At 67.1% G+C, this 55,554-nt stretch carries 51 protein-coding genes and 1 riboswitch (2 of these 52 running past the window's edge); of the genes, 36 read left to right on the top strand and 15 right to left on the bottom strand.

Going from position 1 to position 55,554, the window contains the following annotated elements:
• The 4 genes from KHC24_RS03295 to KHC24_RS03280 form a co-directional block, all read right to left on the bottom strand.
• Positions 1-1,255 carry the 5' portion of an aldehyde dehydrogenase family protein gene (locus tag KHC24_RS03295; protein WP_213359312.1) on the bottom strand. 230 nt of this gene lie to the left of the window's left edge, so the window shows 1,255 of its 1,485 coding nt (coding positions 1-1,255); the start codon lies at positions 1,253-1,255; the stop codon falls past the left edge of the window.
• A 108-nt stretch (positions 1,256-1,363) separates the two neighbouring features.
• A complete protein-coding gene (locus KHC24_RS03290; protein ID WP_213359310.1) occupies positions 1,364-2,278 on the bottom strand; it encodes an NAD(P)-dependent oxidoreductase in 915 nt (304 codons plus the stop codon).
• A gap of 5 nt (positions 2,279-2,283) precedes the next feature.
• Positions 2,284-2,913 carry a malonic semialdehyde reductase gene (locus KHC24_RS03285; RefSeq protein WP_213359308.1) on the bottom strand — a complete coding sequence of 210 codons (630 nt, stop codon included), beginning with the start codon at positions 2,911-2,913 and terminating at the stop codon, positions 2,284-2,286.
• A 112-nt stretch (positions 2,914-3,025) separates the two neighbouring features.
• A complete protein-coding gene (locus KHC24_RS03280; RefSeq protein WP_213359305.1) occupies positions 3,026-3,970 on the bottom strand; it encodes a LysR substrate-binding domain-containing protein in 945 nt (314 codons plus the stop codon).
• 164 nt (positions 3,971-4,134) lie between these two features.
• Between KHC24_RS03280 and KHC24_RS03275 the strand changes: the two genes are divergently transcribed.
• The 14 genes from KHC24_RS03275 (at position 4,135) to KHC24_RS03210 (ending at position 17,782) form a co-directional block, all read left to right on the top strand.
• Positions 4,135-5,037 carry a LysR family transcriptional regulator gene (locus tag KHC24_RS03275; RefSeq protein ID WP_213359303.1) on the top strand — a complete coding sequence of 301 codons (903 nt, stop codon included), beginning with the start codon at positions 4,135-4,137 and terminating at the stop codon, positions 5,035-5,037.
• A gap of 253 nt (positions 5,038-5,290) precedes the next feature.
• On the top strand, positions 5,291-6,472 hold the full coding sequence (locus KHC24_RS03270) for an ABC transporter substrate-binding protein (RefSeq protein WP_213359301.1): 1,182 nt from the start codon (positions 5,291-5,293) through the stop codon (positions 6,470-6,472).
• Between the two features lie 23 nt (positions 6,473-6,495).
• Positions 6,496-7,494, top strand: a complete 999-nt coding sequence (locus KHC24_RS03265) for a Bug family tripartite tricarboxylate transporter substrate binding protein (RefSeq protein ID WP_213359298.1) — start codon at positions 6,496-6,498, stop codon at positions 7,492-7,494.
• A 3-nt stretch (positions 7,495-7,497) separates the two neighbouring features.
• The gene (locus KHC24_RS03260) at positions 7,498-8,613 is read left to right on the top strand and encodes a 4-oxalomesaconate tautomerase (protein WP_213359294.1); all 1,116 of its coding nucleotides are present in this window, start codon (positions 7,498-7,500) and stop codon (positions 8,611-8,613) included.
• A gap of 25 nt (positions 8,614-8,638) precedes the next feature.
• Complete coding sequence (locus tag KHC24_RS03255; RefSeq protein WP_213359291.1) at positions 8,639-9,364, top strand: PIG-L deacetylase family protein; 726 nt, start codon at positions 8,639-8,641, stop codon at positions 9,362-9,364.
• Positions 9,361-10,050 carry a 4-carboxy-4-hydroxy-2-oxoadipate aldolase/oxaloacetate decarboxylase gene (locus KHC24_RS03250; protein ID WP_213359287.1) on the top strand — a complete coding sequence of 230 codons (690 nt, stop codon included), beginning with the start codon at positions 9,361-9,363 and terminating at the stop codon, positions 10,048-10,050. Before KHC24_RS03255 ends, KHC24_RS03250 begins: the two co-directional genes overlap by 4 nt.
• A gap of 5 nt (positions 10,051-10,055) precedes the next feature.
• Entirely contained in the window at positions 10,056-10,910 is an 855-nt protein-coding gene (locus tag KHC24_RS03245; RefSeq protein ID WP_213359285.1) for a branched-chain amino acid ABC transporter permease, read from the top strand.
• A 2-nt stretch (positions 10,911-10,912) separates the two neighbouring features.
• Complete coding sequence (locus KHC24_RS03240; RefSeq protein ID WP_246546102.1) at positions 10,913-11,998, top strand: branched-chain amino acid ABC transporter permease; 1,086 nt, start codon at positions 10,913-10,915, stop codon at positions 11,996-11,998.
• On the top strand, positions 11,995-12,750 hold the full coding sequence (locus KHC24_RS03235; protein WP_213359282.1) for an ABC transporter ATP-binding protein: 756 nt from the start codon (positions 11,995-11,997) through the stop codon (positions 12,748-12,750). Before KHC24_RS03240 ends, KHC24_RS03235 begins: the two co-directional genes overlap by 4 nt.
• Positions 12,743-13,498, top strand: coding sequence for an ABC transporter ATP-binding protein (locus tag KHC24_RS03230; RefSeq protein ID WP_213359279.1), 756 nt, complete (start codon positions 12,743-12,745; stop codon positions 13,496-13,498). The genes KHC24_RS03235 and KHC24_RS03230 overlap by 8 nt, the downstream gene beginning before the upstream one ends.
• A 27-nt stretch (positions 13,499-13,525) precedes the next feature.
• Positions 13,526-14,488, top strand: coding sequence for a catechol 2,3-dioxygenase (locus tag KHC24_RS03225; RefSeq protein WP_213359277.1), 963 nt, complete (start codon positions 13,526-13,528; stop codon positions 14,486-14,488).
• Positions 14,489-14,582: 94 nt separating this feature from the next.
• A riboswitch (cobalamin riboswitch) is annotated at positions 14,583-14,803 on the top strand.
• Positions 14,804-14,913: 110 nt separating this feature from the next.
• Entirely contained in the window at positions 14,914-15,969 is a 1,056-nt protein-coding gene (locus tag KHC24_RS03220; protein ID WP_213359274.1) for an ABC transporter substrate-binding protein, read from the top strand.
• On the top strand, positions 15,966-17,003 hold the full coding sequence (locus tag KHC24_RS03215; RefSeq protein ID WP_213359271.1) for a FecCD family ABC transporter permease: 1,038 nt from the start codon (positions 15,966-15,968) through the stop codon (positions 17,001-17,003). Before KHC24_RS03220 ends, KHC24_RS03215 begins: the two co-directional genes overlap by 4 nt.
• Positions 17,000-17,782, top strand: a complete 783-nt coding sequence (locus KHC24_RS03210) for an ABC transporter ATP-binding protein (protein WP_213359269.1) — start codon at positions 17,000-17,002, stop codon at positions 17,780-17,782. The genes KHC24_RS03215 and KHC24_RS03210 overlap by 4 nt, the downstream gene beginning before the upstream one ends.
• 64 nt (positions 17,783-17,846) lie before the next feature.
• Here KHC24_RS03210 and KHC24_RS03205 read toward each other — a convergent pair whose 3' ends face one another.
• Together KHC24_RS03205 and KHC24_RS03200 are read right to left on the bottom strand one after the other, a co-directional pair.
• Complete coding sequence (locus tag KHC24_RS03205) at positions 17,847-18,140, bottom strand: hypothetical protein (protein ID WP_213359267.1); 294 nt, start codon at positions 18,138-18,140, stop codon at positions 17,847-17,849.
• The gene (locus KHC24_RS03200) at positions 18,137-20,437 is read right to left on the bottom strand and encodes an FdhF/YdeP family oxidoreductase (RefSeq protein ID WP_213359265.1); all 2,301 of its coding nucleotides are present in this window, start codon (positions 20,435-20,437) and stop codon (positions 18,137-18,139) included. Before KHC24_RS03200 ends, KHC24_RS03205 begins: the two co-directional genes overlap by 4 nt.
• 699 nt (positions 20,438-21,136) lie before the next feature.
• On the opposite strand from KHC24_RS03200, the gene KHC24_RS03195 reads away from it, so the two are divergent.
• Positions 21,137-21,445, top strand: a complete 309-nt coding sequence (locus KHC24_RS03195) for a hypothetical protein (RefSeq protein WP_213359263.1) — start codon at positions 21,137-21,139, stop codon at positions 21,443-21,445.
• A gap of 89 nt (positions 21,446-21,534) precedes the next feature.
• Here the strand turns inward: KHC24_RS03195 and KHC24_RS03190 are convergent, their stop codons facing one another.
• Together KHC24_RS03190 and KHC24_RS03185 are read right to left on the bottom strand one after the other, a co-directional pair.
• Positions 21,535-22,755 carry a GAF domain-containing sensor histidine kinase gene (locus tag KHC24_RS03190; protein ID WP_213359262.1) on the bottom strand — a complete coding sequence of 407 codons (1,221 nt, stop codon included), beginning with the start codon at positions 22,753-22,755 and terminating at the stop codon, positions 21,535-21,537.
• A 318-nt stretch (positions 22,756-23,073) separates the two neighbouring features.
• Positions 23,074-24,717: an alpha-keto acid decarboxylase family protein gene (locus tag KHC24_RS03185; RefSeq protein WP_213359261.1), complete on the bottom strand. Its 1,644-nt coding sequence runs from the start codon at positions 24,715-24,717 to the stop codon at positions 23,074-23,076.
• A gap of 272 nt (positions 24,718-24,989) precedes the next feature.
• Here KHC24_RS03185 and KHC24_RS03180 point away from each other — a divergent pair, with 272 nt between their 5' ends.
• The 5 genes from KHC24_RS03180 (at position 24,990) to KHC24_RS03160 (ending at position 29,783) form a co-directional block, all read left to right on the top strand.
• The gene (locus tag KHC24_RS03180) at positions 24,990-26,486 is read left to right on the top strand and encodes a sensor histidine kinase (RefSeq protein ID WP_213359260.1); all 1,497 of its coding nucleotides are present in this window, start codon (positions 24,990-24,992) and stop codon (positions 26,484-26,486) included.
• Between the two features lie 29 nt (positions 26,487-26,515).
• Positions 26,516-26,929: a response regulator gene (locus KHC24_RS03175; protein ID WP_213361056.1), complete on the top strand. Its 414-nt coding sequence runs from the start codon at positions 26,516-26,518 to the stop codon at positions 26,927-26,929.
• Between the two features lie 3 nt (positions 26,930-26,932).
• A complete protein-coding gene (locus KHC24_RS03170; RefSeq protein ID WP_213359259.1) occupies positions 26,933-27,982 on the top strand; it encodes a sensor histidine kinase in 1,050 nt (349 codons plus the stop codon).
• 158 nt (positions 27,983-28,140) lie between these two features.
• Positions 28,141-28,782 carry a phosphoribosyltransferase family protein gene (locus KHC24_RS03165; RefSeq protein ID WP_213359257.1) on the top strand — a complete coding sequence of 214 codons (642 nt, stop codon included), beginning with the start codon at positions 28,141-28,143 and terminating at the stop codon, positions 28,780-28,782.
• A 107-nt stretch (positions 28,783-28,889) separates the two neighbouring features.
• The gene (locus tag KHC24_RS03160) at positions 28,890-29,783 is read left to right on the top strand and encodes a LysR family transcriptional regulator (RefSeq protein WP_213359254.1); all 894 of its coding nucleotides are present in this window, start codon (positions 28,890-28,892) and stop codon (positions 29,781-29,783) included.
• A 42-nt stretch (positions 29,784-29,825) separates the two neighbouring features.
• Here the strand turns inward: KHC24_RS03160 and KHC24_RS03155 are convergent, their stop codons facing one another.
• Complete coding sequence (locus tag KHC24_RS03155; RefSeq protein WP_213359252.1) at positions 29,826-30,917, bottom strand: alpha/beta hydrolase; 1,092 nt, start codon at positions 30,915-30,917, stop codon at positions 29,826-29,828.
• A gap of 314 nt (positions 30,918-31,231) precedes the next feature.
• Between KHC24_RS03155 and KHC24_RS03150 the strand changes: the two genes are divergently transcribed.
• Together KHC24_RS03150 and KHC24_RS03145 are read left to right on the top strand one after the other, a co-directional pair.
• Positions 31,232-31,537: a PepSY domain-containing protein gene (locus KHC24_RS03150; protein ID WP_373878597.1), complete on the top strand. Its 306-nt coding sequence runs from the start codon at positions 31,232-31,234 to the stop codon at positions 31,535-31,537.
• Positions 31,538-31,569: 32 nt separating this feature from the next.
• Positions 31,570-32,196, top strand: coding sequence for a hypothetical protein (locus KHC24_RS03145; protein WP_213359248.1), 627 nt, complete (start codon positions 31,570-31,572; stop codon positions 32,194-32,196).
• A 170-nt stretch (positions 32,197-32,366) separates the two neighbouring features.
• Here the strand turns inward: KHC24_RS03145 and KHC24_RS03140 are convergent, their stop codons facing one another.
• The gene (locus KHC24_RS03140) at positions 32,367-33,107 is read right to left on the bottom strand and encodes an MgtC/SapB family protein (RefSeq protein ID WP_309299361.1); all 741 of its coding nucleotides are present in this window, start codon (positions 33,105-33,107) and stop codon (positions 32,367-32,369) included.
• A gap of 89 nt (positions 33,108-33,196) precedes the next feature.
• Between KHC24_RS03140 and KHC24_RS03135 the strand changes: the two genes are divergently transcribed.
• Positions 33,197-33,421, top strand: a complete 225-nt coding sequence (locus KHC24_RS03135; protein ID WP_213359247.1) for a con-10 family general stress protein — start codon at positions 33,197-33,199, stop codon at positions 33,419-33,421.
• Between the two features lie 132 nt (positions 33,422-33,553).
• On the opposite strand, the gene KHC24_RS03130 is transcribed toward KHC24_RS03135, so the two are convergent.
• Positions 33,554-36,487: an autotransporter outer membrane beta-barrel domain-containing protein gene (locus KHC24_RS03130; protein WP_213359246.1), complete on the bottom strand. Its 2,934-nt coding sequence runs from the start codon at positions 36,485-36,487 to the stop codon at positions 33,554-33,556.
• A 269-nt stretch (positions 36,488-36,756) separates the two neighbouring features.
• Between KHC24_RS03130 and KHC24_RS03125 the strand changes: the two genes are divergently transcribed.
• Positions 36,757-38,055 (top strand): NAD(P)/FAD-dependent oxidoreductase, encoded by a 1,299-nt coding sequence (locus tag KHC24_RS03125; protein WP_213359245.1) that lies wholly within the window; start codon positions 36,757-36,759, stop codon positions 38,053-38,055.
• 21 nt (positions 38,056-38,076) lie between these two features.
• On the opposite strand, the gene KHC24_RS03120 is transcribed toward KHC24_RS03125, so the two are convergent.
• The gene (locus KHC24_RS03120; RefSeq protein WP_213359244.1) at positions 38,077-39,507 is read right to left on the bottom strand and encodes a short-chain fatty acid transporter; all 1,431 of its coding nucleotides are present in this window, start codon (positions 39,505-39,507) and stop codon (positions 38,077-38,079) included.
• Between the two features lie 386 nt (positions 39,508-39,893).
• On the opposite strand from KHC24_RS03120, the gene KHC24_RS03115 reads away from it, so the two are divergent.
• The 8 genes from KHC24_RS03115 (at position 39,894) to KHC24_RS03080 (ending at position 48,670) form a co-directional block, all read left to right on the top strand.
• Positions 39,894-40,391: an RNA polymerase sigma factor gene (locus KHC24_RS03115; RefSeq protein ID WP_213359243.1), complete on the top strand. Its 498-nt coding sequence runs from the start codon at positions 39,894-39,896 to the stop codon at positions 40,389-40,391.
• A gap of 102 nt (positions 40,392-40,493) precedes the next feature.
• Positions 40,494-41,429: a FecR family protein gene (locus KHC24_RS03110; protein WP_246546099.1), complete on the top strand. Its 936-nt coding sequence runs from the start codon at positions 40,494-40,496 to the stop codon at positions 41,427-41,429.
• Positions 41,430-41,531: 102 nt separating this feature from the next.
• Positions 41,532-43,955, top strand: coding sequence for a TonB-dependent receptor (locus KHC24_RS03105; protein ID WP_246546097.1), 2,424 nt, complete (start codon positions 41,532-41,534; stop codon positions 43,953-43,955).
• 25 nt (positions 43,956-43,980) lie between these two features.
• A complete protein-coding gene (locus KHC24_RS03100; RefSeq protein WP_213359241.1) occupies positions 43,981-44,958 on the top strand; it encodes a ferric iron reductase in 978 nt (325 codons plus the stop codon).
• Positions 44,955-45,893 (top strand): iron-siderophore ABC transporter substrate-binding protein, encoded by a 939-nt coding sequence (locus KHC24_RS03095; RefSeq protein WP_213359237.1) that lies wholly within the window; start codon positions 44,955-44,957, stop codon positions 45,891-45,893. The genes KHC24_RS03100 and KHC24_RS03095 overlap by 4 nt, the downstream gene beginning before the upstream one ends.
• Positions 45,894-45,946: 53 nt before the next feature.
• The gene (locus tag KHC24_RS03090; protein WP_246546094.1) at positions 45,947-46,930 is read left to right on the top strand and encodes a FecCD family ABC transporter permease; all 984 of its coding nucleotides are present in this window, start codon (positions 45,947-45,949) and stop codon (positions 46,928-46,930) included.
• Positions 46,927-47,883: a FecCD family ABC transporter permease gene (locus KHC24_RS03085; RefSeq protein WP_213359232.1), complete on the top strand. Its 957-nt coding sequence runs from the start codon at positions 46,927-46,929 to the stop codon at positions 47,881-47,883. The genes KHC24_RS03090 and KHC24_RS03085 overlap by 4 nt, the downstream gene beginning before the upstream one ends.
• Complete coding sequence (locus KHC24_RS03080; RefSeq protein ID WP_213359231.1) at positions 47,876-48,670, top strand: ABC transporter ATP-binding protein; 795 nt, start codon at positions 47,876-47,878, stop codon at positions 48,668-48,670. Before KHC24_RS03085 ends, KHC24_RS03080 begins: the two co-directional genes overlap by 8 nt.
• A 102-nt stretch (positions 48,671-48,772) precedes the next feature.
• Here KHC24_RS03080 and KHC24_RS03075 read toward each other — a convergent pair whose 3' ends face one another.
• The 3 genes from KHC24_RS03075 to KHC24_RS03065 are packed head-to-tail and all read right to left on the bottom strand — an operon-like array spanning position 48,773 to position 52,012.
• Entirely contained in the window at positions 48,773-49,648 is an 876-nt protein-coding gene (locus KHC24_RS03075; protein ID WP_246546091.1) for an efflux RND transporter periplasmic adaptor subunit, read from the bottom strand.
• Entirely contained in the window at positions 49,639-49,884 is a 246-nt protein-coding gene (locus tag KHC24_RS03070) for a DUF1656 domain-containing protein (RefSeq protein WP_213359228.1), read from the bottom strand. The genes KHC24_RS03075 and KHC24_RS03070 overlap by 10 nt, the downstream gene beginning before the upstream one ends.
• Before the next feature lies 1 nt (position 49,885).
• Complete coding sequence (locus KHC24_RS03065) at positions 49,886-52,012, bottom strand: FUSC family protein (protein WP_246546089.1); 2,127 nt, start codon at positions 52,010-52,012, stop codon at positions 49,886-49,888.
• 429 nt (positions 52,013-52,441) lie between these two features.
• Between KHC24_RS03065 and osmF the strand changes: the two genes are divergently transcribed.
• The 4 genes in view from osmF to KHC24_RS03045 are tightly spaced (at most 14 nt apart) and all read left to right on the top strand, a layout consistent with a single transcriptional unit that may run on beyond the window.
• Positions 52,442-53,350: a glycine betaine ABC transporter substrate-binding protein OsmF gene (gene osmF, locus KHC24_RS03060; RefSeq protein ID WP_373878607.1), complete on the top strand. Its 909-nt coding sequence runs from the start codon at positions 52,442-52,444 to the stop codon at positions 53,348-53,350.
• A gap of 14 nt (positions 53,351-53,364) precedes the next feature.
• Positions 53,365-54,576, top strand: coding sequence for an ABC transporter permease (locus KHC24_RS03055; RefSeq protein WP_246546088.1), 1,212 nt, complete (start codon positions 53,365-53,367; stop codon positions 54,574-54,576).
• Positions 54,573-55,514, top strand: a complete 942-nt coding sequence (locus KHC24_RS03050) for an ABC transporter ATP-binding protein (RefSeq protein WP_213359221.1) — start codon at positions 54,573-54,575, stop codon at positions 55,512-55,514. The genes KHC24_RS03055 and KHC24_RS03050 overlap by 4 nt, the downstream gene beginning before the upstream one ends.
• Positions 55,511-55,554, top strand: the 5' portion of a protein-coding gene (locus KHC24_RS03045; protein WP_271180642.1) for an ABC transporter permease. Its footprint extends 715 nt past the window's final position; 44 of the gene's 759 nt are visible here — the first part of the coding sequence; the start codon lies at positions 55,511-55,513; its stop codon lies off the right edge, out of view. The genes KHC24_RS03050 and KHC24_RS03045 overlap by 4 nt, the downstream gene beginning before the upstream one ends.

Genomic DNA, 55,554 nt, shown 5'->3' with positions numbered 1-55,554 from the left:
ATTCGACGCTGTTGACCGTCTCCAGCATCCGCGCCTCGTCGGACCAGCGGAATATTGCGAGCACCGGGCCGAACACCTCCTCGCGGGCGAGGCGCATCTGCGGCGTGACCTCGGTGAAGATGGTCGGCTGGACGAAATTGCCGCCGGCCAGTGCTGGATCTTCCGGCACGCCGCCGCCGCACAGCAGCGTCGCGCCCTCGGCCTTGGTGTCGGCGATGAAGCTCATCACCTTGTCGAACTGGGCGCGGCTGATGATGGCGCCCATGGTGGTCGCCGGATCGGCGGGATCGCCGGGCTTGAAATGATCGATCTTGCGCGCGATGCGTTCGACCACCGCGTCATGGATCGCCTCGTGCAGAAACACCCGGCTGGTCGAGCCGCAGGACTGGCCGCACCAGGTGAAGTTCATGCCGGCGACCACCGCGCTCGCCACCTCGTCCGGGTCGGCATCAGCGCGGGCGATCAGCGCATTCTTGCCGCCGAGTTCCAGCAGCACCGGCTTGATGGTGTCGGCGCCGGCCTTCATCACCGCCCGGCCGGCCTGCACGCTGCCGATCAGCGAGATCATCGCCACGTCCGGGTGCGAGGCCAGCGCCGCGCCGGTCTCGCGACCGCCCGGCAGCACGCTGAACACGCCCGGCGGCAGCAGGCCGTCAATGAGTTCGGCGAAGCGCAGCGAGCTCAGCGGCGCCTGGTCCGGCGGCTTGACCACCACGACATTGCCCGCCGCAAGCGGTGCCGCCGACTTGGCGGCACAGAACATGAAGGGATGGTTGAAGGGGATGATGCGGCCGATGACGCCGCGCGGTTCGCGCACCGAGAAATTCACCGAGTCAGGCCCGAGCGGCACCGAGTGCCCCTTCATTTCGGTGACGAGGCCGGCGAAGAAATCGAGCTGCGCCGCGGCGTTGGCGACATCGCCGGCCATCTCGTGCACGGGGTTGCCGCCGTCGATCGCGTCGATCAGCGCCAACTCGTCGGCGTTCTCGCGGACGATGCGGGCGATCTGCCGGAGGATCTTGGCCCGCTCGGCCGGCCGGACCTTGCGCCATTCGCGATAGGCCGCCTTCGCCGCCTTGACCGCCGCATCCACATCCGACGCATCGGCCTGCGCCACGAAGCCGAGCGACGAGCCCTTGGCCGGATTGGTGAGCTCGATCCGCGCATTCTGCACCGGCGCCCGCCAGGCGCCGCCGTAATAGAGTTCGCGGTTCTTCGGCAGAACGTCGGGGGTCTTGATGCCATCAATGTACATTGGGTCGTTCCTCACGCCTCGAAGACGGCGTTTCCCGATTGAATATCCCGGTTTCTCTCGTTGCCGCGCCGGACCGGCGCGCTGGAAAACTCGGTCTCTTCCGGCCGATCAGGCCAGCACGTTCGCGTCCTTCAGTTCCCGGCGGACCAGGTCGAGCATCTCCTCCAGATCCGGCGGATAGGTCTCGAGGGCGAGGCGGCCGAGCCGTTCCTGCTGCGCCACCGTGCCCTCGGTCACCGCCGGCTCGACGCCGAGCTCGCGCAGCGTGAGAGCGACCTCGCGCATTTCGGCCGCACGCCTCACACCATGGTCGAGCATCCGGCTGACGTTGTAGGAAGCGACATCCCGCCACGCGATCCCCGGATAGCTACGTTGGAGGGATGCGAGGATATCGGCCTCTATCCCCGCCGACCGCGCGGCGGCGAAACACTCGTAGCAAAGTGCCTCGAGGCCCTTCACCATGACGCTGCGCACCATCTTCACCTGTGTCGCCGCGCCGATCTCCGGACCCGCGACGGAGAGGTTCATGCCATAGTCGCCGAACACGGCGACGAAGCTCTCCGCGGACGGGCCGGCGGCGAGGCAGGGCGTCTGGTGCTGGCGCGGATGCACCGGCGCCATGATCGCGAGGTCGAGATAGCCGCCGGGCCGGCCGATGGCTGCGGCCGCGGCGCGCTTGCGACCGGGGGACACCGAATTCACATCGACGAAAAGCTGGTGCGGCCCGAGCAGCGGAGCGACACGGCGCGCCGCATCGAGGCTCGACTCGGCCGTGACCGCTGAAAACACGTAATCGGCGCCTTCCAGCGCGGTTGCGGGGTCGGCGGCGAGGCGCACGCCAAGCCGTTCGGCCGGCACGCATATACGGGCCTCGTGGCCGGCAATATCGAACGCCGCGACCTCGCGAATGCCCGCTTGCATCAGGCCGCCGGCAAAGGCTTGCCCGGCTTCGCCGAAGCCGATGAAGCAGAGTTTCGGCGGCAGCTTGCCGTCGGGGTGAAGACCGGCGTCAGACATGTTCATGCCCCTCAGAGAATCCGGCACACATCGTCGAAGTCGAAGCGGGCTGCACGGGGCCGCAGGCTCGCCGGGTCGCCGTAGCCGATATTGACGAGGAAGTTCGACTTGACGCGCCCGCCGGGGAAAAAGGTCTCGTCCACCGCGTCGTGCAGGAAGCCGGACATCGGGCCACAATCGAGGCCGAGCGCCCGTGCCGCCAGGAGCAGATAGGCGCCCTGCAGCGTCGCGTTGCGGAAGGCGGCCCGCCAGGCGAGATCCGGATCGGCGATGTAGGTCTCGCGCCGGTCGACCGCATGCGGCGCCAGCGTCTCCAGATGTTCGTAGAAGGCGGTGTCGATGCCGAGCACCGCCGTCACCGGCGCCGCCATGGTCTTGTCGACATTGCCCGGCTTCAGGCAGGGCCTGAGTTGTTCCTTGGCTTCCGGCGAGACCACGAAGACGATGCGCTGCGGGCAGATGTTGCTGCTGGTCGGCGGCAGCTTGGCGATCTCGTAGAGGGCCCGCAGATCCGCTTCCCCGACCGGCTTCGGTAGCCAGCCATAATAGGTTCGCGCGTCACGGAAAATCAGGTCGAGAGCGCTGTCGGCGACACGCTGCCGCGTCGCGTCGGTCCGCGTCGCGTCGGTATTGGCGTCCATGGTCGTTTCCACCGTTTGTTGGGCGGAAATAGACACAAGAATCGATGGCCCGTCGTCCGGCCAAACGGCAAAATATCTATAGCTAAAAGTTATACCTGCGTCGGCCGCGCCTTCAGTCCAGCAGACCGGTCTTTTGCAGTTCGCGCAGATGCTCGCGCAGCGCCGTGATCAGGGCCGCGACGCTGGCCGGCCGCCGCCGGTGGCGTAGGGAGACGATGCCGGCCGGCCGGCTCACCGAGACCAGCGCCACCGGCAGCAGGTGCACCGCACCGCGCGTGAGGTCGCCCGCCAGCATGAGGCGTGGCAGGACGGTGACGAAATCGCTGGAAAGGATGAGTTCGCGAATGAACGAGAGCGAGGTCGAGCGCAGCGGCGGCGTGCTCGGCAGCAGGTTGGAATAGGCCAGCACCGAATCCACCTCCTGCCCCAGCCGCTGCTCCAGCGAGGGCAGCACCAGCCCGTAGCGGGCTAAGGTCTCCACATCGACCTTTCCGTGCTTCAGCAGCGGGTGGTCGGCCCGCACGATCATCGAGATCGGCTCATGATAGATGGTTTCGCGCTGCACATCCTGGGAGGTCTCGGCCTCGTAGAGGCGGCCGACAATAATGTCGAGCTTGCCGCTTTCGAGTTGCGGCATGAGTTCCACCGTGCGCCCCTGCACGATGCGGATGTTGAGATCCGGATTGGTTGCCCGCAGCCGGCCGAGTGCCGCCGGCAGCACGCTTGACGCCGCGGTCGGCAGGGCGCCGATCACCAGCGTGCCGGCAAGGCCCTGCTCGATGAGCACGACGTCGTCGCCGAGACGCTCGACGAGCGACAGCATGGCGCGTCCCCTCTCGACGACCGCCTTGCCGAACGGATTGATAAGCACGCCGCGCGGCACCCGATCGAAGATCGGCTGGCCCAGAATGGCCTCGATCTCCTGCACCGCCTTCGACACCGCCGGCTGGCTCAGCTCCAGCTGATGCGAGGCGGCGAGGAAGCTCCCCTGCTCCGCAACCGCGATGACGATTTCGATCTGCCGCAACTTCAGACGGGAACTCAGCTTCTGCCGCATGATGGGTCCGCCCTGCCGTGCCGTTTGCGGCCGGAAACACCCACAGGGATGCCCGCCGCCACCGGCCTTGTCCAGTACGTGACGGCCCGTCACAGCCGGCTGTTCGGCCGGGCCGGCATCGGATAAGCCAGTCGCTGGCCACGCGCCCGCAATCGGAGGTCGCCATGCGAATCGACGTGTTGGGACTTCAGGCATTCGTCAGCATCGCCGAACGGGGCAGCTTCCGGGCGGCCGCCTCGCATCTGAATCTGTCGCAGACCGCGCTCAGCCACCGCATCCGCAAGCTCGAGGAATCGCTGTCGCTGCAATTGCTGGTGCGCACGACCCGGCAGGTGACGCTGACGCCGGCCGGCACCGCTTTGCTGCCCCGCGCTCGAAAAGTGTTCGAGGAGCTCGGCACCACGCTGGAAGATCTGCGCACCACCGCCCGCGAGGCGGAGGAGCGGGTGGTGATGGGCTGCCTGCCCACGGTGGCGATGCGCTGCATGCCGGAGGTGATCGCCGCCTTCGTCGCCCGCTACGGCAATGTCCAGGTCACCGTCCACGACAATTCGGTGCTGGAGATCGCCGACAAGGTGCAGTCGGGCGAAGCCGAGTTCGGCGTGACCATCATGTCGGCCAATCGCTGGGACCTCGAACTCAAGCCGATCGTGAAGGAACCCTTCGTGCTGGTCTGCCACCGCAGCATGCCGATGGCCGGCGCATCCTCGATCAGCTGGGCCGAGCTCGGCGGCATGCCGCTGGTGCGTATCAGCTCGGAAACCGGCAATCGCATCCTCATCGACGACGCGCTCGGCGCGCGCAGCGAGACGCTGTTGTGGCGCTACGAAGTGCAGCGGGTGGTCACCGCGGTCAGCCTGGTGCGCTCGGGCATTGGCTGCGCCGTAGTGCCCAAGCTGGCGCTGGATGTCGTCTCGCGGGACGACATCGTGGCGATCCCGCTGCGCTCGCCCACGGTGACGCGCACACTCGGCATCGTGACGCGCAAGGGGCTGCCGCTGCGCCCGGCCGCCCGTGACCTGCTCGATCTGGTCATCGCCGCACTGCACGAAAGCATCGCCGACTGACAGATGCATCTTTTGCATCAATCGCTGCAAAACTCTCATTTGATTCAGTAATTTTTTCCTCGCACCCTTGGCGTCAACAAAGCCGAGGATCGCTGGCACGGCCTGCGGCGACGCGTGCCGGGCGTGCTCATCCTGCAGCCGAGGCCGAGCGCACGGAGGCATCCGGCGAACCGCCGCCGTCGACAAACGACAAGCCAACAACAAGCGCGCCAACAACAACACGCCAAAAAAACAAACGCTCAGGAAACGCATCATGGCCATCAATCGCCGCGCCCTTCTGGCGAGCGCCGGATTGGCGTTCGCCGTCCCCACAATGGCCCGCAAGGCCATGGCGGACGACAACGTCGTGAAGATCGGGCTCATCGCTCCGATGACCGGCCCGTTCACCTCCACCGGCCGCATGCTGGAGGAGGGTGTGCGGCTCTACATGAAACAGGCGGGCGACACCGTCGCCGGCAAGAAGATCGAGTTGATCGTGCGCGACGACACCGGCGTCGCCGACGTCACCAAGCGCATCGCCCAGGAAATGGTGGCGAATGACGGCGTCACCATCCTCACCGGCTTCGGCCTGACGCCGCTGGCGCTGGCCGTCGCGCCGCTGGCGACGCAGGCCAAGGTGCCGGAGATCGTGATGATGGCGGCGACCTCGGTGGTCACGGAGCGTTCGCCCTTTATCGTCCGCCCGGCCTTCACCCAGGCGCAGACCACCGTGCCGCTCGCCGACTGGGCCTACCAGAACGGCATTCGCAAGGTGGTGAGCATCGTCGCCGACTACGCGCCGGGCCTCGATTCCGAGGCGGGCTTCAACAACCGCTTCAAGGCGGAAGGCGGCGAGGTGCTCGAAGCCATCCGCGTGCCGCTGAGTACCCGTGATTTCGCTCCGTTCCTGCAGCGGGCGGTCGATGCCAAGCCGGAAGCGCTGTTCGTGTTCGTTCCGACCGGTCTCGGGGCGGCGCTGATGAAGCAGTTCGTCGAACGCGGCCTCGACAAGTCGGGCATCAAGGTGCTCGGCGAAGGCAGCGTCACCGAGGACGACATCATCACCCAGATGGACGATTCCGTTCTGGGCATGATCACCGCGCACCATTATTCGGCGGCGCATAAGAGCCCGGAGAACGCCGCCTTCGTCGAGGCCTTCCGCAAGGCCTATGGCCACCGGCCCAACCACATAGCCGTGCATGCCTATGACGGCATGCGGCTCGTCTACGAGGCGCTGAAGAAGACTGGCGGCTCGACCAACGGCCAGCAACTGGTCGAGGCCATGAAAGGCCTGTCCTGGGAAAGCCCGCGCGGGCCCTTCACCATCGATCCCGCCACCCGCGAGCCGATCCAGAACATCTACATCCGCCGCGTCGAGCGCATGGGTGGCGAGCTCTACAATGTCGAATTCGCCACCATCCCCAATGTCAAAGACCCGTCCAAGGCCGGTCTCTGAACGGCAAGATGGAGGAGAGAACCATGCTTAATCGACGCTCGCTCATTGCCGGCCTCGGTCTTGCCGGCGTCTGCGCTCCCGCCGTCCTGCGCGCCCAGGCGGCCGAAGCTTCGCAGGCTTGGCCCTCGCAGGTGGTGAAGATCGTGGTGCCGTTCACGCCCGGCGGCAGCACCGACGTGCTCGCCCGGCTGATCGCCGCCAAGATCGCGCCGACCATCGGCGGTCCCGGCTTCATCATCGAAAACAAGGCCGGCGCCGGCGGCACCATCGCCGCCGCACAGGTGGCGAAGGCCGCCCCCGACGGCCACACGCTGATGATGGGCCATATCGGCACGCTGGCTTTCAATCCGGCGCTCTATCCGGACCTGCCCTACGATCCGATCCGCGACTTCGAGCCGGTGGCGCTGGTCGCGTCGGTGCCGAACATCCTCGTCGTCAATCCGGAGGTTCCGGCCAAGGATTTCCAGGAATTCGTCGCCTACGCCAAGGCCAATCCCGGCAAGCTGAACTACAGCTCGGGCGGCCAGGGCAGCGCCGCTCACATCGCCGGTGCCTATCTTGCCTACAAGGCGGGCTTCCAGGCGGTACACGTGCCCTATCGCGGCACCGCTCCCTCGGTGGTCGATCTGATCGGCGGCGTCGTGCAGTTTACCCTCACCGGCGGGCCGGCGGTGCTGCCCTTCGCCAGCAAGGGCCAATTGCGGGCACTCGGCGTCGCCAGCGCCGAGCGCGCCACCTTCGCACCGCAGCTGCCCACCATCGCCGAGAGCGGCCTTCCCGGCTTCGAGGCGGTGCAATGGTACGGGATCGTCGCGCCGAAGGGCACGCCGCGCGAGATCGTCGATCGCCTGAACCGCGAGATCAACGCGCAGCTCGCCACCCCCGAATTCGCCGCCGTGCTGGAAAAGGACGGTGCGGTCGCCACTCCCCGCCCGCCGGAAGCCTTCGGCGAGCTGATCGCCTCGGAACTGCCGGTGTGGCGCGAGGTCATCACCCAGGCCCAGATAAAAGCCGGAGGCTGACAGATGCAGAGCCGCGTTAGGTGCATGCTCATCCGGGGAGGAACGTCCAAGGGGGCTTATTTCCTCGCCTCCGACCTGCCGCAGGATCGCGACGCACGCGATGCACTGCTGCTCGCCGTGATGGGCTCGCCGGACAAGCGCCAGATCGACGGGCTGGGCGGGGCACATCCGCTCACAAGCAAGGTAGCGATCGTCTCGCCCTCCGCCGACCCGGCGTGCGACGTCGACTTCCTGTTCGCACAGGTCGGCGTCGACACCGCGCATGTCGACACCACGCCCAATTGCGGCAACATCCTTTCGGGAGTCGGACCGTTCGCCATCGCCCGCGGGCTGGTGCCCATCGAAGAGCCGGTGACCACCTTGCGGGTGCGCACGCTCAATACCGGCACCATTGCCGATCTGAGGGTCGAGATCGCCAACGGCGAGGCGCGCACGGACGGCACCGCGCGCATCGATGGCGTGCCCGGCACCTCGGCGCCGATCAATATCGGCTTCCGCGACACCGAGGGCTCGGTCTGCGGCACGCTGCTGCCCACCGGCAATGCGGTGGACGTGGTCGATGGCGTCGAGGTGACGTTGATCGACAACGGCATGCCGGTGATCGTACTCAGGGCCGCAGATGTCGGGCGCACCGGCTATGAGAGCCGCGAGGCGCTCGACAAGGATGTCGAACTGAAGGCACGCATCGAGCGGATCCGGCTGGCAGCCGGCCCATTGATGAATCTCGGCGACGTCTCCAGCAAGGTGGTGCCGAAGATCGCACTGGTGGCATCGCCACGAGCCGGCGGCGCCATCGCGACACGCAGCTTCATTCCGCATGAATGCCACGCCTCCATCGGCGTGTTCGCGGCGCTCACCGTCGCCACCGCCGCCGCCCTGCCCGGCTCGCCTGCGGCCTCGGTCGCGCAGTTGCCGCCGGGGCGCGAGAAGTCGGTGTCGGTGGAGCATCCCACCGGCGAGTTCACCGTGCATCTGACGGTCGGCGGCACGCCGGACCGCCCGGTCGTCGAGCGCGGCGGCCTGCTGCGCACCGCCCGCATCCTGATGGACGGATCCGCCTATGTCCCGGCGCGGGCCGCATCGGCGCAAACCGATGGCGCGCTCCGCGCCGCCGAATGATGAAAACCGAGAGGATCGAGTTCGCATGTCGAGCCTGCAGAAGACAGGTCTGGTCGTCACCGCGCATCCCGGCGATTTCGTGTGGCGCACGGGCGGCGCGGTGGCGTTGCACGTCAAGCGCGGCTACCGGGTGAAGATCCTGTGCCTGTCCTATGGCGAGCGCGGCGAGAGCCAGTTCGCCTGGAAGAAGGCCGGGGTGAAGATGGAAGACGTCAAGGCGCAGCGTCGCGACGAGGCCGAGCGCGCCGCCACCATCCTCGGCGCCGAAATCGAGTTCATGGATGCCGGCGATTATCCGCTGCGCACCACCGAGGCGATGCTCGACCGCGCCGTCGATATCTTCCACGAGCTCACGCCGAGCTTCGTGCTCACCCACTCGCTGCAGGACCCCTACAACGTCGACCATCCCGAGGCGACCCGCTTCGCCCAGGAGGCGCGGATCATCGCCCAGGCCGCTGGCCACAAGCCGGATCCGAACAGGCCCTATTCGGCGCCGCCGGTGTTCCTGTTCGAGCCGCACCAGCCGGAGCAGTGCAACTACAAGCCGACGCTGATCCTCAATATCGACGAGGTGTGGGAGGTGAAGCGCCGCGCCTTCGAGGTGCTCGCCGCCCAGCAGCACCTCTGGGAATACTACACCCGCGTCGCGCTCAACCGCGGCATGCAGGGCGGGCGCAATTCCGGCCGCGCCATGACCTATGGCGAGGCCTATCAGCGACTGTTCCCCGAAGCCGTGGAGGTGCTGGCATGAAGCCCGTCGTCGTTCGTACCAGCAAGCGGGCCGACGCCGCCGACATCGCCACGCTCGGCGAGCTCGGCGTTTCCACCACCCACGAGGCGTTCGGCCGGCTGGGGCTGATGAAGCCCTATATGCGCCCGATCTATCCCGGCGCGCAGATCGCCGGCACCGCGGTGACGGTGCTCGCCCAGCCCGGCGACAACTGGATGCTGCACGTCGCCATCGAGCAGGTGAAGCCGGGCGACATCATCGTGGTCGGCTGCACCGCCGACAATACCGACGGCATGTTCGGCGACCTGCTCGCCACCTCGCTGAAGGCGCGCGGCGGCATCGGCCTCGTCACCGATGCCGGGGTGCGCGACGTCAAGGTGCTGAAGGAGATGGGCTTTCCGGTGTGGGCCAAGGCGATCTCCGCCAAGGGCACGGTGAAGGCGACGCCGGGCAGCGTCAATGTCCCGGTGGTGTGTGGCGGCGTGCTGGTCAATCCGGGCGACGTGGTGGTGGCCGACGATGACGGCGTGGTGATCGTGCCCCGTCTGGAGGCGGCGGCGGTGGCTGCCGCCGCCCGCCAGCGCGAGGCCAATGAGGAGGAGAAGCGCCGGCGCCTCGCCTCCGGCGTGCTCGGCCTCGACATGTATGCGATGCGCGAACCGCTCGCCAAGGCAGGCCTCGTCTATATCGACGACCCGGAAGGCTGAGCGCGATGCTGACCATCCTCTTCGATGGCGTGGCCTATGGGATGCTGCTCTTCATCCTGGCGTCCGGCCTCGCCGTCACGCTCGGCCTGATGAACTTCGTGAACCTCGCTCACGGGTCGTTCGCCATGGCGGGCGGATATGTCACCGTGGTGCTCATGCAGCGCTACGGCATGGGCTTTCTGGCGACGCTGCCGGTGGCTTTTCTGGTGCCGGCGCTGATCGGCGCGGCGCTGGAGCGCACGCTCTATCGCCCGCTTTACGACAAGTCCCACCTCGACCAGGTGCTGTTCTCCATCGGCCTAGTGTTCATGTCGGTGGCGGCGGTGGACTATTTCATGGGCTCGCAGCAGCAGCTGGTGCATGTGCCGTCCTGGCTGCGGGGGCGCTTCGACATCGGCGGGGTCGGGGTCGGCCGCTACCGCAGCTTCGTCATCGCGGTGTGCATCGTCATCACCGTGCTGCTGCAGTTCGCGCTCACCCGCACCCGTTTCGGCAGCCAGCTGCGCGCGGCGGTGGACGACCAGCGTGTGGCGCGCGGGCTCGGCATCGAGGTCGGCACGCTGTTCACGCTCACCTTTGCCGTCGGCTCCGGCCTTTCCGGCCTCGGCGGCGCGCTCGGCGCCGAGATGCTCGGCCTCGACCCCACCTTCCCGCTGAAGTTCATGATCTACTTTCTCATCGTGGTGACGGTCGGCGGCCGCGCCGGACTTATCGGCCCCTTCCTCGCGGCACTGCTGATCGGCGTCGCCGACGTGGCCGGCAAATACTACCTGCCGCAGGCCGGCGCCTTCATCATCTATGCGCTGATGATCCTCGTGCTTCTGGTCCGGCCGCAGGGCCTGTTCGCGGCGGCGCGATGAGCATGGCCCGCCCGACCGCCTCCCTCCCCGCCGCCAACCTGCCCGTCGCCGGCACCGCGGCACCGGCAGCAACCACCGCCGCGCCCGCCCCGGACACGACCAGCCTCGCAGGTACGCTGCTGCGCCGTCGCCGGGCCTGGAAGCCCGTCGAGCTGCTGTTCTGGGGCGTGGCGATCCTGGCGCCGCTGATGCTGCCGCGCTCGATGCTGCTGATGAACGAGATCGCCATCCTCGGCCTTTTCGCGCTGTCGCTGGACCTCATCCTCGGCTATGCCGGCATCGTCTCGCTCGGTCATGCCGCCTTCCTCGGCGTCGGCGCCTATGCCGCCGGCCTTTTCGCGCTCAATGTCAGCACCGATCCGCTCGCCGGTCTCGTCGCGGCGATGCTCGCCGCCTCTGTACTCGGCCTCCTGTCCAGCTTCCTGGTGCTGCGCGGCAGCGATCTCACGCGGCTGATGGTGACGCTGGGCGTGGCGCTGCTGGTCTTCGAGGCTGCCAATAGCTGGCGCTCGCTTACCGGCGGCGCCGACGGCCTGCAGGGCATCACTATAGGCCCGGTGCTCGGCCTGTTCGACTTCGACCTGCAGGGCCGCACCGCTTACCTCTACTCCCTCGCCGTGCTGTTCCTGCTGTTCCTGGCGGCGCGGCGGATGATGGGCTCGCCCTTCGGCCTGTCACTGCGCGCCCTGCGCGACAACCGGCTGCGCGCCTCCGCCTCCGGTGTCGGCGTCAACGAGCGGCTTGTCCTGGTCTACACGCTCGCCGCTGCCTATGCCGGCGCTGCCGGAGGGCTGCTCGCCCAGACCACGCAATTCGTCTCGCTCGACGTGCTGGAGTTCCACCGTTCGGCGGACCTGATGCTGGTGCTCATCATCGGCGGCACCGGCTGGCTCTATGGCGGCCTGGTCGGCGCGGTGCTGTTCGAGCTGTTCCAGGATGTCGTCTCCGCCGCCACGCCACAGTATTGGCAGTTCTGGGTCGGGCTGCTGCTGGTGGTCTTCGTCTCGGGCGGTCGCGAGGCGGTGCACAAGGCAGGCGCGGCCCTGCGCCGGCGGATTGCCGCCCTGTTCGGAGGGCGCCGCGCATGAGCACCCCGGTTCTGGAAACCATCGGCCTCGTCAAGCGCTTCGGCGGCCTGCTCGCCACTGACCACGTCTCCTTCACCCTCCGGCGCGGCGCGCGCCATGCGCTTATCGGACCCAACGGCGCCGGCAAGACCACGTTCGTCAACCAGCTGACCGGCGTGCTCACGCCGACCGAGGGGCAGATCCGCCTCGAGGGCGAGGACATCACCCACCGCCGGCCGGAGGCGCGGGTGCGGCTGGGCATGAGCCGGACCTTTCAGATCAACCAGCTGTTCCGCACCATGACGCCGCTGGAGATGCTGCTGCTCGTGCTCGGCGAGCGCGAAGGGCGCGGGCTGCACTTCTGGAGCCGGCTCGACGCGCGCGCCGACCTCGTGCGCGAGGCGGCGACGATCGCCGAGCGCTTCCGCCTCGACGACGTCATCGACGCGACCATCGCCACCCTGTCCTACGGCAAGCAGCGCCAGCTGGAGATCGCCGCCGCCTTCGCCGCCCGGCCCAAGGTGCTGCTGCTCGACGAGCCCGCGGCCGGCGTGCCGGAGGCCGAGCGCCAGGACCTGCTCGACACCGTGGCCGAACTGCCTGAGGACGTCAGCGTCTTGCTGATCGAGCACGACATGGACCTCGTCTTCCGCTTCGCCACCCGCATCACCGTGCTGGTGAACGGCGCGGTGATCGCCGATGGCGAACCCGCGGCCATCGCCGCCGACCCGGCGGTCCGGGCGGCCTATCTCGGAGAGGGCAAGGATGCGTGACCTGCTCAGCGTCGAGCGCCTGAGCGCCGGCTACGGCCAGGCCATGGTGCTGCACGACATCGGCTTCAGCCTCGCCGAGGGGCGCAGCCTCGCACTCCTGGGTCGCAATGGCGTCGGCAAGACGACGCTGCTCAACAGCATCATCGGGGTCACCCGCCGCACGGCGGGCGAAATCCGGCTTGGCGACATCGCCGTCACCAGTTTCGGGCCGGAGAAGCGGGCACGGGCCGGGATCGGCTGGGTGCCGCAGGAGCGCAACATCTTCCGCTCGCTGACCGTTCTGGAAAACCTCACCGCCGTTGCCCGTCCGGGCGCATGGACGCCCGAGCGCGTCTTCGCCATGTTCCCGCGGCTCGGCGAGCGGCGCGCCAATATGGGCGACCAGCTCTCCGGCGGCGAGCAGCAGATGCTCGCCATCGCCCGTGCTCTGGTGCTCAATCCGAAGCTGCTCTTGCTCGACGAGCCGACCGAAGGTCTCGCGCCGATCATCGTCGAGGAACTGCTGAAGGCGCTGCGCGACATCTTCAAGGCCGAGGGTCTCGCCGCGATCATTGTCGAGCAGCACGCCCGCAAGATCCTCAAGATCACCGACGACGCCATGATACTGGAACGCGGGCGCGTCGTGCACCGGGCAGCCAGCGCGGCACTACTCGACGACGACGCCATGCTGCAGGGCTTTCTCGGCGTGGCAAGGTCCCCGGCGGCGAAGCCATCCGGCGAGGCTCGGCCAACGGGTACGCCCCGCTAGGCCGCACGAAAAGGAAAAAGGAAGGAAATGACGCCCGAACCCATTCACGACATCGCCCATCTCGCGCATGTCGAACTGTTGACCGACAAACCGGCCGAAAGCCTCGACTTCTTCGTCAATATTCTTGGCCTCACCGAGAGCGGGCGCGAGGGCGACAGCATCTATCTGCGCGCGTGGGACGATTATGAGTTCCACACCCTCAAGCTCACCGCCGCGTCCCGCACCGGCGTCGGCCACATCGCCTACCGCGCCACCAGCGAGCAGGCACTGGCACGCCGCGTCGCCGCCATCGAGAAGCTCGGCGCCGGCATTGGCTGGGTGGGGGGCGACCTGGGCCATGGCCGCGCCTATCGCTTTCACGATCCGGACCGGCATGTGTTCGAAATCTATTTCGACACCCGGAAATACACCCCGCCGCCGGGAGAGCGGCCGGCGCTCAAGAACCAGGCGCAGCGAAACCACGGCCGCGGCTGTGCCGTGCGCCGGCTCGACCATGTCAACCTGCTCGCCCGCGACGTGGCGGCGATCCGCGAATTCCTGCCCGCGGCGTTGGGCAGCCGGGTGACGGAGCAGATCGTGCTCGATTCCGGCGCGGTGGCCGGCTGCTGGCTGACGGTCAACAACAAGACCTACGACATCGCCTATACGCGCGACTTCACCAACAGCGAGGGGCGCTTCCATCACGTGACCTATGCGGTCGACCAGCGCGAGCACGTGCTGGAAGCGGCCGACATCTTCCTCGAGAACGGCGTCTTCATCGAGACCGGGCCGCACAAGCACGCCGTGCAGCAGACTTTCTTCCTCTATGTCTACGAGCCGGCCGGCAACCGGGTGGAAGTGGCCAATGCCGGAGCGAGGCTCATTCTCGACCCCGATTGGCAGCCTGTCACCTGGACGGAAACCGAGCGGAAGAAGGGGCAGGCCTGGGGTCTCAAGACGATCGAGAGCTTCCACACTCACGGGACTCCACCGGTCGCTTCCGACCACTGAGCGGACGAGGCCAGAGCCGGCGGAGGGAGTTCCGCCGGCTCTGGCGAACCCGGCGTGAGCGAGAGCCACACTTGACGTTGCGGCCAAGCCGGCTATGGTCGCCGCCGATCAAGGTTCTTCAGGTGTTCGCGCCTGAAGCTAAGAGGGAATTCGGTGAGGTGCTCCGCGCCAAATCCGAAGCTGCCCCCGCAACTGTAAGCGGCGAGCCCTCTGCCCATCGTCCACTGATGCTAAGCCTCGTGCCGCGTCGGGAAGGCCGGGCAGAGCCAGCGTCGACCCGCAAGCCAGGAGACCTGCCCTGATCGCCAACCATCTTTCGGGCGGGGTGCTCCGAAGGTTGCCGGTCGGCAGCGGGCGTCTTCCATCCGCTGAATGCGCCGGTTCCCTCCGCGCTTCCCGTCTTCCTTTTTGGGAAGCGGTGAAACATGTTCAAGAAATTCCTGGGTAATTCCCTTGGGCGAGGCGGCAGCGGCTTCGCCCTGGCGCTCGGTGTTCTGGTCGGCATCGGCGGCGCCGACGCGGCGCTGGCCGGGCCGACGCACTACCCGCTCACGCTGGAGAATTGCGGGTCGAAGGTGGTGATCGACCGCGCGCCGCAACGCATCGTCAGCCTCGGTCAGGCGCAGACGGAAATCCTCTATGCCCTCGGCCTGGGCGACCGCCTGGTGGGAACCGCCGTCTGGTTCAGCCCGGTGGCCAAGCCCTTTGAAGCGGCGAACGCCAAGGTGAAGCGCCTGGCCGACAACGACCCGAGCTTCGAGGCGGTGGTGGCGCAGGAACCCGACCTCGTCGTCGCCATGTATGAATGGCACATCGGCCCGAACGGCATCGTCGGCAAGCGCGACCGCTTCGACGGCGTGCAGGTGCCGGTCTATGTCTCGCCGACCGATTGCGTCGGCAAGGACAATACCGGCGCCGGCGACGGGGTGCGCACGCAGATGTACTCGATGGAGCTGCTGTATCGGAACATCCGCGAATATGGCGAGATCTTCGACGTGGCGGATCGGGCCGAGGCGCTGGTCGCCAGCCTGCAGCAGCGCGAGGCCGCCGCCGTACGCTCCGTCGCCGGGCTGGAGGCGAAGAACGTGTCCATGGCGGTCTGGTTCTCCAGCAAGGACATCAAGGGCGATGCCTTCATGGCCGGCAAGAATGGCGTCCCGGCCTATATCCTGTCGAAGCTCAGGGCACGCAACGTGATCACCACCGATGAGGAATGGCCCCTGGTCGGCTGGGAGAGCATCGCGGCCAGCGATCCCGACGTGCTCGTCATCGTGAAGATGGACCGCCGCCGCTTTCCGGCCGACGACATCGACGCCAAGCTGAACTTCCTGAACACCGATCCGGTCGCCAGCAAGCTGTCGGCGGTGCGCAGCGGCAGGATCGTGATGGTCGACGTCGGCGCCACCCGGCCGGGCGTCGATGCGATCGACGGCATCGAAGCCATTGCGACGGCGGTCCAAAAATTCGGCCTCACCAATTGAGCCACGCCGTCATCGGACCGAACTGGGCGGCGCGGATCGGCGTCGCCGCCATCGCGCTCGCCGCGTTTATCTTCGCCGTCGCTCTGGCGGTGAGCGTGGGAGAAATGACGATCCCGCTGCCGATCGCCTTCCGGGCGCTCGGCAACGGCCTGTTCGACCTCGGCCTGCCGGTCAGCGCCATCCAGCAGGGAGTGATCTTCGACTACCGCCTGAGCCGGGCCGTCATGGCGGCGCTGTGCGGCGGCGCTTTGGCGATTTCGGGAGCAATCCTCCAGGCGCTGCTGCGCAACCCGTTGGCCGAGCCCTATATTCTCGGCGTGTCGGCCGGCGCCTCGACCGGGGCGGTCTGCGTGATGATCCTCGGTTTCGGCGGCGCCACGCTCGGCCTGTCCGGCGGCGCCTTCTTGGGCGCCGTGGCGGCGCTGGCGGTCGTGGCGCTGCTGGCGACAGGCGCGGGAGGCGCCAGCGACCGGGTGATCCTGGCGGGCGTTGCCGGCTCCCAGCTCTTCAACGCGGCCACCGCCACCATCGTCACCACGCTCGCCAGCGCCGAGCAGGCGCGCGGGGTGATGTTCTGGCTGCTCGGCAATTTCGGCGGCGTGCGCTGGCCGGACCTGTGGGTGGCGACGCCGGTCGCGCTGATCGGCTTCGTCGTCTGCATGATCAACGCCAAGGCGCTCGATGCCTTCGCCTTCGGCGCCGACGCGGCGCAATCGCTGGGCGTCGCCGTCACCCGCGTGCGGCTGGTGCTGCTGGCGACCACGGCGCTGCTCACGGCGACCATGGTCGCCATTGTCGGCACGATCGGCTTCGTCGGCCTCGTCATCCCCCACGCCGCGCGCTTTCTGGTCGGCCCGGGTCACGCGCGCCTGCTGCCGGCCTGCCTGGTCATCGGCGCCATCTTCATGATCCTGGCCGATATCCTCTCGCGCATTCTGGTGCCGCAGCAGATCCTGCCGATCGGCATCGTCACCGCCTTGTTCGGCGCCCCGGCCTTCGCCGTAATCCTCTACCGCGCGCGACGGCCGGCATGACGCTCGCCACCCATGATGTCCGCTGGGGTGCGGGCGGGCGGATGATCGTCGACGGCATCACGCTGTCGGCGCCGCCCGGCCGTATCCTCGGCCTGATCGGCCCGAACGGCTCCGGCAAATCCAGCCTGCTCCGCCTGCTTTGCCGGCTGCGCGGCGTGGCCAGCGGGGTGGTGACGCTCGATGGGCGCGACATCGCCGCGCTGCCGCGGCGCGAACTGGCGCGGCGCCTCGCCTTCGTCGAGCAACAGGCAACGACCGACGTCCAGCTCACTGTGTGCGATGTGGTGCGCCTCGGGCGCACGCCGCACCGCGCCGCCTTCGCATCATGGACAGAGGCGGACGAGCACGCCGTCGAAGCCGCACTGGAGCGGGTCGGCCTCGCCGAGCGCCACGATCAGCCATGGCACACGCTGTCGGGCGGCGAGCGCCAGCGCGTCCACATCGCCCGCGCCCTCGCCCAGGATCCGCGCGAGCTGATCCTCGACGAGCCGACCAATCATCTCGACATCCAGCATCAGCTCTCCATTCTGGGGCTGATCCGCCGCCTGGGACTGACCTGCATCGTCGCGCTGCACGACCTCAATCTGGCGTCGCTGTTCTGCGACCGGATCGGCGTGCTGCATGCCGGCAGGCTGGTGGCGTCGGGCTCGCCGGAAAACGTGCTCACCCCCGAGCTCATCCGCCAGGTCTTCGGCGTCGAGGTCCACATCCGCGATGGCGTCGGAGGGCGGCGCCACATCGAATATGTCGTCGATGTCGAGCCGGGGGAACGCCCCTGAGCGCCCGGGGGCACGACGGCCTCCGGCCACCCGAAAAGCGCATCGGAACGCGTGCGGAGCCGCGCTATTTCGGCGAGAGCAGCAGATGCCCGACTTCGGTCAGAACCAGCCGTCGCCGCTGCGTCTTCGCCAGAAGATGTTCGGTGGCGACGAGGCCGAAGCGATCTTCCAGTTCGCTGGCGGCGCGCAGTACCAGCGCATGGGCGATGCCGAACAGGCGCGCGAAGCTGCGGGTGTCGCTCGCCACCCCATGCACCAGCGCCACCAGAACCCCGGCATCGAGCGGCGAAAGCTCCGGCTGATCCGCCACCAGCGCCGTCACCTCATGCATGAACGGATCGGAGACTGCCGCGCTCATGCCGCCCTCGCACGAAACGTCACCATCACCGATTTGGACAGCGGGGTGTCGCTGCCCTCCCCGGCCTTGTTGAACGGCACCACGGCATTGAGTTCGGGATAGTAGCCGGCGACGCAGCCGCGCGGCAGGTCGTAGGCAACGAGGCGGAAATCCTCCGCCACCCGCGTGCGGCCGTCCTCGTCGGAGCCGATGACATCCACCCGCGCATTCGGCAGCGCACCGAGCGCGGCGATGTCGTCGGGATGGGCGAACACCACCCGCCGCTCGCCATAGACGCCGCGATAGCGGTCGTCGAGGCCATACACTGTGGTGTTGTACTGGTCGTGGCTGCGGAAGGTCTGTAGCACGAAGGTGCCCGGCTGGCTGCGCGCCTGCTGGTGCTCCACCTCGCGCGGCAGCGGCGTGGCCGAGAACTCCGCCCGGCCGGAAGCGGTGTTCCACTCGCGCTCGGCGGCGGCGTTGCGCAGATGGAAACCGCGCGGCTTGCGCACGCGGACATTGAAGTCCTCGAAGCCGGGGATCACCCGCGAGATGTGATCGCGGACGAGGTCGTAATCATCGGCCATCGCCAGCCAGCGGACCTTGTCCGAACCGACCGTCGCGGCGGCGATGCCGGCGATGATCTGCACTTCCGAGCGCAGGGTGGGCGCGGCCGGACGGTTGATGCCGCCCGAGCCGTGCACCATGCTCATCGAATCCTCGACGGTGACGATCTGCGGGCGACGCTTGGAATTGCGGTCGATCTCGGTACGGCCAAGGCACGGCAGCAGATAGGCCGCCTTGCCGGGCGCCAGATGGCTATGGTTCGGCTTGGTGGCGATCTGCACGGTGAGCCGGCACCGGGTCAGCGCCGCATGGACCAGATCGGTGTCCGGCGTCGCCCGCACGAAATTGCCGCCGAGCCCGATAAAGGCCTTCGAGCGGCCTTCCACCATCGCGTGGATGGCGTGCAGCACGTTGTGGCCGGGCGCGCGCGGCAGGGTGAGGTCGAATTCCCGCTCCAGGGCGGCGATGAACCATTCCGGCGCGTTCTCATTGATGCCGACGGTGCGGTCGCCCTGCACGTTGGAATGGCCGCGCACCGGGCACAGGCCGGCGCCCGCGCGTCCGACATGGCCGCGCAGCAGCAGCAGATTGGCGATCTCGCGCACCGTCGCCACCGAGTGGCGGTGTTGGGTGACGCCCATTGCCCAGGTGGCAATCACCCGCTCGGCGCCGAGATAGACGTCGGCGAGGCTTTCGATCTCGGCGCGGGTCAGGCCGGACTGGTCCTCGATGACGTCCCAGGAGGTGGCCTCCACCTCGGCGCGCCAGTCGTCGAGGCCCACCGTGTGATGGGCGATGAAGTCGAGGTCGAGCAGGCTGGCATGGCCGCCGGCGCGCCGTTCGGCGTCACGGGCGAACACCACCTTGGCCGTGCCGCGGATCGCCGCCATGTCGCCGCCGAGCTTCGGCCGGAAATAGTGGCTGGCGATCGAGGTCGCGCCGCCGCGCAGCATCTCGATCTTGTCCTGAGGGTCGGCGAAGCGCTCGAGCCCCCGCTCGCGCACCGGGTTGAGCACCGCGACGCGCGCCCCGCGCATGGCGGCACGGCGCAGGTCGCCGAGCATGCGCGGGTGATTGGTGCCGGGATTCTGGCCGATGACGATGATGGCATCGGCATGCTCGAAATCCTCGAGCAGCACCGTGCCCTTGCCGACGCCGATCGATTGCATCAGGCCGAGGCCGCTGGCCTCGTGGCACATGTTCGAGCAGTCCGGAAAATTATTGGTGCCGAACATGCGCACGAACAGCTGGTAGAGGAAGGCGGCCTCGTTGCTGGCCCGGCCCGAGGTGTAGAACTCGGCCTCGTTGGGATCGGCGAGCGCCTTCAGCTCGGCGGCGATGCCGGCAAAGGCGTCCTCCCAGGACACCGGGCGATAGCGATCGGTGGCGCGGTCATAGACCATCGGCTCGGTGAGGCGTCCCTGGTTCTCCAGCTCATAGTCGCTCCAGCCGCGCAGTTCGCTCACGGTATGGGCGGCGAAGAACGCCGGTGTCGCCCGCCGGTCGGTCGCCTCCCAGGCCACCGCCTTCACGCCATTCTCGCAGAACTCGAAGGACGAGCCGTGCTCGGGATCGCCCCAGGCGCAGCCCGGGCAGTCGAAGCCGTCCGGCTGGTTCGCCTTGAGCAGGGTCTTGGCACCGGTCAGTGCGGAGCCGCTGGCCAGCAGGTGTTTGCCGCAGCTGCGAAGGGCACCCCAGCCGCCGGCCGCGTGTGATTTCTTGAGCGTGCGTGACGTATCGTTAATCGACATTTTCAATCATTATACATAATGCCAGATAACTCCGCGCGACGGGCTCGCCCGGCTGTCGGAGCTAGAGTTAGGCATGAAGTTTATATTTTTCAACGGATAAATTTTAGAGAGGAGCAGATTGAAAGTGGAATGATTCACAATGGAAGCGTGACTGAAAGCCACAACCTGTGGCAAGTCGCCTCATGAGATTGATAGATTTTATCGATCAAATAATCCGTGATCTTTCAGCAGATGCCCCAGCGGCGACAGGCGATTGCTGCATTGCATCAACCGAACGAAGTGACATGAGCGCCCTTCAAGGGGGATCGGTGCCGCCGGCGCCGTCCACGAAGGCGGGCATGCCATGCTCCCCAAGATGCCGGGAAAGCCGGCCGGACCGCCCCCGCCAGATGCATGGCTGGCGATCCGGGCCCGGCATTTTTGTGAAGTCCTCATCTGCCTTGCGCCGGCAAACGGCCTACCGCCCATCGGCCCCGATGCGCTTGCGCCGGCAAGGGCGCGATGCCGCTTCCGGCCGCCGGAGCCGGCGCGCTCCCGCCGGCCGCCCCTCCGTTTTCATAGGTTGACTGTGACAGCGGCGATGCGCATCAAATTCGGCAGACCCGGTCCGGGCCCCTCTGGCGCAATTGCTCGGCACTTGCTGCTCGGCACTTGCGCGATGTCGGATCACAGCGACACCGCCATCAGAAGGGAGCCGCCATGCTCAGCCAACTATTCCTCACGCTCGTAAACATGCTCGTCGTGGAACCGGCGCAAGCCGAAATCGGCAATCGGCTCGCCAAGCTCGGCGCTCCTCCGGCGATCACCAAGGACGTCACAAGCTGCGTCACCGCGGCCGCGCCGATCCTGGCGCAACTCTACAGCGAGGATCCGGTACGCGGTGTGGTGACCGCGTTCCGCCTCTGGTCCGGCACGACGACCTACAGCGCCGTTCTCCGCGCCGAGGTTCCGGCCTGCGAACCGGCCTTGCTTGCAGCCGAACCATATCTGGCCCGGCCGGCCTCCTGAGGCAGACACCTGCCCGGAGATCCGGCCCCGGTGTGCGGCAAGGCCGTTCGATCACGGCACTGTGCGACCGCTCGGGAGCGCTGCGCCGATCAGCCAGCGGCCGGTGGAACCGTCAACGTGAACCGGGTCTCCTCCGGGGTGGAAGACGCGCCCAGCTTTCCACCATGCTGGCCGGCGATCTCCGACGCGATGAACAGACCGAGCCCCAATCCCTGCAGGCTGGAGCGAACGTCGCCACGATAGAACGGCTGGAACAGCCGCGACATGGCGTCCTCCGGTATCGGATCGCCACCATTTGCCACCGCGAGCTTCAAGCCGTCGGGACCGTTCGAGGCTTCGATCCGGATCGGCGTGTCATCCGATCCATGGGTGACGGCGTTGCCGAGCAGATTGGAAAAGAGCTGCGCCATCCGCCCCTTGTCGCCGAGGAACGGGACGTCGAGGTCGAACCGGGTTTCGATGGCACGGTCGGGGAACGCCAGACGGATTTCGTCGATCACCTGCTGGAACACGGGCTCGAGCTGGAATGTGCTTTTATCCAGGGCAAGCCCTCCTCCCAGCCGCCCCCGAGCAAAATCCAGCACATTGTCTATGAGCCCGCTCATCCTCTGCACACTGGCCAGCATCATGGTGAGGATGGTCTTGCCCCGATCGACTTGCGGCAAGCGCGAGAGCAGATGAACGCCACCATTGATCGAGGCCAGCGGATTGCGCAGATCATGGCCGAGAACGGCGATGAACTGCTCGCGCAGCTCCGACGTATTGCGCTCGTCCAGCAGACTACCCTGCGAAATCGCGAGCTTGTCACGCTCGGAGGCGAGGTCCTTCTGGGAATCGAGCAGCCTTTCTCTCGCATCCACGTGAACGGCGATCAGTTCGGCAAATAGTTTGAACATGCCGACGATCTCCGTCGAACTCACGCGAGCCGGGCGCGGGTCGATCGCACAGAGCGTTCCGAAAAAGCCGCCGTCCGCCAGGATGATCGGCACCGATATGTAGCTTTGAAAGCCGTACATCGCAGGCGTCGGATGGCTGCAATACGTCGCGTCCTCCGCCACATGATCGATGATGACGGCCCGGCCGCTATCGCGGATTTCATCGCAGATCGTCGTCTCGACCTTCAGCTCACCTCCCGATTTCAGGCCGAAATCGATGGTGTCGAGCACCTCGCAGGCGACCCACCTGTCCTGCGTCACCCGGGCGACGGCCGCGAAACCCATCCCGGTGGTCTTGCAGATGACCTCGAGAATGGTAGGAACCGCCGGGATCTGGCGGATGATATTGATATCGTTGCCTAAGTCGTGCGCCATGGCTCAATCACAACCGAACGGGTCCGACCGGCGAAAATAGAGGGGGGCCAGCGCAACTCAATGATTTTCACCGTGTTTTCGTGGCAAATCGCCAGTCTCGATGGCAGGCGGCATCGGGAAACCATACCGACACCCGCAATGCGATGAGCGTGCCTAATAAGATCGCTCGAGCCGCGCTTCAGCGGGCACCGACCGGCCGGGCGGTCGAGCCTCCTGACCGGCCGATGTGCGAGGGGCGGCTCTTCGCCCCATAGGTTCGGCGGTGCCGAAGATTGCCGCGGGCGCCGCATTGACGGCCCCTCCCCATCGGCACGGCCTTCAGCCTTCCGCCGCCTGCTTCATTTTCTCGCTCAGCTTCAGCGACAGCGGCGACGCCTCATAGCGTCCGGTGACGACCTCGATATAGGCCCCCGAATTCGCCTCGGCGGCAGCAGTCAGCGCGGCATCGAAGTCGGCGCAGGTGGCGACACGGGCCACCGTCCAGCCATCGCAGCCAAACGCATGCGGCAGCTCGGTATAGCGCCAGGGCGCGATGTCGTTGTAGCTGATCTCCGGGTCCTTGCAGAGCAGCCGCTCGATCAGATAGCCGTCATTGTTCAGCACGAAGACGACCGGCTTCAGCCCCAGCTGCCCGAAAAGTCCCAATTCCTGCACGGTGAGTTGGTGCGAGCCTTCGCCGGTGATGAGCACGGTGCGGCGCGTGGGATCGGCAAGCGCGGCTCCTACGGCCGCCGGCGTCGCCCAGCCGATCGCCCCCCAGAGCGTCTGGTTGTAGAAGTTCGCGCCCGATGGCATGCGGGCGAAGCCGAGGCCCATCGAGGCGGTGCCGGTCTCGGCGACCACGATGTCCCCCGGACGGATGAAGGCCGCCCAGCGCGGATAGAGCGCCTCGGCGGTGATCGGCGCGTCGCCCTCGCCCACCATCGGCCCGAGGGAGCCGGCGCTGATGCGGGGCCAGTCGCGCTTTGCCATTGCTGCCGTCAGCGCATCCAGGACATCGCCGAGCTCGACGCTGGGATAGGTATGGCCATCGACGCTGACGCTGTGATGGTCGATGGCGATGGTGCGTTTCGGGTCGAGATTTGCGGTGAAGGAGCCGGTATTGAAGTCCGTCATCAGCGTGCCGACGGTGACGATGCGGTCGCGGCCCTCGACGAAGGATTGCACGTCCTTGTTCATCAGCGCGCCGTCATACATGCCCGCATAGGATGATTGCTGCTCATCGAGCACGGTCTTGTCGTGGAACATGGTGGCGAAGGGCAGGCCCGAGGCATCGACCAGCCGCTGCAGGCGATCCCCGGCGCCGAGCCGGGCGACGATAAGGCCCGGCAGCAGGCAGGCGGTCTCGGCGTCCTCAAGCGCGGCGACGACAGCGCGGGTTGCCGCCGCCAGCTGCGTGGGATCGCTCTGCGGCAGCGGAACCGGGCTGGCACGGCTCACCACCGGCTGGTTGGCGAGGTCGGCCGGGAATGCCATGTAGACCGGCCGCAGATGATAGAGGGCCTCGGCGATGAGCCGTTCGGTCTCGTAGGCGACGTTCTGCGGCGTCATCACCGCATGCGCGCACACCACCGGCTCGCTCATCCGGCGGAACAGGTCATATTCGCCCGTGCCCAGGGTGTGATGCACGATGGCGCGGGCGCGCTGCACCGCCATGCGCGGCGTACCCACCAGATGGAAGATCGGCAGGCGCTCGGCATAGGCCCCGGCGACGCCGGCCAATGCGCTGAGTTCGCCGACGCCATAGGTCGTGCTCAGCGCCGCCACACCCTTGATGCGGGCATAGCCGTCGGCGGCATAAGCGGCATTCAGCTCGTTGGCGCAGCCGATCCACCGCATCCCCGGCTGCCGGCAGATCGCGTCGTTGACCGGGAAGGCGAAGTCGCCGGGCACCCCGAAAACGTCGGAAATGCCGATCTCCTGCAACCGGGTCAGGACATGCTGGATGACGGTGAGGGTCATGATGGGCTCCGATGAGGCATTGGCCGGTGAAGACACCGGTTCACGGGCACGGCCGTGACGGAAGGAAGGAAAGGAATCGGTACCGAGAGGAGAACCGCCGGAGAATCGCGAGGTTCCCCGCGTGCGAGGCCGCCGGTCGGTTTGCACACACAATTCTCTCCGCCCCCCGCGGGCTGAGCCCCCGACCGGATCGGGATTGATCATCGCTGGCTGAATCTCCCACGCTCACCTATCGTCTCGACTCGGACTGGGCCGCCATTGCCGGAATATTCATGCCGCTCTCACGCAGTTCCTTTCTCCTTCGAACGTTGTCCCTCCTGCTGCTTGGCCTCATCGCGCTCGCCGGCGTGGTCGTCACCAATGTGTGGCTTGTGCAGAGGACGCAGGACTATGTCACCGAGGTCACGGAGTTGCGGCGCTTGCGGGCGGCAGGCGTCGATCTGCGGTCGCGGCTGCAGGACGCCGAGACCGGACAGCGCGGGTTCCTGATCACCGACGACCCGAACTACCTGCAGCCCTACAACGACGCCCTCGCCAATCTCGCGGGCTATATGGACCGGCTGACCAAAGCGGCGGAGGCGATGCCCGAGCTGCGCCCGCGCATCGAGCAATTGGCCGGCATCATCAATGCCCGCCTCGACGAGCTGCGCCAGACCGTCGAGCTCGCCCAGCAGGACCAGCGACAGGCGGCGATCGGGATCGTGCGCAGCGATCGGGGTAAAAGTCTGATGGATCAGGCGCGGCTGATCCTTCAGGAGGTCGTCTCAGCGGCGGAAGACCGGCTCGGCCGGCTTGGCCGCGCCCAGGCCGAGAGCGCCAATGCGCTCTGGTGGGTGTCGGTCGTCGGCGGGATCATCGTGGTGGCGATCACTCTCGCCGGCCTGCTCACCATCCTCAGCTATCTGCGCCAGCTTGCGGTGACCCGGCAGGAGGTCGAGGCACTCAACGTCAATCTCGAGGAACGGGTGCGCGAGCGCACCGCCGAGCTCGGCCGCGCCAATGAGGAAATCCAGCGCTTCGCCTACATCGTCACCCATGATCTGCGCGCGCCGCTCGTCAACATCATGGGTTTCACCGCCGAGCTGGAACAAGGTGTCACCACGCTGCAATCCTTCGTCGCGGACGCCGGCGAGCGCGAGACCGGGCCGGAATATGAGGCGGCCAAGCTGGCGGCGCAGGAGGAGCTCCCGGAGGCGTTAGGCTTCATCCGCTCCTCGACCCGCAAGATGGATGGCCTCATCAACGCCATTCTCAAGCTATCGCGCGAAGGCCGGCGCGTGCTGAAACCGGAGCCAATCAATCTGTCGGCGCTGCTGGAGAACGCGGTGGCGGCCGTCGCGCATCAGGTCGCGGATGCCGAGGGCGAGGTATCGGTCGATGTGCGGGTGCCGAAACTTGTTTCCGATCGGCTCTCGCTCGAGCAGATCGTCGGCAACCTCCTCGACAATGCGGTGAAGTATCGACGTCGCGACGTGCCCTTGCGCATTAAGCTACAGGCGGTCGCGCGGCCGGGGGGATTGGTGAACATCACGATCGAGGACAATGGCCGCGGCATCGACGCCCGGGATCACGAGCGCATCTTCGAGCTGTTCCGCCGCTCCGGCCAGCAGGATCAGCCGGGCGAAGGCATCGGGCTTTCCCATGTTCGCGCCATGGCCCGGAACCTTGGCGGCGACATCACACTTAACTCCACTTTTGGACAAGGCAGCGTATTCACCCTGGTCCTGCCCGCGCAGTTGCGGGCCACCACCCGGAGTATGGCAGCGTGAGCGACAATGCGAAGTCCGTGACCATCATCATGATCGAGGATGATGAGGGCCATGCCCGCCTCATCGAGAAGAATATCCGGCGTGCGGGCGTCAACAACCAGATCGTGCCGTTCGCGAACGGCACCGATGCGCTGGCTTTCCTCTTCGGGCCCAATGGCTCGGGAGAAGTCAGCAGCGGGCGTTCGCTGCTGATCCTGCTCGATCTCAACCTGCCGGACATGACCGGCATCGAAATCCTCGAAAAGGTGAAAGCCAACCCGCACACCCGGCTCACCCCGGTAGTGGTGCTGACGACGACCGACGACGCGCGCGAGATTCAGCGCTGTTATGATCTCGGCGCCAATGTGTACATCACCAAGCCGGTCAACTATGACGGATTCGCCAATGCGATCCGTCAACTCGGGTTGTTCTTTTCCGTGATGCAAGTCCCCGAGACCACCTGATTCATGCCCTCCAGCATTCGCCGTGTCCTCTATATCGACGACGATCCAGGCATGGCGCGCCTGGTCCAGAAAGCCCTGACGCGCCGCGGCTATGAGGTCCTGCTTGCCGGCGACGCAGTCGATGGCCTTCGCCTCGTCGACGAGAACGACGTGCATGTGGTGGCGCTGGATCATTTTCTGCCGACCGGCACCGGCCTTGATGTACTCGCCGCCTTGCGCCAGCAAGCCGATGCCCCGCCTGTCGTCTATGTGACGGCCTCGGCGGAAACCACGGTCGCGGTGCAGGCGCTCAAGGCCGGCGCCATCGACTACGTACCGAAGACGATCGAGATCGAGTTCATCGAACTGCTCACCAGCGCCATTGACCAGGCGATCGAGACGGCGCGGCTGCGGCGGGCGAAGGAGCGCGCCGAGCAGGAGGTGCGCGAGGCGCGCGACCGTGCCGAGGCGTTGCTTGCGGAGGTGAACCACCGCGTCGCCAACAGCCTCGCCATGGTGGTCTCCCTGGTGCGCCTGCAGTCGAACTCGATCGAGGACAAGGCCTGCCGTGCGGCGCTGGCGGAAACCCAGGCACGCATCATGGCGATCGCCGGCGTGCATCGCCGCCTCTATACCTCGTCGGATGTGCGTTTCGTTGCCTTGGACGAGTATCTGCTGGGACTGGCGGATGATCTGAGATCCTCGATGCGCCAGGCCGGCAGTTTTTCGCAGCTGCAGCTCGAGGCCCAGCCCCTCACCGTCCCCACCGACCGTGCCGTGGCCATCGGCGTGCTGGTGACCGAACTGGTGACCAACGCCTTCAAATACGCCTATCCGGACGGTCAGATTGGCGAAGTGCGGGTATCTCTCCGCGCCGAGGCAGACAGCCATGCGGCGGAACTGGCGGTCGAGGACGACGGCGTCGGCTGGGACGGTACCGGCAGCGCAAAAGGCACCGGGCTCGGCACGCGCATCGTACGGTCCATGGTCGGGGTCCTCGGCGGCGAGCTGCAATGGCTCCCCAGAGGGGGCGGCACCTCGATCTCCGTCCGCTTTCCGCTACCGTCGCAGTAGATGGCAACGCCCCCTGCGCGCCCTGCCGCCTCGCCTTGCGGCGCGGCTCCGCTCTGGCGCCGCTGTTCGTCGTCGGTCGAGGACGACGGCATGCTAGTCACCCATTGGATCGGTAGCGGTCCAGGCAAGCCCCGCCGAGCGGCGAACGGAGCGGCAGAATGACCACAGACAGCGCGTCCCCCGCGGCCAGCGGCCAGACATGGCCCGCCGATGTCGATGGTCTTCGTGTCGACCTGCCGATCGTGCCGATCAAGCCGGACTTCGCCATCTCGCTGATGATGGTAATCGATCTCGGCGTGAAATTTGGCGAGTTCGTCGGCCAGCGTCTGGCGGACAAGCTGAGGCCACTGGAGCCCGACGTGGTGGTCGGAGCCGCCACGCTCGGCATTCCGATTGCCATCGAGGTCAGCCGCGCCCTCGGCCTGGACCAGTATGTGATCCTGCAGAAGTCGCCCAAGGTTCACCTACAGGATGCGCTGGTCCAGCGGATATCGTCGATCACCTCCAAGGGCGAACAGCGGCTGCTGCTCGACCGCCGCATGATACCGCTGCTGGCCGGCCGTCGGGTCGTGGTCGTCGACGACGTGGTCGCTTCCGGTTCCAGCTTGAAGGGCTCCATCGAGCTGGTGCGCAGCGCCGGCGGCCATGTGGTCGGTGTCGGCGTGATCCTCACCGAGGCGCGCGAGTGGCAGCAGGCGCTCGGCCCGGACAGCGCGCTGATCCACAGCCTCGGCCATATCCCGCAGTTCCGGGCCACGGGAGCGGCATGGGCGCCGATACCGGAAACCTTTCTGGCATAGCCCCGCCACTCAGGCCGGCGCGTGAGTTGACGGGCGGCCCCTATCGCCGTGTCGGCGACGAGACATTGGCGCTACAATCCGGGTGGTCTCATAAGGCACCCTAATCAATGCCGCAGCCGAACTTCAACGATCTGGCCGCCTTCGCCATGGTGGCGAAGGAACGCAGCTTCACGCGGGCCGGCGCCAAGCTGGGCGTCTCGCAATCCGCACTGAGCCAAACCATCAAGGCGCTGGAGGAGCGACTGAAGCTGCGGCTACTGACGCGCACCACGCGCAGCGTCGCGCCGACGGAAGCCGGCCTGAGGCTGCTGGAGACGGTGGGGCCGCGGTTCGAGGAAATCGAGGCCGAATTGGCCGCTCTTGGCGAACTGCGTGGCAAGCCGGCAGGGACCATCCGCATCACCGCCGGTGAGCATGCGGCTATCTCGATCCTGCAACCGGCGCTGCGGCGATTTCTCCCGACCCATCCCGACATCAAGGTCGAGATCACCGTCGAATACGGCCTCGTGGACATCGTCGCGGCGGGTTACGATGCCGGCGTCAGGCTCGGCGAGCAGGTGGCGAAGGACATGATCGCCGTACGGATCGGCCCCGACATGCGGATGGCCGTCGTCGGATCGCCCGCCTATCTGGAGCGCCACGGCATTCCGAAAACCCCGCAGGACCTGGCCTCCCACAACTGCATCGCCTCCCGATTGCCGACTTATGGCGGGCTGTTCGCCTGGGGGCTGGAGAAAGACGGCCAGGAAGTGAAGGTACGCGCGGACGGGCAACTGGTGTTCAACAGTCTCGCTTTGCGACTGCACTCGGCGCTGGACGGGCTCGGCCTCGCCTATATGCCCGAGGATCAGGTGCTGCCGCATATCGGCGAAGGCAGGCTGGTGCGGGTGCTCGAGGATTGGTGCCCGCCCTTCCCCGGCTATCACCTCTATTATCCGAGCCGGCGGCACTTCTCGCCGGCGCTGTCGGTGCTGGTCGATGCTCTGCACGAGCGCGGCTGATGCCTCCCCGAGGCCGATCGCGCCGGGGAAGCATCAGGAAGATCAATCCAGCCCCTTTGCCGCAAGGAACTGCGAAACCTGGTCGGCGATCTCGACATTGTTCAGATCCGAGAACGGAAAGTGCGTATTGCCGCGAATGCCGATCTCCGGCAGGTGGACTAGGGACACCTGACCGCCATGCTTGTTGACGGTGTCACGCCATAGCCGCGCCATCTCCAGCCGGCCGCGCCACGCATCCTGCGTCGGCACCTCGGTCGGTGCGGCGGGGATGTTGTCGCCGTAGAAAATGAGGATCGGCACTTTGGTCAGGGCCAGGAAGTCCGCCATCGGCACCGGCGTTCCTTCCAGCGTGTCGAAGGATGTCGGCACCGGCTTCGGCAATTCGCCTTGCGGAAAGACGAAGCCGCTTCCCGGCTCGAAGGCGACGATCGCTTTGACATTCCGGCTTTTGATCGCGGTCAGCCAGCCGGGCCCGCCGCTTTGCGAATGCGTCATCAGAATGCCGGGACCGATCTTGGCGAACAGCGCCGACACGCTGTCGGAGATCAGTCCGGCATCGAAGGGGCCGGTGTTCGGCGTCATCTGCCGGAAGTACTGGTCGAGCGTCTCGGGCTTGCGATCGAACTGGACGCCGTCGAAATAGTCGGGCCAGATGCCGAGGCGGAACTGGCCGAACCAGAACTGCTCGTCCGGCGTCGGCTTGATCGTGGCCTCGATCGTGCTGCGCCCGGCATTCCCGCGGCGCGGCTGGTCGATGACGTAGGTCGCGAAGTGCCGGCGCAGGAAGATGTTCTGGAAACCCTCGCGACCGTCCGGCGTGGTCTCCCAGGTCTTCGAGAACTGGCCCGCCCCATGCCACATCACGATGGGATATTTTCGCGGGTTCACCGGCACTTGGTAGAATGTGTAGAGGTGGTCGCCATGGAAGGTCTGCCCCGCCGGCTGCAGCGGCTTGAGCGGATCGAACGTTCCCGGCGCGGTCGCCACCGTGCCGCCCACCGTGAAGCTGCCCTGCGCCCGGATCGTGATCGGCTCCGGCTGTCCCGGGGACTGAGCCAGCGCCGGTGCCGCGGTCAGCAACCCGGCCGTGAACAGCAACGGCAGTGCGGAAGTTTTTCTGTCGATGGAAGGCATTCGTCCCTCGTCTGCTGCGTCGGCGTCGCAGCGACCGTAACCATGCTCTCATTCCTCGATAAGGCTGATTGATCTAATAAGACCAGTAAGTCCAACTAATGAATACGAGCGAGCACACTGTGAGCCCCGCTCGCGCTGCCGCCGGTTTCAAGGCATCACCTCAGCCACTGCCGCGCGCGTTGGGAACCGTCGTACGGTGCCCGTGAGCCGCCGCCAAACCCGGCCGCCGCCTCCGCCCTGCAGGTTACCACCCGGAACCATCCTGCCCAGGTGGCGTTCAATCTGCACACCCTCTGAGCAAATGGATGGCTAATATGAACCGCGTCATCGTGGCCGCGATCGCTATCGCCTTGTCGTCTCCAGCGCTCGCTCAAACGGCAAATCCCAGTCCCGCCACCCCGGCGGTGACCACTCCGGAAACGCCGCGCCCGGCCGAGCCGGCAAAGGGCGCCAACAGCTTCACCGAAGCGCAGGCGACCTCCCGCATCGAGGCCAAGGGCTTCTCGAATGTCTCCGGGCTCGCGAAGGACAAGGACGGCGTGTGGCGCGGAAAGGCAATGAAAGCCGGCGCCTCCCATGACGTCGCCTTGGACTATCAGGGCAACGTTTTTCCCAACTGAGTTCACCCGTCATATCCACCGGAGGAATGCACATGGCTACCGTTTCTGGTCTCTTTGACAATTATGACGACGCCCTCACGGCGGTGAACAAGCTCCAGGCCCTGGGCATCGACCGGGCCAGCATCAGCATCGTCGCCAACAATTCCGGCGACTGGTACGGCCAGCGCGCCGTTGATCGCGATGACAATGGCCATGCCAGCAAAGGCGCCGGCGAAGGCGCCGGCACCGGTGCCGGCATCGGTGCGGTCCTCGGCGGCGCCGGTGGATTGCTCGCCGGCCTCGGCGTGATGGCGATTCCCGGCGTCGGCCCGGTGGTGGCCGCCGGCTGGCTTGCCGCAACCGGCCTTGGAGCGGTTGCCGGCGCAGCGGCCGGCGGCGCCGTGGGCGGGCTGGTCGGCGCCATGACCTCGGCGGGTGTCCCGGAGCGCGATGCGCATCTCTATGCCGAAGGCGTACGCCGTGGCGGCACGGTGGTGTCGGCGAAGGTCGATGACGACCAGGTCGCCGAGGCCCAGGCCATCCTGGACGAAGAGGCCGCGGTCGATCTCACGGCGCGCGAGCGGGTGTATCGCGAGGAGGGTTGGTCGCGCTTCGATCCCGATGCCCCGGTCTACACCAGCGATGAGGTGGTCCGCGAACGCGAGCGCCACCGGCTCTAGACGAAGCGGCCAGGCCGGCTCCGGCCTGCGTCGAGAAAGATCATGGCCCGAACAGGCGACCACGAGGGTCGTCCTGTACGGGCCATCCCTTTCGAGACGTCCGGCTCGATCCGCCGTTCCGTGACGCAAAAGGTGCCGGTTGCACCAGCGACGCAGGAGCCGCGCCGCGTTCAGCCGCCGTCCCCGCGCGCGTCGCCGGGTCCGGCATCAGGCCCGGCCTCTTGGTGTCCGTGGCGATGTGCCGCCGTCGCCTCCAGCCGCCGTTCCAGCGGCCGCACCAGCGCCAGCAGCACGAGGGTGACGATCAGCGCCATCACGATCAGATGCCAGGATGCCAGCGCGCAGGCGACCCCCAGAGCCGCCGTCACCCACACCGCGGCCGCCGTGGTCAGGCCATGGACTTCCAGTTCGCGATGATTTCGCAGCACCACCCCGGCGCCCAGAAAACCGATCCCGGTGAGCACGCCCTGGATGATGCCCTGCACCACGCGGCTGGTGGCATCCGGGTGTCCCTCGATCCCGTCCACCCCCATCGCGGTCAACGAGATCAGGGCGGCCCCGAGGCTCACAAGGCCAAGCGTGCGCATGCCGGTCGGCTTGCCCCGCAGGTCGCGATTGAGGCCGACGAGCATCCCGCACCCTACCGCGGCGAGCAGGCGCGACAGCGCCTCGATGTCGGAAGGCGACAGAAAGTCCATCGTGATGCTCCTCGTCGTTCGGGCCGCCTCCGGCCGCGCGGCGTCGCGCCGCAGCCGCGTTTCAGCAAACGCCCGATGCGGCATCCGGTTCGAGAGGACCGATGCGGTCGCGAACACAATCGAGCGGTCCGCAAGGACAGTCGCCACCAGCTTCGCTGTCGCCAGCCGGACGTCGGGCGCCGGCATCTCCGAACAGGCGAGCGAAACGGGCAAGGGGGCGCCGCCGGCCGATTTTACCGCGGAACAGCCTGCCGCCTGATCCGTTGGTTCAGCTGGGGGGGCGATACGCAGGAGAATTCGATATGGCGAACACGCAACATCGTGGCGGTCCCGGCAACTTTGCCAACGACCGTGAACGCGCCAGCGAAGCCGGCCGCAAGGGCGGCGAACACTCCCAAGGTAGCCAGCAGCACAGCCAGTCTGCCGGCGAAGGACACCAGCAGGGCGGCCAACGAGACAATTCCGGCAATGTCGCCAACGACAAGGAACGGGCGCGCAATGCCGGCCAAAAGGGCGGCCAGCACTAGGTCCAGATAGCGACCTTTGTCACCGGCAGCCGTCCTGATCGAAAGATCGGGACGGCGGTGTAGTGAGCAAGCCGTGCCGGCGGATGGCGGTGCGAAACTTCACCGGCGCGAACCCAGACCCGCCGGATCAGATCAGAAGCGCCATGTCAGATTTGCCTGCAAGGCATTCGTCGTCACGTTGTCGGCGAACTGGCCGACATAGGATAGGCCGACCCGTGCCTGTTCATTGATCTGCAGATCGGCGCCGATCTCGACCAGCGCGGCGTTCTCGGCGAGCGGCAGGCCGGTCACCGTGAAGTTCGCGCCGGGCGCGCTGAGGAAGGCCATCTGCGCCGCCGGCGTGATGTCGCCAAAGGCATACTGCCAGGCGACCGAGGCGTGAGGCTTCAGCGCCATGCCGCCGGAGAGCTCCATCATCGTCGCCACCCGCAGGCCGAGCGAGGAATAACCGACCCCCATCGAGTCGGCGGAACCCGACAGGCCGGCGGAGGCGCCGGTTTCGCTGAAGTCGTCGGTATCGACATGGACATAGGCGAGGCCGGCGAACGGCTCGAGCGCCAGTTGCTGGAGCGCGAAGCCGTAGCCGACTTCGCCGAACACCTGTGCGGTGCCGCCGTCATAGTCGGCCCTCGCCTGCTCGGCATAGCCGGAATAGGCGATGGCGCGCTCGGCATCGATCCAGTTGAAGGCGTAACTGCCGCCAAGGCGCAGGTTCCACGGGCCGGAGCTGGTGCCGGCATAGAGCGCCAGCACGAGGCTGTCGCTATCGGAAGAACTGCCGAGCGTGTCGATATCGGCGCTCGAATGCGTGTAGCCGACCGCGGCGCCGAGCCGCCAGGCGTCGATCTTGACGTCGGCACCCGTGAGTATGCCGCCAATGGTCTCGTCGACATTGGCCGCGGAGGCACCGCCGTCATAGTCCGACCAGCCGCCAAAGGCCTGCGCCCAGACGGTGCCGTTGAAGGCCGGCGCCGGGGCGGCCGGCGCCTTGGTCGGGAACGGCACGCCGGTGGCGGCCGGCGCGGCATAGGCGAGCGCCGGCCCGCCATAGCCCAGCGCGGCGGTCGGCCCGGCCTGGTCGGCATAGGCGCCCTGCCGCAGGCGGCCGAGCACGGCCTGCCGGCTGTAGAGGCTGTCGCCGATCAGCACCGATTGTTCGCTGGCATAGGCCTCGCCGGACAGCGCGTTGAGGGCGCCGGGCAGTTCGGCCGAAGTGAGATCGTAGAGCGGGGCCAGCGCCTCAGGCAGGCTGGTCAACAGGCCGTTCGTGGTGGTGTTGATGACGCCGTCAATGGCGGCGCCGACCGCATTCTGGTTCGGCGTGAGGTTCGGCAGGCCGGCGAGATCGGCGGCGACATTCAGTGTCACGGTGGTCGGCGCATAGCTGAGGGTCGCGTCGAACAGCGCCGGCAGGCCTTCGGTGACGAAACTGTCGAACGCGCCGGTCACCCCCTGCGTCGCCGCCACCAGCGTGGAGGTGGGGGCGAAACTCGTGCTCTGGAACGAGGCGGCCAGCGTGCCGGCGAGCCGCACCGTGCCGGCCACGCCCAGCGCATCATTGCCGTTCTCGCTCACCCGCACCGCAAGGGTGCCGGCCGAGGTCTGCACGAAGGTACCGCCGAACAGATTGGTGATCGGCGCCCCGGTGCCGGTGACGCCGATCCAGCCGCTGTTCTCGAACCGCTTCTCCAGACCCGCCGTCGCGGCAATGCGGCCGTCGATGATGCCGGTATTGACGATCACGGTTCCGAAGGCGTCGGGGCCGGTGCGCAGCGCATCGGCGACGAAGGCGGTCTGCAAGGTACCGGAATTCAGCAAGGTGCCGTAGAGGCCGTGCAATTCCACCGCCGCGCCGACGAGGCCGGTAGCGGTGACGGTGCCGGAATTGGTCAGCACGCCATAGGTTTCGCCGCGCATGCCGATGCCGCCGGTGCCGCTGACGTTGACGGTGCCGCTGTTGATGATGTCGTCGCCCTTGCGGCCGGACAGGGCAGCTTCGTTCTCGGCGCTCGATGTCAGCGTGCCGGTGTTGCGGATCGGGTTGTAGATGCCGGGAATGGTGGCGAGGTAGCCATTGATGCCGTTGCTGTCGACATAGATGCCGACGACATTGTCGCCATAGGCGGAATTGGACGACACCACCGCGCCGGGGATGTCGATCTCGTACCAGGTGGCGATGCCCAGAGCATCGACATGCATCACCGCGGGATGCACGACGCCGTCCGCGGTCACCCAATTGGCGACGAGATTGTATTCCCCGCTCCGGCCGGCGCCGGTTATGCCCTCGAAATGCGTGGCGATCGCGCCGGGATGATCATAGGTGTCGTAGGTGCCGGTCGCCTGGTCGTAGATGTAGCCGTGCTCCGCGTGGAGACGGTCGCCGACGATCACCTCGCCATAGCCGCCGGCGATCTTGTCACCGTAGATGCCATAGGCGGTGGTGCTGATGGCGCCGGGAATATTGTTGGTGGTGTAGGTGCCGGTGTTGATGTCGTAGATGAAGGCGTTGCCGGTCGCGAGCCTCGTATCGTAATTGCCGACGATCTTGTTGCCGAACGTGCTGTGCGCGATGGTGTAGAGCACGTCCGGGTTCGGATAGACCAGGGTGGTGATCTCCTGCCCCGGCGCCCGCGCGGCATCGTAGAAATAGCTCAGATCGTAGGGTGCCGAGGTCGCGGTCTGGTAGCTGCCGACCACCCGCAGAATGCCGCCGGGATTGCCGAAATTGGGCCCATAGGGCGAGGAGCCGATGGCGCCGGGGAAATTCGCGCCGTTCGCGGTGGCCTCCGGCATCGGCGACCAGACCTTCGTCGCCATGTTGTAATAGAGGCCTCCGGTCTCGCCCGAACCGGGAATGGTGTAGTTGCCGACGATGTTGTCGCCGCGAATGCCGGTGAGGAACGTGCCGTTGGTCCCGAAATTCAGCGTCTGGTAAGTGGTCGGCGTCGCGGGACGCGGAGGTTCGGCCTGTGCGGCCTGAGCAAAGCCGCCGACACCCAGGCCGATCGCGACAAGTTTGCGCGCCCTCGCCCGCGATGCACCGAGTGATACCGACCGAATTTTCATGATGCGCCCCGCAGCTCCGACTCGGAGCCTTCGAAAACTTATCGGTCGCGGGCGAAGATGGCGATGGCGCTTTCTGGTCTTATCTTCAGAGGGGCCCCGCGAGCCCCGCTGAGGTCGGTGTTGCCACGTGCGTCATCGGGCGGCAGCCCCCCGGCGCCGTCCTTTCTGGCGAACGGACGGCAGGCTAATCTGAAAGCCTTCCGTCGGCGCCCGGTTGAAAGCTGGGATCCGGCGGGTGTGGCCTATCTTGAAAGAGCAGGACCAAGAACATGGTAGATCCGGTGCAACGGACCCGTCCGAGAGTCGTCATAGCCGGGGCCGGCTTCGGCGGGCTACAGGTGGCGCGGGGGCTTGCGAGTTCCCCGGTCGACATCACACTGGTCGACCGGCACAACTATCACTGCTTCCAGCCGCTGCTCTATCAAGTCGCGACCGCCGTGCTGTCTCCGGCCGACATTGCCTGGCCGGTGCGGCACATCCTGTCGCGACAGGACAATGTCACCATGCTGATGGCGCAGGTGGAGGGCGTGGACCGGGCGGCCCGCACGCTGCTCACCGATCAGGGCGCCATCCCCTATGACTTCCTGGTGCTGGCGACCGGCGCCACCCATTCCTATTTCGGTCACGACGACTGGGCGCCGTTTGCGCCGGGGCTCAAGGACATCGAGGATGCGACGCAGCTGCGCCGCGAGATCCTGGTCGCGTTCGAGCGGGCCGAGGCGACGCAGGACGAGGCGACGCGCCGCAAGCTGCTCACCTTCGTGATCATCGGCGGCGGGCCGACCGGGGTCGAGCTCGCCGGTGCCGTCGCCGAGGTGGCGCGCCACTCCCTCACCCCCGATTTCAAGCATATCGACCCGCGCACGGCGCGCATCCTGCTGATCGAAGCCGGCGAGCGGCTGCTGCCGGTGTTTCCGCCCAAGCTCTCCGCCTACACGCACCGGCGACTGGAGGCCATGGGCGTCGAGGTGCTCACCGGGCGGCCGGTCGTGGCGTGCAGCGGCGATCATGTCGAACTCGCCGGCGGCGAGCGGATCATGTCCTCCACCAAGATCTGGGCGGCGGGGGTGCGGGCCTCGGCAGCGGGGCAATGGCTCGGGGCCGAGACCGACCGCGCCGGGCGCTGCCGCGTCGATGCCGATCTCGCCGTCGCCGGGGCACCGGAGATTTTCGTCGTCGGCGATACCGCCGCCCTGCCGCCGGAGCTCGGCCCGGTGCCCGGCATCGCCCCTGCCGCCAAGCAGATGGGCGACCATGTGGCGGCGGTGATCGCCGCCAGGGTCGGCGGCCGCCCGGCGCCGGGGCGGTTCCGCTATCGCCATGCCGGCGACCTCGCCACCATCGGCCGGAACGCCGCCGTGGTGAAGCTCGGAAGGCTGGAGCTGACCGGCTTCCTCGGCTGGGCGTTCTGGGGGGTCGTGCACGTCTATTTCCTCGTCGGCGCCCGCAACCGCTTCGCCGTGGCGATGAACTGGCTGTGGAACTACCTGACGCGGCAGCGGGCGGCACGGCTGATCACCGGCAAGCCGTCAAATCCCGGCGCCCCGCAGGGCCCGTCCGAAGTGTGAGCCCGGCGGGCGGGAGTCGGTTCAGGGCAGGATCGGCGGCACGTAGTCGAGCGTTCCCGCCAGCGCCCACAGCAGGAACAGCACCAGTGGCATGTGCACCACGAACTGCAGGAAGGTGAAGCCGACAATATCGCGCGCCTTCAGCCCGAGCACGCCGAGCAGCGGCAGCATCCAGAACGGGTTGATCAGGTTCGGCAGCGCCTCGCAGGCATTGTAGATCTGCACCGCCCAGCCCAGATGCACCTTCAGCTGGTTGGCGGCCTCCATCACATAGGGCGCCTCCAGCAGCCATTTGCCGCCGCCGGACGGGACGAAGAATCCCAGCACCGCCGAATAGATGCCCATGAACAGCGGAAACGAGTGCTCCGTGGTCAGCCCGACGAACAGGTGGGCGATCCGGTCGGCGATCGCGAGGTCGGCGGCGCCCTTCACCGTCATCAGCGCGGCGATGGCGCCATAGAGCGGAAACTGGATGAGCACGCCGGTCGTCGCCGGCACCGCCCGGCCCACCGCGTCGAGAAAGCTGCGCGGGCGCCAGTGCAGCAGCAGCCCGAGCATGAGAAAGAACAAATTGTAGGTATTGAGGTTGGAGAGCGCGGACACCGGGTCCTTGCTCGACAGTTCCAGCACGAACCAGCCGAGGCCGAGCGCCACCAGCGCCAGCGTGATCAGCGGCGAATGTTCCAGCCACTCGCCGGGATGGCGGGGGACGTCGGAAGGCGGCGGCGCCTGGCGCGCCGGCGCGATGCCGAGATCCGCCGCCGTCACCGCATTGGCGCCGGTGGGCGCCGACCAGATGCACAGGGTGATCGAGACGGCGATCAGAATCGCGGCGATGAGCAGGGATTGCCACAGGAAGATGGTCTGGCTGAACGGGATCACCCCGGTGATCGGCAGCAGCGATTTCGGCAGGCTGGCGGCATTGGCCTGAAGCTGGGCGGCGGACGAGCTGAGGCCCAGCGCCCACACGGCGCCAAGCCCGAGATAGGCGGCCGCTCCGGCGGCCCGGTAGTCCATGCGCAGATCGTCCCGCCCGGCGAGCGCCCGCACCAGCAGGCCGCCGAGGATGAGACTCAGCCCCCAGTTCAGCAGCGCCGCGCCCATGCTCACCGCGGCGACCAGCCCCACGGCGCCGGAGCCGTTGCGCGGCAGGCGGGCCAGCGCCCGGATCAGCCGGGCGGCGGGCGGCGAGGTCGCGACCACATACCCGCCGATCGCCACGAAGGCCATCTGCATGGTGAAGGGGATCAGGCTCCAGAAGCCGTCGCCGAAGGAGCGGGCGACATCGGCCACAGGGGTGCCGTTCGCCAGCGCCGCGGCCGCCACCGCCACCACCGCGACGGCGGCGAAGATGAACGCATCCGGAAACCAGCGCTCCGCCAGGGCGGTGAAGCGCAGCGCGACGCGCGCGAGCAACCCCTCGGCGGGAGCGGCGGAATCGGCGGGGCGCATGGCGGGGGTCCGGGGCTGGAAGTGTGCGGGCGGTGCCAGCCTTTATGACGGCCCGCATGCCCAGCGTCGAGCGGCACCGTGCGCCGAACCGGCGAGAAGCCGGCGTGCCCGCCTCCCCGCCACCGGCAACGGGTAGGCGGGCGAGCGGGACGCGGAGCGCGAGGAAATTCGAGACAGTGCCCAGCTCCGTCTGAAGTGCCGTGCGACGCATGCCGGCAACGCCGACAGTTGAGCGGCAATATCGGGATTCCGGCTAGACCGGCAGCAATCATTAGGCCCCGTCAAGAACAATTCCAATATTCGCCGCAAGCATTGCTGATCTGATCGCATTTGCGATATTGCGCCGATGATCTCGTGGAATGTTTTTCCGTTCTCAGGCTGAATCGATGTCCCGCAAAGACGGACTGCGCGCGCTTTTCGACGCCGACCGGTCGTCCGTCGTCAGCTTCTTTCGGCGGGTGACGGGTTCCGCCAGTTTGGCCGAGGATCTGTCGCAGGATGTTTTCGCGCGCTTGGCTGCCACCGACATCGGCGCGATCGCCAATCCGCAGGCCTATCTGCGCAGCGTCTCGGCGAATATCGCCACCGATCTGGTCCGGCGGGAGAACCGCCGCCGCCTGACCAGCGCCGAGATCGACGATCTTCTCGAAGTGCCCGATCCCGCCGCCGATCCCGAAGCCCGCCTCATCGCCAAGGATCGGGTGGAGCGCATGCTGGAGGCGTTGGCGGAGCTGCCAGTGCGACGCCGCGCGATTCTCGTCGCCGCGCGTCTCGAAGGCATCCCGCACCGCACGCTGGCCGAAACCCATGGCATCAGCACCCGCACCGTGGAGATCGAGATCCAGAAGGCGCTCGCCCACTGCGCCCGCGCGCTGGTCGATTGAGTCCTCCGGGTGTTGTCCGGGAACGCATCGATGGCGCATATAGGAGGCCGACGGCCCCTTGGCGGGTGCCGGGTTTCCGGCGAGATGGCGCAGAGCACGAGAATGACGGCTGGTGGGGACGGCGGAAGCGAGGCCGACGCGCTGCGACGCGAGGCGATCGCCTGGGTCGTGCGCCTCACCTCCGGCGATGCCACGGCGGACGATGCCGCGCGGCTGAAGGCCTGGCGCGCACGCAGCGATGCGCATGAGCAGGCCTTCCGCCTCGCCAGCGTCACCTGGCGGCAAGTTGGCGCGGCGGCGGCGTCCAATGCGCCCGCGCGACCGTCGCGGCGGCTGTTCCTCGTCGGGGCGGGCGCCGGCACGGCGCTGGCCGCCGGCTGGGCGGGGGCCTCGCTCGGCCTGCTTCCCGGCCTCGACCAGTTGATGGCGGACCACGCCACTGCCATTGGCGAGCAGGCACATATCGCGCTGCCGGACGGCTCGGCCGTCGATCTCGACAGCGCCAGCGCCCTTGATGTGCGGATCACCGATACGCTGCGCGGCGTGCGGCTGGTCTCCGGCGCCGCCGCCTTCGACGTGGCGCCGGATTCCCGCCCCTTCCGCGTCGCGGTCGGACCGGGCGAGGTGACCACGGGCGACGGCGCCTTCGCCGTCACCGCCGGCACCGACCAGAGCCTCGTCGATTGCACGCGGGGCGTCGTCGAGGTCGCCTGCAACGGCACGGTGCGCCTGAAGGCCGGCGAGCGCGTCAGCCTCGATGCCGGCGGCGCTTCCATGCCGGAGCGCGTCGATCCGGCGACCGCCGCCCCCTGGCGGCGCGGGCTGCTGGTCTTCAGCAACCGGCCATTGGTCGACGTGGTGGCGGACATCAACCGCCACCGGCGCGGCCGCATCGTGCTGGCGCGCCCCGGTCTCGGCGCGCGGCGGGTGGATGGCGTGTTCCATCTCGACCGCCCCGACGAGATCGTCACCCATCTCGCCGCGGCGCTGCAGCTCAGCGAGACCCGGCTGCCCGCCGGCGTCGTGCTGCTGGCCTGAGATTTTTTTCGCCGCCGGGATTCGGGTCCGGCCCTCCGCATCGTCTTGTCCTGATAGGGAGGCCGCAAGGCGTCCCGGGGCTCGATGACGGGGATGCGGGGAATGATGGCAAGCAAGAGCGCCGGCGCACGGCGTGCGGTTCTGCTGGCGGGCAGCGCGCTGCTGGCGCTGACGCTGGGGATGGCGGGCAATGGGGGCCTGGCCCAAAGCGCGGCGGCGCAGGCGCAGTCTGCCGTCTATGCCATCCCCGCCGGGCCGGTCTCGGGCGCCCTCGCCTCCTTCGGCGCCACCAGCGGCGTGCAGATCGTCTATGACAGCACCATCGCCCGCGGGCTGAGATCGCCCGGCGTGTCGGGCGCCCGCACGCCGGAGCAGGCGCTCGGCGAGCTCCTCGCCGGCACCGGCCTCAACTGGCGCTTCACCTCGCCGCGCTCGGTGACCATCGAGGCGCCGTTTGCCTCCACCGCCGCCGTGGTGATCGACGAGAACATGATCGAGCTCGACGCCATCACCGTCTCCGGCGAAAAGCTGGCCCGCGACATATCGCAGGTCTATTCCAGCGTCGGCATCGTCACCGGCGAGCAGTTCTTCGACTACGCCATCGAGGATGTCAGCGGCGCGCTCAACAAGCTCGCCAATACCCGCGTCTCCTCGGCCAATCGCGGCAATAGCGGCATCGTCATCCGCGGCCTGTCCTCGGACGGCATCTCGCAGCCGACCAACTCCTCCCCCACCATCGCGCTGATCGTCGACGGCGCCTCGCAGAATGGCGAGGGCCTGCGCCGCGGCAATCGCGGCACCTGGGACGTCGCCGAGGTCGAGGTGTTCCGCGGCCCGCAATCCACGCTTCAGGGCCGCAACGCCATGGGCGGCGCGGTGATCGTCAACACCAACGACCCGACCTGGAACTACGAGGCGGCGTTCGAAGGCGACTTCGCCACCTCCTCCGATTCCGGCGATCTCGGCAGCGGCGCCTTCATGCTCTCCGGCCCGATGGTCGAGAACCAGCTCGCCTTCCGCGTCGCCGGCCAGTATTTCGCCGATGACAGCGGCATCGCCTATGCCGACCCGCTGAACCAGGAACTGGGCGACGGCCATTTCGGCCAGCTGCGGGCGAAGTTCCTGCTGACCCCAGCCGCGCTGGACGGTTTCGAAGCCCTGTTCACCATCAGCCGCACCTCGGACCAGCCCTCCGTCTCGGCGGTGACCGGCCCGGATTTCTTCGCCCGCCGCTTCGATTCCGACGTCTCCGCCGTCGAGCTGCGTCAGACCGACGTCACCAACGTCGTCGCCAACGTCTCCCAGGAACTCGGCGAGGGCATCAAGCTGCGCTCGGTCACGGCCTACATCCAGACCGACGCGACGATTGAAAGCCCCGAAGGCGCGGTCGCCTTCATTCGCGACGAGGTGCGTCCCGGCAACGACTTCACCGAGGATCTCCGCCTCGAAATGGAAGAAGGCGTGCGCCCGCTGAGCGGCGTCGTCGGCCTCAATATCGGACGCTTCAGCTACGAGCGCGATTCAAGCATCACGGTGACCAACACCGCCTATGGCCTGTACGACATGCTGTATCAGGACCTTCTGGGCACCAGCACGCTGACGTCCTATGCGCTTTATGCGGACATGCGCTACGCCTTCACCGAGCGGTGGTCGCTCATGTTCGGCGGCCGCCTCGGCTACGAGACCGTGGACGTCACCAATAATGGCGAGGTGCTGAACCTCAGGTCCTTCGGTTACGACACCATCGACCAGACCGCCTCCACCGACTACACGGTGGCGCTGCCTAAGGTCGGCCTCGCCTACGAGATCGACGCGAAGCAGAACATCGCCTTCACGGTGAGCGAGGGGTTCCGCGCCGGCTTTGCCGCCGTCGATACCTTTGGCAATCCGTACGAGGTCGATCCCGAGACGCTGTGGGCTTACGAGGTGGCCTATCGCTCGAAATGGCTCGACGACCGGCTCGAATTCAACGTCAACGGCTTCTACTACAAGTTCAGCGATCTCCAGATCGCCGTCGAAGATCCCAACCCGCTGTACCGGCAGTCCATCACCATGAATGCCGGTGAGGCGCATGCCTATGGCGCGGAATTCGAACTGCGCGCCCGCATCACGCAGGAATTCTCCGCCTTCGCCTCGCTCGGTCTTCTGAAGACCGAGTTCGACAGCGCGGTGATGGCGACCGGCGACTATACCGGCAACGAGTTCCCCGAGGCGCCCGCCGCCACCCTCAACATTGGCGGCGTGTATCGGCATGCTTCCGGCTTCTTCGCCTCGGCCGACCTCTCCTACACGGATGGCTATTATTCGGTGGGCGACGTCGCCAACACCGAAGACGAGCGTGTCTCGGCCTTCACCCTCGTCAATGCGGCGGTGGGCTATGAGGCGAAGAACTGGTCGCTCACCCTCTACGCCAAGAACATCTTCGACGAGCAGTACCTCACCGGCGTCTATATCGACGACTTCGGTTCGGAGGCCAATATCGGCGATGGCCGCGTGCTCGGCGTGCGCGCCCGCGCCACCTTCTGACCCGCGCGATGGGGAGCGCCTCCGCATGAGCGCGTCGCAGCAGGGCGGCCATGAAAGCGGCGGAGAGAACGAGGAGGCGGCGCGGATCCTGAGCGCCGCCTTCGACGTTCTCGCGCGTCACTGGTCACTGCCGGAGGTGGAAATCGGCGGGCTGGAGCCGGGCTTCACGCCCGTCGCGGCGCTGTTCGCCGACGAACGCTTTATCGAGGCGATGCTGGCGCGGCAGCAAGCGCCGACGCCCGGCCTCGATGCCAAGGGCGCGGCGGCCTTCTTCATCACCGAATACGCCAATCTTATCGGCATCGTCGCCGCCGTGCCGCTACTGTCGCATGGGCTGGTGCCGAACCTCGCGCCGGACAATTGCGCGCTGGCACTCTCGCTCTCTCCGGGCGCGGCGCCGCGCGTGCGGCTGCGCTTTCTCCGGCCCGCCGGCGCCACCGATCGCCCGCGCCCGCAGACTGCCGCGGCGCTTCTGCGCGCCGTCGGCCATGCGGAGCTGCGAGAGGCGCTGGCGGACGGGCTTGAGGCGCATATGGCGCCGCTGATCCACCGGCTGCAAGGCCGCACCGGCTTGCCCTGGCAGGCGATGTGGCGCCTCGTCGCCGATGCCGTCGCCGCGCGCTTCCTCGAAGCCGGCCGGCAGCTGGGCTGCGAGGCGGCGGCGAAGGAAGAGGCGATGGCGGTGCTGAAGCGGCCCGGCTCGCCGCTGGCCAACCGCCAGTTGCATTTCTTCGACATCGTCATCCGCGAGGACCGGCCATCGGGTCGCGTCCTCGCCCGCCGCAGCTTCCGGGCGCGCGGCGGATGCTGCCGGTTCTACACCGCGCCGAATGGCTCGCTCTGCTCCACCTGCGTGCTGGTCGAGCCGGACGAACGACGTCACCGCATCGAAGCGCATATGCGCGCGGAATTGGGGTTGCCGCCGCTGCCGGAGCCGCCGGCGGCAGCCGCCGGCCGTGTCCCGGTGCCGGAAACCAAGGTTCGCTCGGGGGAGAAGCCATGATGGCGAGGCTTGCGGCGATGGCGTGGACCCTCGCCCTGTTCCCCGTGCTCGCCCTCGCCACCGTGCCGGCGCAAGCCGCCTGCCAGGGGCGCCTCGTCGAGGCCGCCGACATCCTGCATGCTCCGGTCTGCGTGCCGCAGGTGCCGGCACGGATCGTCGTGCTCGATCCGGCCTTCAGCCTCGGCATGGGCCTGGAGCTCGATTTGCCGCTCGTCGGCGCCCCGCTCGCGGTGATGAGCGACAAGGCGTTGCGCGAGGAGGCGCTGCGGCGGGGCGTCACCGATCTCGGCAGCTTCCTCGAACCCAGCGTCGAGCGCATCGTCGCATTGAAGCCGGATCTCATCATCGGCGGCGCCATGGCCGATGCCGCCTGGCCGATGCTGTCGCAGCTCGCTCCCACAGTGCTGATCGGCGCCGACAGCTGGAAGGAATATCTCGCGCGGATGGCGCAGGCGACCGGTCGGGACGAGAAGGCGAAACAGCTTCTTGCCGCCTATGAGGCGCGCGTGGCGGCGCTGAGGCCCCGCCTGCCGGCGCGCACCGTCTCGGTGGTGCGCATCACCCCATGGGAATTCCAGGTCTATCTCGACAGCCCGCGCGCCTATGGCCCGTTCGCGGTGCTGCGCGATCTCGGCGTCAGGCGTTCCGACTACGAGACCGCAAGCGGCAGCGAGACGCTGAAGCGGGCGGATTGGGAGGCCCTCGCCGGGCTCGATGGCAGTGTCCTGCTCTACATCGTCGGCGGCGTGAACAACTCGGCCACCAGCGGCCGCCACGAGGAGGTGCTGGCCAATCCGCTCTGGCAGATGCTGCCGGCGGTCGCGGCCGGCCGCGTCCATCGCCTCGATCCAGCGATCTGGATGGAGTTCAGCGGCGTCGGCTCGGCCAATCGGGTGCTGGACGACGTCGAGCGCTTCCTCATCGTCGCTCCATGAGGCGGCCGGCTTCGGACATTGCGCCGGGCGGGCGATCCCGCTCCCGCAACGGCATGTGCGGTCCCGCCTTGGTGATCGCCCTCGCCGCCGTGCCGCTCATGGCGGTCTGGGCGATGACGGTCGGTGCCTCGCCGATCGCGCTCGACACCATACTGGCCGCGCTCACCGGCTTCGACGGCTCGCGGGCGCATATCGTGGTGCTCGACGTGCGGCTGCCGCGCGTGCTGGCGGGACTGGTGGTCGGGGCCCAGCTGGCGGTCGCCGGCGCCATCATGCAGGCGGTCACCGGCAATCCGCTCGCCTCGCCCGGCCTGCTCGGCATCAATGCCGGAGCCGCCTTCGCGGTGGTGCTCGCCATCGCCCTGGCGGGCGTGGACGCCACCGCAACCTTGATCTGGTTCGCCTTCGCCGGCGCGGCAGGCGCCGCCATCTGCGTCTATGCCGTCGGCTCGGCCGGCCGCGGCGGGGCGACCCCGCTGAAGCTGGCGCTTGCCGGCGCGGTGCTCACCGCCTTTCTCGCGTCGCTGACCACCGCCATCCTGTTGCGCGATCAGGGCACCCTCGACAGCGTGCGGCTGTGGTCGGTCGGCAGCCTCGCCGGGCGTCCGCTCTCGGTCGTGGCGGCAGTCGCACCCTATGGGCTTGCCGGCCTCGCCGGCGCCCTGCTGGCGGCGCGGCCGATCATGACGCTGAGCCTCGGCAGCGAGCTTTCCCGCTCGGTCGGTCAAAACCTTGCCGGCTGGCGGCTCGCCTGCGCGGTGCTGGTGGTGCTGCTCGCCGGCTCGGCGGTGGCCCTTGCCGGGCCGGTCGGCTTCGTCGGGCTGGTTGTGCCGCATATGGCGCGCCTGCTGGTCGGCCCGGATTATCGCTGGATCATCGCCTTCAGCGCCCCGCTCGGCGCCCTGCTGGTGGTGGGAGCCGATGCCGCGCTTCGCGGCCTCGCCGGCATCGACCTGCCGGTCGGCATCACCATGGCGGCGATCGGCGCCCCGGTCTTCATCGCGCTCGCCCGCCGGCGGGCATGGGACCTGCGATGAGGGCCGGCATCGCCCTCCCCGTCTCGCTCGCTTTGGCGATGGCGCTGCTGACCCTCGCCTGGGGCGACGCCGGGCTCGCGCCGGCGGACATCCTCGCCGCGCTCCGGGGCGATCCGGTGGCCGGCGTCGTGGTCGGCACCCTGCGCGGCCCGCGCGTGGCGGTGGCGATCCTGGTCGGCGCCTGCCTCGCCGTCGCCGGGACGATCACCCAGGCGGTGATGCGCAACCCGCTCGCCGAGCCCGGCCTGCTCGGCATCAATGGCGGTGCCGGTCTGGGGGTGACCATCCTCATCGTACACCTCACCGGTCCGACCGGACACCTGATGCCATTGGCCGGTTTCGCCGGCGCCACCCTCGCCGCCGCCGCCATTTATGGCCTCGCCTGGCGGCAGGGAACCTCCGCCATCCGGCTGATTCTCGTCGGCATCGGCATCGGCGCGCTGACCGGTGCCGCTATCTCCTTCCTCACCGCCTTCGGCGATGTGCGCGATGTCCAGCGCGCCGTCGGCTGGATGGCGGGAAGCCTCTATGGTGCTGATTGGACACGATTTTCCTGGCTACTCGCCTGGTCGATGCCCGCGCTGGTCGCCACAAGGCTGCTGGCACGCGAGCTCGATATCCTCGGCTTCGACGATGACTGCATCCAGAGCCTCGGCCTGCGCCTGCACCTGATGCGAGGTATTTTAATACTCCTCTGTACGATCCTCGCCGGTGCCGCCGTCGCCGCGGCCGGTCCGCTGGCCTTCATCGGCCTCCTCGCCCCGCATCTTGCCCGCATATGCGGCGATACCCGGCACGCCTACCGCCTGCCCCTGGCCGCGACATGGGGCGCTATCCTGCTTCTGGCGGCGGATCTGGGAGGGCGCCTGCTCAACCTTCCCGCAGGGGTGCTGACGCCGCTCATCGGCGTGCCGTTCATAGGAATTCTCTTGTGGAAACAACGCGATGATTGAACGCGCCCCAGAATCCCGCCTGGAAGCCCGCTCGATCTCGATCGGCTATTCCGGCCGCGACATCATCCGCAACCTCTCCTTCTCGGTGCCGACCGGCCAGTTCACCGCCTTGCTCGGCCCCAATGGCAGCGGCAAGTCGACGCTGCTGCGAGCGCTCGCCGGCCTCATCACGCCCGCCAGCGGCGCGGTACTGATCGACGGCCTGCCCATGGCCTCGATGTCCCGCGGGCAGATCGCCCGGCGCCTCAGCCTGATGCCGCAATCGCCGCGTGCTCCCGAAGACATCACGGTGCGGGACCTTGTCGCACAAGGCCGCTACCCGCATCGAGGCCTGTTCACCCGCTGGTCGCTCGCCGATGATGCCGCGTGCCGACGAGCCCTTGAGCTGACCGAAACGCTGGAACTGGCCGACACACCACTCTGCAACCTGTCCGGCGGACAGCGCCAGCGCGCATGGACCGCCATGACGCTCGCGCAATCTTCCGACATCCTGCTGCTCGACGAGCCGACGACCTATCTCGACATCTCTCATCAGCTCAATGTCATGGCGTTGCTGAAACGCCTCGTTCACGAGCAGGGAACGACAGTGGTCGCCGTGCTGCATGACGTGACCCAGGCGGCGCGCTTCGCCGACCAGATGCTATTGCTGAAGGACGGACAACTCGTCGCGTCGGGCCCGCCGGTTCAGGTCATGCGCGCCGATCTGATCGCTGCGGTTTTTGCCGTCGAGGCGACCATCATCGAGGACCCTGTCGATCACACGCCGGTCTGTCTCGCTCGACGATAGCTAAATTGCCCGGGGCAGGCTCACCTCCCCGCCTAGCTTATTCCGTTCCAAACGGGGCAAGCGATCGGCTGCCTCTCGCTCTTTAAGCCCACCACGGCAGAACTACGGCTTCTGCGGGAGGACAACAACGGTGGCCGACATCCCTGCGGCGAGCCGGACACCCGCCGGCAGCTCTCCGAGCCTGATGCGAACTGGAATGCGCTGGGCGAGGCGAATCCAGTCGAAATTCGGGTTCACCTGCGCCAGAAGACCGCTGCCTTCGCCGGTATTGGCGATCGCGCGGCTGATCCCCCCCACCACCCCCTCGATACTCACGCCCCCGGCCATGAGCTCCACGCGCGCCCGGGCTCCGTCCTGGACCGCTGGCAGCTTGGTCTCCATGAAGTAGGCGTAGACATAGAATGAGCCGCTGTCGACAAGCGCCAACACCCCCTGCCCGACCGTGGCGTAATCGCCGACATTCACATTGGAATTGGTAATGTAGCCATCGACAGGCGCGCGCACCGTGCTGCGCTCGAGATTGATCTGCGCGGTCGCGAGCGCCGCGTCGGCCGCCTGCAATTCGGCCGCGGCTTCCGCTGCCGAGACGGTGGTATCCTCGGCCGCCTGAGATGAAATCGCCGCGCTGTCCTCTCGCTCCAAGCTGGTGTTGCGCGTTGCCGTGTCCCGGGCGAGACGAAGAGCCTGCGTCTTCATCGCGACTTCGGCCTGCGCCTGCTGCACCGCCACCTTGAACCGATCCTGGTCGATGACGAACAGCACGTCGCCGCGCCGGACCTGCTGATTGTCGACGACATTCACCCCGCTAATGAGGCCGGAGACATCAGGAGCGATCTCGACCACATTGGCGAGGATGCGGGCATCGCGCGTCCATGGCGCCAGCGTATAGAATTGCCAGAGCCGCCAGCCGACGAACACAGCCGCACTCACCGCGATCAAGGTGACGCCGATGCGCAACGCGCTCCGCATCAAAGCCATCCTGCGCCTCCAAACACCACCGGCAGACCGAGTATGACGGCACCGAACAGGATCACATAGAGCGCCGCTTCGAACAGCGGCCTATGCCACACCAAGCGGTAAAACCCTATCCGTGCCAGCAGCCATCGGATTATCAGAAACGGCGCCAGGGCGATCAGCGCCCACATGAGCACCGGCGGCAGATAAAATCCGAAGAGTTCGGGAGTGTACAAAGAGAGACTGCTCGTCGTCTGCATCTCAGGCCTCGCCGAAGGAGCGGACAAGGAATGCCCGATCGATGTCGAAGCGGTCGGCGATAAAACGCAGGGAAGCACCGGCACGGACATTCAGCGCCGCAGCCAACGCTCCAGGTTCAAGCTGCAAGGCAGCGAGCGCCTCGAGAGCGGCGCGCACGGTGGCTTGCGCGGCGGCCACCCTGGCACCGATGGTGTCACCGGCCTCGGGAAGGCTCTCCAGTTCGGCGGCGAACTGGTCAAGAAAGCGGGCGATAAGTGCGGATGCTTCGCTGGACAGGTCGGCATCGCGCCGCAGTCGGTTGAGCCGGCCCAGCTCCAAGCTGGTCGAGGCCGCGCCCAACGTTCCGCGCAGAAAGTCCTCCTCGCCCTGCCGGTCTAACGACAGGCGCGGCAGCAAGCCGGCGAGCATTGCTACGATTTCCCCGACGATCGCCCGTTCGTGACGCTGGCCGCGCGCCGCCGCCGGAAGAAGGATCGCCATTGTGCGGGCCCACACGCGCCCGCGGGTGGCGAGCGAGTTGATCGGAAACAGGTTGAGCAGAACGAGGCAGATTCCCATACCGAACAACAGGCTGAAGGCAGCATTGACGAAGGAAAGTTCATCGGGCTGAAGCACATTGCTCGTGCCGATCTCCGAGACGAAGAATCCGCCGAAGGCGATGCCGGGCCAGGCATATTGCGGCGTTCCCGCCATCAACCCGGCCGGCAGCAAGGCCACGATGAGGAACAGCGCCAGTGCTTCATAGCCCTCGATCCACGGCAAGACGAAGATCATCGCCGCATAGGCGGCAACGATCCCGATCGCCGACCACAGCAGGAATGCGAAGCCCAGCTTGCCCGGCTGGTCCTGGTTGACGGCGAAGAACAGAATGATGGCAAGGCCGGAAACGGCGTTGAAGCCATCGGTCCACTCTGTCGCGGCCCACAGAACGCTCATCAAAACCAGTGCCAGTGCGGAGCGAACCGCAAGCAGCAGCGCCTCCATGTTCGAGGCGGCGGGAACCACCGGCGCCTGCTTTTCCGGGCGAACGGCGACACGCTGGTTCCGGCGCAGGCTGGCCGCCTCGCTCACCATCACCATGGATAGTCCGTGCAGCAAGTCTCCCGCCCGGCGCAGGATAAGCACCCCTTCCGCCAGCGGCTCGAATGGCACCCGGCCGGCCATTGCCTCCAGATCGCGGGTGGCCGATTTCAGTGCACCCCTGGCGGCAAGCAGCTCCCGGCGGATCCGCCGTGGATCCTCAAAGGCATGGACGTCGGCAGCGATGCGATCGAGCAAGGCAGCCGTCGCTGCCATGCTCGGCCGCAGCCGCTCGATGATCGGCTCGGCATCTTCCGACTGAAAATCCTCGACACGCACATAAAGACCGCGTGCGATAGCGAGCACCCGCAGGAACTCCCGCACCATGCGCTTCAGCGCGGCATCATCGGCGCGCATGTCCGGCGCTTCGAACACCGCATAGGAGCGCAAGGCGTCGAACTTGACCACCGCCTCGATCATCACCCGACGGAGCGCCGCAAAAGTTGCAAAAGGCGTCGCTGGTCGCAACGCGATGGCGCCATAGTGGCTAAGCTGGCCGAACAGTTCGGCGAGCTGCTCGCGCAGCATGACGCCGGCATAGCGCGGGAAGACAAGCACGCTGACCGCCGTGATGCAGGCGATGCCGATGATGATCTCGGCCGTACGGTCGAAGGCGAGATGCCATGCATGCGTTGGATCGGACGCCCCCTGCAGCCCGACCAGCAGCGCGGTGTAGCCGGCCAGCAAGAAGCCATAGGCTGTATAGTTGCGCATCTGCGCACCGATAAAGAAGCACAGTGCCAGCCAAAGGGCGATCGCCCCGACGAGCGGCACAGGCGCCTGCGAATAGAGGGCGAGAATGACGAGGCCGACGGTCGCCCCAAGCAGCGTACCGATGACGCGGTAGGCCCCCTTCGCCAATGCGGCTCCCGCCGTCGGCTGTGCCAGGAGATAGACCGTCAGCACCGCCCATTGCGGGTCCTGCAATTCCAGCCAATAGGCAATGGCGAGGGCGACGACGGCAGCCACCGCGGTCCGAACGGCAAAGACGACGTTGCGCCAGCCAAGATCGATGGGGAATGCGAGACGCCACCGGGCGGCTGTCATCTCGGCAACGCTCATCTTTCCCCGCATGCGCGCATGTCACTTTACCAGGAAAGCATAGCCGGTTTCCATGACGGATAGCGCGCGGAGTTTCGTCGCGCAGCGTTGCCACAAAGGGGTCACGCGGTCGGAGCGAGATCTGCCGGCCGCGACCTTTGCGATAGTAATCTGGCTCTCCGGGGTTATTCTCCTGCTCTTATGGACACGCTGTTACCAAGCGGCATGTCGAGGTTCGGCAGGCCGTACGGATCAGGCACTTGGTCCGAGTTCGACCATGATGGCGTCCCCGGCCATCTGGACTTTCCACATGCATGCCAGCGGTGGGCTGAACCCGAAATGGCAATTGTCTATAAAATTAGTGGTGATATGTCTTCAGGGCGCAGACCTATCGGTCCGCGCTTGTAAGGGAGCATTGCAATGACTTTCAGGCGCATTCTCGCGGTGGCCGCGCTCGCCACTGGCATCGGGTTGTTCGCCGTCGAGATGGCCAACGCCGCCGACAGCGTCACCGTGGGCTCGAAGATCGATACCGAGGGCGCCATCCTCGGCAATGTCATCGCGCTGCTGCTGGAACAAAAGGGCATCGATGTAAAGGAACGCATCTCGCTCGGGCCGACCAAGATCGTACGCACCGCGCTTCTCGAAGGCGAGATCGACATCTACCCAGAATATACTGGAAACGCGGGCTTTTTCTTCAACGTCGACTCCGATCCCGCTTGGAAGAAGGCCGATACCGCCTATGCGAAGGCAAAGGCGCTCGATGCCGCGAACAAGGTCGTCTGGCTGCAACCCGCTCCGGCCAACAACACCTGGGCCATTGCGGTTCGGGGCGACGTCGCCAAAGCCAACAACCTTGCGACGCTGGACGATTTCGGCAAATGGGTTGCAGGTGGGGGCAAGGTGAAGCTGGCGGGCTCGGCTGAATTCGTCGAGAGCGCGGCAGCGTTGCCGGCCTTCCAGAGCGCCTACGGATTCAAGCTCGGCCAGGACCAGCTTCTGGTGCTCTCCGGCGGCGACACCTCCGCCACCATCAAGGCCGCGGCGGAAGGCACATCGGGCGTCAACGCCGCTATGGTGTACGGCACAGACGGTGGCATAGCGGCGCTCGACCTGAAGGTACTTACGGACACCAAGGGCGTTCAGGCGGTCTATGAACCCGCGCCCGTTGTGCGCGCCGCCGTACTGGAGGCGCATCCCGAGATCGCGTCGATCTTGGCGCCGGCCTTTGGGGCCTTGTCGCTCGAGACGCTGCAGGCTCTGAATGCAAAAGTACAGATCGAAGGGCAGGATGCCCGATCAGTCGCCAGGTCCTGGCTCACCGAAAAGGGCCTGTTGAAGTGACATCAGAAAGCGGCTTGTCGGTCATATCGCCACCGCAGGCCGCTGCACCACAGCTTAGGAGCGGTGCTGGCCGCTCCAACCCGCTGCTGGTGCTGATCGTCGGCGGCATCGCCGCGGCGGCGATGAGTCTCGGCTTCGTGTCCGTCGCGCCCAATCGCATTCTCAGCGGCAAGCCGGTCGCCCTGTGGTCGGCGGTGGATCCGGGCGTCACCGCCCTTCTCGTTGCCCTGATCGTCGGGCTCGGCGTTTCGGCAGTGCTCCGCTTCGGCGTATGGCGTGACCGGTTCACCGCCATCATTGCCGCGATGACGTTGCTTACGACGATCACGGCTGCGGGACAGGCCGCCAGCCTTGTCGCTCAGGCAAGCGGACCCATTGCCCGGACGTCGTTGGGGCCGGCATTCTGGATCATTGCCGCCGGTTCCGGCTTTGCACTTGCCGATGCAATGGCCCGCCTCACGCGAAATATGTTCGTGCAGATGGTCGTCGTGGCGATAGTAGGGGGAGCCATCGCCCTGCTCGCGGCTTCAGGCGCCCTCTCAGACCTGTCGCTTGCCCGTGAGTTCGCCAATCGCCGCGAAGCCTACGGCTCGGAGTTGTTGCGTCATCTCGTGCTTGTCGGCGGAGCGCTGGCGGGAGCGTTGCCGATCGGCAGCCTGCTCGGCTACGTCGCGTTTCGCCGCCCAAAGTGGCGCAAGGCACTGTTCGCGATCCTGAATCTTATTCAGACAGTTCCGTCCATTGCGATCTTCGGCCTGCTTATCGGCCCCCTCAGTGCCCTGTCGGCCTGGCTGCCCCTGCTACGCACGCTGGGCATAGGCGGGATTGGCGCCGCCCCCGCCATCATCGCGCTGACGCTTTACGGCCTGTTGCCGGTAGCACGCGGAGTATTCACCGGGCTGGCGTCCACGCCACCGAGCGTCCTGGACGCTGCGCGCGGCATGGGCTTTGACGAGCGCCAGATACTCTGGCGCGTATCCATCCCCCTCGCTTTGCCGATACTCGTCACATCCCTGCGTCTCGTCGTGGTGCAACTCACCGGGCTCGCCGTGGTCGCCGCACTCATCGGTGCCGGCGGGCTCGGTGCGTTCATTTTCCAAGGGCTCGGGCAGACGGCCACCGACCTCATTCTGCTCGGCGCGCTATCGGCCATCGCTCTGGCGCTCGCCGCCGATCTCCTCTTGCGAAGCCTTGCTGCGGCCGTGACGACAGGAGCGTCCGCATGATCGTGCTTGATCGCCTCACCAAACGATATGGCAATGCGGTCTCGGTCGACCAACTCTCGCTCACCGTGCCGACCGGCACCATTTGCGCGTTGGTCGGCGCATCCGGCGGCGGAAAAACGACCACCCTGCGCCTCATCAACCGCCTCATCGAAGCGGATGAGGGGCGTGTACTGATCGACGGCACCGATGCGGCGAGTCTTGCCCCGGTCGCGCTGCGCCGACGCATCGGTTATGTCATTCAGTCGGTCGGCCTATTCCCTCACTGGAACGTCGCCCGCAACATTGCCACGGTTCCGGATCTTCTCGGATGGAAGCGCGACCGGATCGACCGTCGCATCGATGAACTGCTCGATCTCGTCGGACTTGATCCCGCCTCCTACCGCCACCGCCGTCCGCACGAGCTCTCCGGTGGCCAACAGCAGCGCGTCGGCGTTGCCAGGGCGCTCGCCGCCGATCCCGATCTGTTGCTTATGGACGAACCATTCGGGGCCCTCGACCCCGTAACCCGCGATGGCCTGCAGGCAGCCCTCCTCGACATTCAGGCACGGACAGGAAAAACGATCGTCATCGTCACCCATGATATCGACGAGGCAATCCGCCTCGCCTCGCTGGTTGCGGTGCTCGATGGCGGCAAGTTGATCCAGCACGGCTCGCCGCACGATCTGCTCGCGCGGCCGGCCAACGCCTTCGTGGAAGCCTTTGTCGGCGGCCCCCGACGCGGCCTGCGCCTGCTGCAAGTCACCCGTGTCCGAGAACGCGCCGATTTCAGTGAGCCTATCGGCGGCACGCCCATCGATGCCGACGTGACTTTGGACATTGCCCTGGAGCGTATGGTGACCACGGGCGCTCACCGCCTGCCAGTGTATGACCGTGCAGCGGATCGACGCGGAACCCTCGTGCTGGCCGCCATCGCCTCGCCGGATGGAAGGCAAACATGATGGCTCGCAGCCGTGCTGGCCGAACCGTGCGAGGTGTCGT

The sequence above is a fragment of the Ancylobacter defluvii genome (assembly GCF_018390605.1).
In the GTDB taxonomy this organism is placed as follows: Bacteria; Pseudomonadota; Alphaproteobacteria; order Rhizobiales; family Xanthobacteraceae; genus Ancylobacter; species Ancylobacter defluvii.
The sequence above is the reverse complement of the archived record's forward strand: the minus strand, read 5'-3'. Positions and strand labels throughout refer to the sequence as shown.

What these genes read in the sequence shown, in the direction of transcription:
- KHC24_RS03290 (WP_213359310.1), bottom strand. Translation starts at nt 2,278, where the DNA reads ATGAACATGTCTGACGCCGGTCTTCACCCCGACGGCAAGCTGCCGCCG.
- KHC24_RS03285 (WP_213359308.1), bottom strand. Translation starts at nt 2,913, where the DNA reads ATGGACGCCAATACCGACGCGACGCGGACCGACGCGACGCGGCAGCGT.
- KHC24_RS03280 (WP_213359305.1), bottom strand. Translation starts at nt 3,970, where the DNA reads ATGCGGCAGAAGCTGAGTTCCCGTCTGAAGTTGCGGCAGATCGAAATC.
- KHC24_RS03275 (WP_213359303.1), top strand. Translation starts at nt 4,135, where the DNA reads ATGCGAATCGACGTGTTGGGACTTCAGGCATTCGTCAGCATCGCCGAA.
- KHC24_RS03270 (WP_213359301.1), top strand. Translation starts at nt 5,291, where the DNA reads ATGGCCATCAATCGCCGCGCCCTTCTGGCGAGCGCCGGATTGGCGTTC.
- KHC24_RS03265 (WP_213359298.1), top strand. Translation starts at nt 6,496, where the DNA reads ATGCTTAATCGACGCTCGCTCATTGCCGGCCTCGGTCTTGCCGGCGTC.
- KHC24_RS03260 (WP_213359294.1), top strand. Translation starts at nt 7,498, where the DNA reads ATGCAGAGCCGCGTTAGGTGCATGCTCATCCGGGGAGGAACGTCCAAG.
- KHC24_RS03255 (WP_213359291.1), top strand. Translation starts at nt 8,639, where the DNA reads ATGTCGAGCCTGCAGAAGACAGGTCTGGTCGTCACCGCGCATCCCGGC.
- KHC24_RS03250 (WP_213359287.1), top strand. Translation starts at nt 9,361, where the DNA reads ATGAAGCCCGTCGTCGTTCGTACCAGCAAGCGGGCCGACGCCGCCGAC.
- KHC24_RS03245 (WP_213359285.1), top strand. Translation starts at nt 10,056, where the DNA reads ATGCTGACCATCCTCTTCGATGGCGTGGCCTATGGGATGCTGCTCTTC.
- KHC24_RS03240 (WP_246546102.1), top strand. Translation starts at nt 10,913, where the DNA reads ATGGCCCGCCCGACCGCCTCCCTCCCCGCCGCCAACCTGCCCGTCGCC.
- KHC24_RS03235 (WP_213359282.1), top strand. Translation starts at nt 11,995, where the DNA reads ATGAGCACCCCGGTTCTGGAAACCATCGGCCTCGTCAAGCGCTTCGGC.
- KHC24_RS03230 (WP_213359279.1), top strand. Translation starts at nt 12,743, where the DNA reads ATGCGTGACCTGCTCAGCGTCGAGCGCCTGAGCGCCGGCTACGGCCAG.
- KHC24_RS03225 (WP_213359277.1), top strand. Translation starts at nt 13,526, where the DNA reads ATGACGCCCGAACCCATTCACGACATCGCCCATCTCGCGCATGTCGAA.
- KHC24_RS03220 (WP_213359274.1), top strand. Translation starts at nt 14,914, where the DNA reads ATGTTCAAGAAATTCCTGGGTAATTCCCTTGGGCGAGGCGGCAGCGGC.
- KHC24_RS03210 (WP_213359269.1), top strand. Translation starts at nt 17,000, where the DNA reads ATGACGCTCGCCACCCATGATGTCCGCTGGGGTGCGGGCGGGCGGATG.
- KHC24_RS03205 (WP_213359267.1), bottom strand. Translation starts at nt 18,140, where the DNA reads ATGAGCGCGGCAGTCTCCGATCCGTTCATGCATGAGGTGACGGCGCTG.
- KHC24_RS03200 (WP_213359265.1), bottom strand. Translation starts at nt 20,437, where the DNA reads ATGTCGATTAACGATACGTCACGCACGCTCAAGAAATCACACGCGGCC.
- KHC24_RS03195 (WP_213359263.1), top strand. Translation starts at nt 21,137, where the DNA reads ATGCTCAGCCAACTATTCCTCACGCTCGTAAACATGCTCGTCGTGGAA.
- KHC24_RS03190 (WP_213359262.1), bottom strand. Translation starts at nt 22,755, where the DNA reads ATGGCGCACGACTTAGGCAACGATATCAATATCATCCGCCAGATCCCG.
- KHC24_RS03185 (WP_213359261.1), bottom strand. Translation starts at nt 24,717, where the DNA reads ATGACCCTCACCGTCATCCAGCATGTCCTGACCCGGTTGCAGGAGATC.
- KHC24_RS03180 (WP_213359260.1), top strand. Translation starts at nt 24,990, where the DNA reads ATGCCGCTCTCACGCAGTTCCTTTCTCCTTCGAACGTTGTCCCTCCTG.
- KHC24_RS03175 (WP_213361056.1), top strand. Translation starts at nt 26,516, where the DNA reads ATGATCGAGGATGATGAGGGCCATGCCCGCCTCATCGAGAAGAATATC.
- KHC24_RS03170 (WP_213359259.1), top strand. Translation starts at nt 26,933, where the DNA reads ATGCCCTCCAGCATTCGCCGTGTCCTCTATATCGACGACGATCCAGGC.
- KHC24_RS03165 (WP_213359257.1), top strand. Translation starts at nt 28,141, where the DNA reads ATGACCACAGACAGCGCGTCCCCCGCGGCCAGCGGCCAGACATGGCCC.
- KHC24_RS03160 (WP_213359254.1), top strand. Translation starts at nt 28,890, where the DNA reads ATGCCGCAGCCGAACTTCAACGATCTGGCCGCCTTCGCCATGGTGGCG.
- KHC24_RS03155 (WP_213359252.1), bottom strand. Translation starts at nt 30,917, where the DNA reads ATGCCTTCCATCGACAGAAAAACTTCCGCACTGCCGTTGCTGTTCACG.
- KHC24_RS03150 (WP_373878597.1), top strand. Translation starts at nt 31,232, where the DNA reads ATGAACCGCGTCATCGTGGCCGCGATCGCTATCGCCTTGTCGTCTCCA.
- KHC24_RS03145 (WP_213359248.1), top strand. Translation starts at nt 31,570, where the DNA reads ATGGCTACCGTTTCTGGTCTCTTTGACAATTATGACGACGCCCTCACG.
- KHC24_RS03135 (WP_213359247.1), top strand. Translation starts at nt 33,197, where the DNA reads ATGGCGAACACGCAACATCGTGGCGGTCCCGGCAACTTTGCCAACGAC.
- KHC24_RS03130 (WP_213359246.1), bottom strand. Translation starts at nt 36,487, where the DNA reads ATGAAAATTCGGTCGGTATCACTCGGTGCATCGCGGGCGAGGGCGCGC.
- KHC24_RS03125 (WP_213359245.1), top strand. Translation starts at nt 36,757, where the DNA reads ATGGTAGATCCGGTGCAACGGACCCGTCCGAGAGTCGTCATAGCCGGG.
- KHC24_RS03120 (WP_213359244.1), bottom strand. Translation starts at nt 39,507, where the DNA reads ATGCGCCCCGCCGATTCCGCCGCTCCCGCCGAGGGGTTGCTCGCGCGC.
- KHC24_RS03115 (WP_213359243.1), top strand. Translation starts at nt 39,894, where the DNA reads ATGTCCCGCAAAGACGGACTGCGCGCGCTTTTCGACGCCGACCGGTCG.
- KHC24_RS03110 (WP_246546099.1), top strand. Translation starts at nt 40,494, where the DNA reads ATGACGGCTGGTGGGGACGGCGGAAGCGAGGCCGACGCGCTGCGACGC.
- KHC24_RS03105 (WP_246546097.1), top strand. Translation starts at nt 41,532, where the DNA reads ATGATGGCAAGCAAGAGCGCCGGCGCACGGCGTGCGGTTCTGCTGGCG.
- KHC24_RS03100 (WP_213359241.1), top strand. Translation starts at nt 43,981, where the DNA reads ATGAGCGCGTCGCAGCAGGGCGGCCATGAAAGCGGCGGAGAGAACGAG.
- KHC24_RS03095 (WP_213359237.1), top strand. Translation starts at nt 44,955, where the DNA reads ATGATGGCGAGGCTTGCGGCGATGGCGTGGACCCTCGCCCTGTTCCCC.
- KHC24_RS03090 (WP_246546094.1), top strand. Translation starts at nt 45,947, where the DNA reads ATGTGCGGTCCCGCCTTGGTGATCGCCCTCGCCGCCGTGCCGCTCATG.
- KHC24_RS03085 (WP_213359232.1), top strand. Translation starts at nt 46,927, where the DNA reads ATGAGGGCCGGCATCGCCCTCCCCGTCTCGCTCGCTTTGGCGATGGCG.
- KHC24_RS03080 (WP_213359231.1), top strand. Translation starts at nt 47,876, where the DNA reads ATGATTGAACGCGCCCCAGAATCCCGCCTGGAAGCCCGCTCGATCTCG.
- KHC24_RS03075 (WP_246546091.1), bottom strand. Translation starts at nt 49,648, where the DNA reads ATGGCTTTGATGCGGAGCGCGTTGCGCATCGGCGTCACCTTGATCGCG.
- KHC24_RS03070 (WP_213359228.1), bottom strand. Translation starts at nt 49,884, where the DNA reads ATGCAGACGACGAGCAGTCTCTCTTTGTACACTCCCGAACTCTTCGGA.
- KHC24_RS03065 (WP_246546089.1), bottom strand. Translation starts at nt 52,012, where the DNA reads ATGACAGCCGCCCGGTGGCGTCTCGCATTCCCCATCGATCTTGGCTGG.
- KHC24_RS03050 (WP_213359221.1), top strand. Translation starts at nt 54,573, where the DNA reads ATGATCGTGCTTGATCGCCTCACCAAACGATATGGCAATGCGGTCTCG.